This is a genomic window from Pseudomonas sp. TUM22785 (assembly GCF_028198105.1).
Lineage (GTDB): Bacteria > Pseudomonadota > Gammaproteobacteria > Pseudomonadales > Pseudomonadaceae > Metapseudomonas > Metapseudomonas solani.
On the sequence record NZ_CP116239.1, the window covers coordinates 3,891,502 to 3,947,677 of the forward strand.

52 protein-coding genes and 1 pseudogene (1 of these 53 cut by a window edge) are annotated in these 56,176 nt (G+C 63.8%); 29 read left to right on the top strand and 24 right to left on the bottom strand.

Annotated elements, in window-relative coordinates:
* The 4 genes from antA to PI990_RS17615 all read left to right on the top strand — a co-directional run.
* Positions 1 to 371, top strand: partial view of an anthranilate 1,2-dioxygenase large subunit gene (gene antA, locus PI990_RS17600; protein WP_162164731.1) — the 3' portion only. It extends 1,024 nt beyond the left edge of the window; only the last 371 of its 1,395 coding nucleotides appear in the window; its start codon lies beyond the left edge, outside the window; the stop codon is at positions 369 to 371.
* A gap of 3 nt (positions 372 to 374) precedes the next feature.
* On the top strand, positions 375 to 866 hold the full coding sequence (gene antB, locus PI990_RS17605; protein WP_043243972.1) for an anthranilate 1,2-dioxygenase small subunit: 492 nt from the start codon (positions 375 to 377) through the stop codon (positions 864 to 866).
* Positions 867 to 885: 19 nt separating this feature from the next.
* Entirely contained in the window at positions 886 to 1,905 is a 1,020-nt protein-coding gene (gene antC, locus PI990_RS17610; protein WP_271657905.1) for an anthranilate 1,2-dioxygenase electron transfer component AntC, read from the top strand.
* Between the two features lie 68 nt (positions 1,906 to 1,973).
* Entirely contained in the window at positions 1,974 to 2,849 is an 876-nt protein-coding gene (locus PI990_RS17615; protein WP_271657906.1) for an alpha/beta hydrolase, read from the top strand.
* Positions 2,850 to 2,882: 33 nt separating this feature from the next.
* On the opposite strand, the gene PI990_RS17620 is transcribed toward PI990_RS17615, so the two are convergent.
* Complete coding sequence (locus tag PI990_RS17620) at positions 2,883 to 3,632, bottom strand: substrate-binding periplasmic protein (RefSeq protein WP_271657907.1); 750 nt, start codon at positions 3,630 to 3,632, stop codon at positions 2,883 to 2,885.
* A gap of 180 nt (positions 3,633 to 3,812) precedes the next feature.
* On the opposite strand from PI990_RS17620, the gene PI990_RS17625 reads away from it, so the two are divergent.
* On the top strand, positions 3,813 to 4,475 hold the full coding sequence (locus tag PI990_RS17625) for a phytanoyl-CoA dioxygenase family protein (protein WP_271657908.1): 663 nt from the start codon (positions 3,813 to 3,815) through the stop codon (positions 4,473 to 4,475).
* A 276-nt stretch (positions 4,476 to 4,751) separates the two neighbouring features.
* Positions 4,752 to 6,113, top strand: coding sequence for a CSLREA domain-containing protein (locus tag PI990_RS17630; protein ID WP_271657909.1), 1,362 nt, complete (start codon positions 4,752 to 4,754; stop codon positions 6,111 to 6,113).
* Here the strand turns inward: PI990_RS17630 and mnmH are convergent, their stop codons facing one another.
* Both mnmH and selD read right to left on the bottom strand, forming a co-directional pair.
* Positions 6,114 to 7,214 carry a tRNA 2-selenouridine(34) synthase MnmH gene (gene mnmH / locus PI990_RS17635; protein WP_271657910.1) on the bottom strand — a complete coding sequence of 367 codons (1,101 nt, stop codon included), beginning with the start codon at positions 7,212 to 7,214 and terminating at the stop codon, positions 6,114 to 6,116. It abuts the gene before it with no gap.
* A complete protein-coding gene (gene selD, locus PI990_RS17640) occupies positions 7,214 to 8,248 on the bottom strand; it encodes a selenide, water dikinase SelD (protein ID WP_271657911.1) in 1,035 nt (344 codons plus the stop codon). The genes mnmH and selD overlap by 1 nt, the downstream gene beginning before the upstream one ends.
* A 168-nt stretch (positions 8,249 to 8,416) precedes the next feature.
* On the opposite strand from selD, the gene PI990_RS17645 reads away from it, so the two are divergent.
* The 4 genes from PI990_RS17645 to phnE are packed head-to-tail and all read left to right on the top strand — an operon-like array spanning position 8,417 to position 11,647.
* A complete protein-coding gene (locus PI990_RS17645) occupies positions 8,417 to 9,268 on the top strand; it encodes a putative selenate ABC transporter substrate-binding protein (RefSeq protein WP_271657912.1) in 852 nt (283 codons plus the stop codon).
* Entirely contained in the window at positions 9,265 to 10,062 is a 798-nt protein-coding gene (locus PI990_RS17650) for a phosphonate ABC transporter ATP-binding protein (RefSeq protein ID WP_271657913.1), read from the top strand. Before PI990_RS17645 ends, PI990_RS17650 begins: the two co-directional genes overlap by 4 nt.
* Positions 10,056 to 10,883: a PhnE/PtxC family ABC transporter permease gene (locus PI990_RS17655; RefSeq protein WP_265168833.1), complete on the top strand. Its 828-nt coding sequence runs from the start codon at positions 10,056 to 10,058 to the stop codon at positions 10,881 to 10,883. The genes PI990_RS17650 and PI990_RS17655 overlap by 7 nt, the downstream gene beginning before the upstream one ends.
* Positions 10,880 to 11,647 carry a phosphonate ABC transporter, permease protein PhnE gene (gene phnE / locus PI990_RS17660; RefSeq protein ID WP_271657914.1) on the top strand — a complete coding sequence of 256 codons (768 nt, stop codon included), beginning with the start codon at positions 10,880 to 10,882 and terminating at the stop codon, positions 11,645 to 11,647. Before PI990_RS17655 ends, phnE begins: the two co-directional genes overlap by 4 nt.
* A gap of 207 nt (positions 11,648 to 11,854) precedes the next feature.
* Here the strand turns inward: phnE and PI990_RS17665 are convergent, their stop codons facing one another.
* The gene (locus PI990_RS17665; RefSeq protein ID WP_271657915.1) at positions 11,855 to 12,859 is read right to left on the bottom strand and encodes an AraC family transcriptional regulator; all 1,005 of its coding nucleotides are present in this window, start codon (positions 12,857 to 12,859) and stop codon (positions 11,855 to 11,857) included.
* Between the two features lie 141 nt (positions 12,860 to 13,000).
* Here PI990_RS17665 and PI990_RS17670 point away from each other — a divergent pair, with 141 nt between their 5' ends.
* Both PI990_RS17670 and PI990_RS17675 read left to right on the top strand, forming a co-directional pair.
* The gene (locus PI990_RS17670) at positions 13,001 to 14,035 is read left to right on the top strand and encodes a 2Fe-2S iron-sulfur cluster binding domain-containing protein (RefSeq protein WP_271657916.1); all 1,035 of its coding nucleotides are present in this window, start codon (positions 13,001 to 13,003) and stop codon (positions 14,033 to 14,035) included.
* A gap of 23 nt (positions 14,036 to 14,058) precedes the next feature.
* Positions 14,059 to 15,240: an alkane 1-monooxygenase gene (locus PI990_RS17675; RefSeq protein WP_271657917.1), complete on the top strand. Its 1,182-nt coding sequence runs from the start codon at positions 14,059 to 14,061 to the stop codon at positions 15,238 to 15,240.
* Between the two features lie 196 nt (positions 15,241 to 15,436).
* Here the strand turns inward: PI990_RS17675 and PI990_RS17680 are convergent, their stop codons facing one another.
* Positions 15,437 to 16,066 (bottom strand): LysE family translocator, encoded by a 630-nt coding sequence (locus PI990_RS17680; protein WP_271657918.1) that lies wholly within the window; start codon positions 16,064 to 16,066, stop codon positions 15,437 to 15,439.
* Positions 16,067 to 16,389: 323 nt separating this feature from the next.
* Positions 16,390 to 17,535, bottom strand: a complete 1,146-nt coding sequence (locus PI990_RS17685) for a hypothetical protein (protein WP_271657919.1) — start codon at positions 17,533 to 17,535, stop codon at positions 16,390 to 16,392.
* Positions 17,536 to 17,808: 273 nt separating this feature from the next.
* On the opposite strand from PI990_RS17685, the gene qhpR reads away from it, so the two are divergent.
* The 3 genes from qhpR to PI990_RS17700 all read left to right on the top strand — a co-directional run bounded on the left by qhpR (position 17,809) and on the right by PI990_RS17700 (position 22,034).
* On the top strand, positions 17,809 to 18,804 hold the full coding sequence (gene qhpR / locus PI990_RS17690; protein ID WP_271657920.1) for an AraC-like transcriptional regulator QhpR: 996 nt from the start codon (positions 17,809 to 17,811) through the stop codon (positions 18,802 to 18,804).
* Between the two features lie 210 nt (positions 18,805 to 19,014).
* Complete coding sequence (locus PI990_RS17695) at positions 19,015 to 20,376, top strand: NAD(P)/FAD-dependent oxidoreductase (protein ID WP_271657921.1); 1,362 nt, start codon at positions 19,015 to 19,017, stop codon at positions 20,374 to 20,376.
* Between the two features lie 143 nt (positions 20,377 to 20,519).
* Positions 20,520 to 22,034: a sensor domain-containing diguanylate cyclase gene (locus PI990_RS17700; RefSeq protein ID WP_271657922.1), complete on the top strand. Its 1,515-nt coding sequence runs from the start codon at positions 20,520 to 20,522 to the stop codon at positions 22,032 to 22,034.
* A 75-nt stretch (positions 22,035 to 22,109) separates the two neighbouring features.
* Here PI990_RS17700 and PI990_RS17705 read toward each other — a convergent pair whose 3' ends face one another.
* The 7 genes from PI990_RS17705 to PI990_RS17735 all read right to left on the bottom strand — a co-directional run bounded on the left by PI990_RS17705 (position 22,110) and on the right by PI990_RS17735 (position 32,453).
* Entirely contained in the window at positions 22,110 to 22,652 is a 543-nt protein-coding gene (locus tag PI990_RS17705) for a hypothetical protein (protein WP_271657923.1), read from the bottom strand.
* Positions 22,653 to 22,763: 111 nt separating this feature from the next.
* Positions 22,764 to 23,858 carry a dimethylsulfone monooxygenase SfnG gene (sfnG, locus tag PI990_RS17710; protein ID WP_271657924.1) on the bottom strand — a complete coding sequence of 365 codons (1,095 nt, stop codon included), beginning with the start codon at positions 23,856 to 23,858 and terminating at the stop codon, positions 22,764 to 22,766.
* Between the two features lie 27 nt (positions 23,859 to 23,885).
* Positions 23,886 to 24,440 carry an FMN reductase gene (msuE, locus tag PI990_RS17715; protein WP_184489824.1) on the bottom strand — a complete coding sequence of 185 codons (555 nt, stop codon included), beginning with the start codon at positions 24,438 to 24,440 and terminating at the stop codon, positions 23,886 to 23,888.
* A gap of 457 nt (positions 24,441 to 24,897) precedes the next feature.
* Positions 24,898 to 25,869: an IS110 family transposase gene (locus PI990_RS17720; RefSeq protein WP_271657925.1), complete on the bottom strand. Its 972-nt coding sequence runs from the start codon at positions 25,867 to 25,869 to the stop codon at positions 24,898 to 24,900.
* A gap of 565 nt (positions 25,870 to 26,434) precedes the next feature.
* The gene (locus PI990_RS17725) at positions 26,435 to 29,593 is read right to left on the bottom strand and encodes a CusA/CzcA family heavy metal efflux RND transporter (RefSeq protein WP_271657926.1); all 3,159 of its coding nucleotides are present in this window, start codon (positions 29,591 to 29,593) and stop codon (positions 26,435 to 26,437) included.
* Between the two features lie 21 nt (positions 29,594 to 29,614).
* Entirely contained in the window at positions 29,615 to 31,105 is a 1,491-nt protein-coding gene (locus PI990_RS17730; RefSeq protein ID WP_333945564.1) for an efflux RND transporter periplasmic adaptor subunit, read from the bottom strand.
* 91 nt (positions 31,106 to 31,196) lie between these two features.
* Complete coding sequence (locus tag PI990_RS17735) at positions 31,197 to 32,453, bottom strand: TolC family protein (protein WP_442969342.1); 1,257 nt, start codon at positions 32,451 to 32,453, stop codon at positions 31,197 to 31,199.
* Positions 32,454 to 32,912: 459 nt separating this feature from the next.
* Between PI990_RS17735 and PI990_RS17740 the strand changes: the two genes are divergently transcribed.
* Together PI990_RS17740 and PI990_RS17745 are read left to right on the top strand one after the other, a co-directional pair.
* On the top strand, positions 32,913 to 33,587 hold the full coding sequence (locus tag PI990_RS17740) for a heavy metal response regulator transcription factor (RefSeq protein ID WP_043245376.1): 675 nt from the start codon (positions 32,913 to 32,915) through the stop codon (positions 33,585 to 33,587).
* Positions 33,584 to 34,972 (top strand): heavy metal sensor histidine kinase, encoded by a 1,389-nt coding sequence (locus PI990_RS17745; protein ID WP_271657927.1) that lies wholly within the window; start codon positions 33,584 to 33,586, stop codon positions 34,970 to 34,972. The genes PI990_RS17740 and PI990_RS17745 overlap by 4 nt, the downstream gene beginning before the upstream one ends.
* 394 nt (positions 34,973 to 35,366) lie before the next feature.
* On the opposite strand, the gene PI990_RS17750 is transcribed toward PI990_RS17745, so the two are convergent.
* The 3 genes from PI990_RS17750 to PI990_RS17760 form a co-directional block, all read right to left on the bottom strand.
* Positions 35,367 to 35,627 (bottom strand): bacteriocin immunity protein, encoded by a 261-nt coding sequence (locus PI990_RS17750; RefSeq protein WP_271657928.1) that lies wholly within the window; start codon positions 35,625 to 35,627, stop codon positions 35,367 to 35,369.
* A complete protein-coding gene (locus tag PI990_RS17755; RefSeq protein ID WP_271657929.1) occupies positions 35,627 to 37,405 on the bottom strand; it encodes an S-type pyocin domain-containing protein in 1,779 nt (592 codons plus the stop codon). The genes PI990_RS17750 and PI990_RS17755 overlap by 1 nt, the downstream gene beginning before the upstream one ends.
* 317 nt (positions 37,406 to 37,722) lie before the next feature.
* The gene (locus PI990_RS17760; RefSeq protein WP_021220204.1) at positions 37,723 to 39,045 is read right to left on the bottom strand and encodes an OprD family porin; all 1,323 of its coding nucleotides are present in this window, start codon (positions 39,043 to 39,045) and stop codon (positions 37,723 to 37,725) included.
* Positions 39,046 to 39,346: 301 nt separating this feature from the next.
* On the opposite strand from PI990_RS17760, the gene PI990_RS17765 reads away from it, so the two are divergent.
* Positions 39,347 to 39,577 carry a hypothetical protein gene (locus PI990_RS17765; RefSeq protein WP_271657930.1) on the top strand — a complete coding sequence of 77 codons (231 nt, stop codon included), beginning with the start codon at positions 39,347 to 39,349 and terminating at the stop codon, positions 39,575 to 39,577.
* Positions 39,578 to 39,638: 61 nt separating this feature from the next.
* Here the strand turns inward: PI990_RS17765 and PI990_RS17770 are convergent, their stop codons facing one another.
* Positions 39,639 to 40,031 (bottom strand): GFA family protein, encoded by a 393-nt coding sequence (locus tag PI990_RS17770; RefSeq protein ID WP_271657931.1) that lies wholly within the window; start codon positions 40,029 to 40,031, stop codon positions 39,639 to 39,641.
* A 34-nt stretch (positions 40,032 to 40,065) separates the two neighbouring features.
* Positions 40,066 to 40,269, bottom strand: coding sequence for a hypothetical protein (locus PI990_RS17775; protein WP_021220201.1), 204 nt, complete (start codon positions 40,267 to 40,269; stop codon positions 40,066 to 40,068).
* Positions 40,270 to 40,419: 150 nt separating this feature from the next.
* Between PI990_RS17775 and PI990_RS17780 the strand changes: the two genes are divergently transcribed.
* On the top strand, positions 40,420 to 40,881 hold the full coding sequence (locus PI990_RS17780) for a methyltransferase family protein (RefSeq protein WP_271657932.1): 462 nt from the start codon (positions 40,420 to 40,422) through the stop codon (positions 40,879 to 40,881).
* Positions 40,882 to 40,902: 21 nt separating this feature from the next.
* On the opposite strand, the gene PI990_RS17785 is transcribed toward PI990_RS17780, so the two are convergent.
* Positions 40,903 to 42,120: an MFS transporter gene (locus PI990_RS17785; RefSeq protein WP_271657933.1), complete on the bottom strand. Its 1,218-nt coding sequence runs from the start codon at positions 42,118 to 42,120 to the stop codon at positions 40,903 to 40,905.
* A 149-nt stretch (positions 42,121 to 42,269) separates the two neighbouring features.
* On the opposite strand from PI990_RS17785, the gene PI990_RS17790 reads away from it, so the two are divergent.
* From PI990_RS17790 to PI990_RS17800, 3 genes are all read left to right on the top strand, one after another.
* A complete protein-coding gene (locus PI990_RS17790; protein WP_271657934.1) occupies positions 42,270 to 43,043 on the top strand; it encodes an AraC family transcriptional regulator in 774 nt (257 codons plus the stop codon).
* 76 nt (positions 43,044 to 43,119) lie between these two features.
* Positions 43,120 to 43,809 (top strand): GNAT family N-acetyltransferase, encoded by a 690-nt coding sequence (locus PI990_RS17795; protein ID WP_271657935.1) that lies wholly within the window; start codon positions 43,120 to 43,122, stop codon positions 43,807 to 43,809.
* A gap of 163 nt (positions 43,810 to 43,972) precedes the next feature.
* Positions 43,973 to 44,419 (top strand): GNAT family N-acetyltransferase, encoded by a 447-nt coding sequence (locus PI990_RS17800; RefSeq protein ID WP_271657936.1) that lies wholly within the window; start codon positions 43,973 to 43,975, stop codon positions 44,417 to 44,419.
* Positions 44,420 to 44,945: 526 nt separating this feature from the next.
* Here PI990_RS17800 and PI990_RS17805 read toward each other — a convergent pair.
* Positions 44,946 to 45,764: a helix-turn-helix transcriptional regulator gene (locus PI990_RS17805; RefSeq protein WP_271657937.1), complete on the bottom strand. Its 819-nt coding sequence runs from the start codon at positions 45,762 to 45,764 to the stop codon at positions 44,946 to 44,948.
* A gap of 135 nt (positions 45,765 to 45,899) precedes the next feature.
* Here PI990_RS17805 and PI990_RS17810 point away from each other — a divergent pair, with 135 nt between their 5' ends.
* From PI990_RS17810 to PI990_RS17840, 7 genes are all read left to right on the top strand, one after another.
* Complete coding sequence (locus PI990_RS17810; RefSeq protein ID WP_021220194.1) at positions 45,900 to 46,169, top strand: helix-turn-helix domain-containing protein; 270 nt, start codon at positions 45,900 to 45,902, stop codon at positions 46,167 to 46,169.
* Between the two features lie 41 nt (positions 46,170 to 46,210).
* A complete protein-coding gene (locus tag PI990_RS17815) occupies positions 46,211 to 46,459 on the top strand; it encodes a helix-turn-helix domain-containing protein (RefSeq protein WP_271657938.1) in 249 nt (82 codons plus the stop codon).
* 32 nt (positions 46,460 to 46,491) lie between these two features.
* The gene (locus tag PI990_RS17820) at positions 46,492 to 46,998 is read left to right on the top strand and encodes a hypothetical protein (protein ID WP_271657939.1); all 507 of its coding nucleotides are present in this window, start codon (positions 46,492 to 46,494) and stop codon (positions 46,996 to 46,998) included.
* Positions 46,999 to 47,270: 272 nt separating this feature from the next.
* The gene (locus PI990_RS17825) at positions 47,271 to 47,531 is read left to right on the top strand and encodes a hypothetical protein (protein WP_271657940.1); all 261 of its coding nucleotides are present in this window, start codon (positions 47,271 to 47,273) and stop codon (positions 47,529 to 47,531) included.
* Between the two features lie 214 nt (positions 47,532 to 47,745).
* Positions 47,746 to 49,431 (top strand): hypothetical protein, encoded by a 1,686-nt coding sequence (locus PI990_RS17830; RefSeq protein WP_271657941.1) that lies wholly within the window; start codon positions 47,746 to 47,748, stop codon positions 49,429 to 49,431.
* Positions 49,432 to 49,723: 292 nt separating this feature from the next.
* Complete coding sequence (locus PI990_RS17835; protein WP_271657942.1) at positions 49,724 to 50,143, top strand: hypothetical protein; 420 nt, start codon at positions 49,724 to 49,726, stop codon at positions 50,141 to 50,143.
* A 431-nt stretch (positions 50,144 to 50,574) separates the two neighbouring features.
* Positions 50,575 to 52,122, top strand: coding sequence for a hypothetical protein (locus tag PI990_RS17840; protein ID WP_271657943.1), 1,548 nt, complete (start codon positions 50,575 to 50,577; stop codon positions 52,120 to 52,122).
* 769 nt (positions 52,123 to 52,891) lie between these two features.
* Here PI990_RS17840 and PI990_RS17845 read toward each other — a convergent pair.
* The 4 genes and pseudogenes from PI990_RS17845 to PI990_RS31455 all read right to left on the bottom strand — a co-directional run.
* Positions 52,892 to 53,497: an N-acetylmuramoyl-L-alanine amidase gene (locus tag PI990_RS17845; RefSeq protein ID WP_271657944.1), complete on the bottom strand. Its 606-nt coding sequence runs from the start codon at positions 53,495 to 53,497 to the stop codon at positions 52,892 to 52,894.
* A 108-nt stretch (positions 53,498 to 53,605) separates the two neighbouring features.
* Complete coding sequence (locus PI990_RS17850) at positions 53,606 to 54,157, bottom strand: hypothetical protein (protein ID WP_271657945.1); 552 nt, start codon at positions 54,155 to 54,157, stop codon at positions 53,606 to 53,608.
* Positions 54,158 to 54,966: 809 nt separating this feature from the next.
* Complete coding sequence (locus tag PI990_RS17855; RefSeq protein ID WP_021220191.1) at positions 54,967 to 55,353, bottom strand: hypothetical protein; 387 nt, start codon at positions 55,351 to 55,353, stop codon at positions 54,967 to 54,969.
* 459 nt (positions 55,354 to 55,812) lie between these two features.
* Positions 55,813 to 56,052: pseudogene (locus PI990_RS31455) on the bottom strand (GNAT family N-acetyltransferase); the annotation flags it as partial.
* Between the last annotated feature and the right edge of the window lie 124 nt (positions 56,053 to 56,176).

Here is a 56,176-nt window from a genome sequence, read left to right on the forward strand (position 1 = left end):
CCGAGGTTCATAGCTTCTGCCTGGGCGTGAAAGGCGAATCCGACGCCGACCGGGAAAACCGCATCCGCCAGTTCGAGGACTTCTTCAACGTCTCCGGCATGGGCACACCGGATGACCTCGTGGAGTTCCGCGAAGCCCAGCGTGGCTTCCAGGCGCGCCTGGAACGCTGGAGCGACATCTCCCGGGGCGCGGGTCACTGGGTCGAAGGAGCGACGCCCAACAGCGAGGCGCTGGGGATAGCCCCGGTGCTGACCGGCATCGAATTCACCCACGAAGGGCTCTACGTGAATCAACATGGAGCCTGGCAGCGTTTTCTACTCGACGGACTGGCCCGCAAGGCCGCCGCGCTCATCGATGTGCAGGAGCTCTGAATCATGAATGCCGAGCTTCAATACCGGGTCGAACAATTCCTCTTCAACAAGGCCGCCTTGTGCGACGCCCAGGACTGGGACCGCTACCTGGCACTGTTCAGCGAAGACAGCGAATTCCACCTGCCACAGTGGGACTCGGAGCACGTGTACACCACTGATCCAAAAACCAGCATGTCGCTGATCTACTACGCCAACCGCGGCGGCCTGGAAGACCGGGTGTTCCGCCTGCGCACCGGCAAGGCCGCCTCGGCCACGCCCATGCCGCGCACCCTGCACCAGGTCGGCAACGTCCGCATCAGCGCACTCGCCAACGGGGATCTCGAGGTCAAGGCGAACTGGCACACCCTGTTCCACCGCCTCGCCAGCACCGACCAGTTCTACGGCCACGCCACCTACCACCTGCGCCCCCATGGCGACAGCTGGTTGATCAGCCGCAAGCATGTGCTGCTGCTCAACGACACCATCAACTCGGTGCTGGACTTCTACCACCTCTGACTGCACGAGACTCCAGGTCATGACACACAAGGTTGCCTTCAGCTTCGCCGACGGCAAGACCCTGTTCTGCCCCGTGCAGAACGATGAAATCCTCCTCGACGCCGCTTTGCGCGCCGGCATCAAGATCCCCCTGGACTGCCGTGAAGGCGTCTGTGGCACCTGCCAGGGCCGCTGCGAAAGCGGCCGCTATACCCAGGACTATGTAGATGACGAAGCCCTGAGCCCGGCCGACCTGGCCCAGGGCCGAATGCTCACCTGCCAGACCCGCGTGCACTCCGATGCCAGGTTCTATTTCGACTTCGACTCCAGCGTCTGCCATGCCGCTGGCCCCGAATGCATCACGGCCTCTGTGCGCGAGGTCGTGCAGGTCTCCGACAGCACGGCACTGCTGTGGCTCGATGCCAGCCAGTTACCCCGCCAGCTGGACTTCCTTCCCGGGCAGTACGCACGCATGCGGGTGCCGGGCACCGACACCTGGCGGGCGTACTCCTTCGCCAACCGACCTGGCACTAGCAACCAGCTGCAGTTCCTCGTGCGGCTGCTGCCCGATGGGGTGATGAGCCGCTACCTGCGCGAGCGCTGGCAGCCCGGCGACATCTTCGAGCTCGAAGCGCCCCTGGGCAGTTTCTACCTGCGCCAACTGGAGCGCCCCGTGGTAATGGCGGCGGGCGGCACCGGGCTTTCGGCCTTCCTCGGGATGCTCGACGAAATGGCGGAGAGCGGCCCGCATGGGCAACCGGTCACCCTGTTCTACGGGGTCAACCAGGAGGCCGACCTGTGCGAGCTGGAGCGCCTGGCCAGCTATCACCAACGCATCCCGGGGTTCACCCTGCATACGGTGGTCAACCAGCCCGGCGAGGCCTGGAGCGGCAAGCGGGGCTATATCCCCGAGCACCTGGATGTTCCCCTCGAGCCCGAACAGAACTTCGACCTCTATGTGTGCGGGCCGCCTCCAATGGTCGACGCAATCAAGCAATGGGCCACCGACCATTGCGTCACCGGAGCTCGGATATTCGCCGAAAAATTCATAGGCAGTTGAACCCAGGGCCAGCGCCGACCCAGCACACTCCCCACCATTCCGCCCCCCCCCGAAGGGAACCCAACGCCATGAGTCGCCCCCAAGATCCAGCTGCACTCGCCGCCTATTTCGAAGCCCAGTACAACGCCCGCGCGAGCGTCGACAACTACGAGCGATACCCGCTCCTGTACCGCGAGCTGAGCGACAGCGCCCACGCTTCCCTGCCCTGCCACCGCGATGTGCCCTACGGTCCCGGGGCGAATGAGAAGCTGGACATCTTCCCCGGCAGCCAGCCAAACGCGCCGGTGCTGCTGTTCGTCCATGGCGGCTATTGGCGCGCGCTTTCCAAGGCCGACTCCGCTTTCATGGCGCCGGCCCTGACGGCTGCCGGCGCCTGTGTCGCGGTGCTTGAATACGACCTGGCACCGGCAGTGACGCTCAACCATATCGTCGACCAGACCCGCCGTGCGCTGGCCTGGCTGTACCGGAACGTCGGTGAATTCGGCGGTGACCCCCAGCGGCTCTACGCGAGCGGCAGCTCCGCCGGCGGCCACCTCACCGGCATGCTTCTGGCCGGTGGCTGGCACGCCTCATACGGGGTGCCCGACAACGTGCTGCGCGGGGCCCTGCCCATCAGCGGCCTGTTCGACCTGGACCCGTTGCGCAGCACCTACGTCAACGACTGGATGCAGTTCGACGCCGATTACGCCCGTCGCAACAGCCCGCTGTTCCACCTGCCAAGCGCAGGCAGCGGTGAGCTGGTAGCCAGCTACGGCGCACTGGAAAGCGAGGAGTTCGCCTGGCAATCGGCCGAGTTCCTGGCCGCCTGGCGGCGGAACGGGTTCGAAGGCCGCACACTCGCAGTGCCTGGCAAGAACCACTTCGATGTCGTGCTCGAACTGGGCGAACCGGGCAGCCCGCTGTACCAGGCCATCTGCCAGCTGATGAAGCTCGACGCTCAATAGGGGCTCGGCCAACAGCGGGCCAGCACGGCCTTTTCATCGCCCGGGGGCCTGCTCATAACGACGCTGGATGCGCTCCACCTCGCCCGAACGGCGCAACTGCTCCAGGGCACGGCCCCAGGCGGCGACCACCTCATCGTCACTGTCGAGGCTGAAGGCGATGTACAGCGATGAGCGATACAGCTCCACGGGAATGCGCCGCAAGGTGCCGGGGGCGATGCCCAGTTGGCCGCTGTAGTAGGCCACCCCCGCGTCGGTGTCGCCGGCGATCACCGCCGTGCGCCCGGCCAGCAGCATGCGATAGAGCTGCTGGCTTTCGGCGGCGCTGCGGTCGAGGTTATTGAAGCCCTGGGCGGCCAGCGTCTGCGGCACCAGGCCGGCGTGGCGGGTGGTGATCCGCGGGGCGCGGCGCAACTGCGCCAGGGAATCCAGCGGCTCGGCGGCATTGGCCAGCTGATAGGGATAGATGCTCTCTTCCACGATCGGCCCCACCCACTTGTACAGAAGCTCGCGCTCCGGCGTGCGGAACATCGAATACATGATGGTCCTGGGGCGGGTGCGCAGTTCGAGGGCGGCACGCATGCTCGGCAGCACCGCCACGGAGAAGTCATCCCCGGTCAAGGCCATGATGGCCCGGACGATATCCGTGGCCATGCCGGTGAGCCGGCCATCCTGCTGGTAGTTGTAGGGCGCCCACTCCTCGGTGACGACCTGGTACTGCGCCGCCCTTGCGGGGAGGCAGAGCAGCAGGCACAGCAGGGTTGCGCCGAGTCTCGAATACGTCACGGGGGCGGCCTGGCGCTCCATGCGGTTGATGACCGAAGGCGTAATCCAAGCATAGATTCGTGCCCCGCGCACAGGCCCATTGGCACCTGTCGTGCCCAACCGAAAGACAGCACTTGCCCATCGTCCGGCTCTTGCCCGATGCTTCCGCCCTTTCGGGCTGATAAGGACATCAGGCACACCATGACTGACCGCGAACAACTCCACCGAGATGGCTACGCCCTGCTGCGCCAGGCGATCCCCGCCGGGTGGCTGGACGAGCTGCGCACCCTGTTCGATGCGGGGGTCAAGCCTTCGGAGCAATGGCCGGTGCCCCGGGGCCGGGACTGGCGCCATTCGCTGCTGGACCTGGAGCCCAGGGTCCAGGCCCTGTGCCGCCTGCCAGCGGTGCTGGCGGCGGTGGGCGAACTGATTGGCGAGCGTTTCTTCCTCGCCCAGGTGGAAGGCCGCGAGCCCCTGGCCGGCGGCGGCTACCAGCAACTGCACCGTGACCTCTCGACGCTGCGCCCCGGCGACACCATCAACGCCCTGGCCTACCTCGACGACTACGGCCCCGACAACGGCGCAACGCGCATCGTCCCCGGCAGCCACCGCCCCGCAGCGGGAGAACCGCCGCTCGACGTCAATGACGAAACCCGCACCCTGCAGCTCTCCGGCAGCGCAGGGGACATCCTGGTGTTCGATGCCGACCTGGTGCACGCCGGCAGCCTCAACACCCTCGGCGGCCGCCGTCGCACCCTGCTGATCGGCTATTGCGCCGAACCCCTCTACGCCTCGTACCTGGACACACGGCAGCTGCGCGGTATCCGCATGGACGCCCAGGAGCGTTTCGAGCCCGTGGAATAGCACCGAGCGTGGCGTGATGGGTTTCGCTTCGCTCTACACCATCCTACGAACAGCCGCAGCCCCGCCGTAGGGTTTGCTGCGCGCACCGAGCGCTGATACGCAACTCGGTGGGTCAGGCCTGCTGATGGGTTTCGCTGCGCCCTACGCCATCCTACGGAGCCGCTACACCACCGGGCATCGCCTCGTCCTTCGGCACCATTTTCGCGGCGCACTGTCGTACCTCAGCGGCCTCAGTCGTGCAATCGAGCGCTGATTCCCCACACTGAGGACCTTCCCATGCCAGGCCATTGCCACCGTTCGCTGTCGCTCGTTTTCGCCCTCACCGCCCCACTGGCCGCCGATGCGCTGGAACTGCGCGTCAACACCTTCGCCGATGAAGACGACGGCCAGTGCACCCAGGCCCATTGCTCCCTGCGCGAGGCCATTTCCACCGCCAATGCCACGCCGGGGCAGACCGTCATCCTCCTCGGCGCCGGCGACTACCTGCTGCAGAAGGCCAACCCCGACCCGGCCGGCAACTGGCCCGTGGACGAGGACGCCAACGCCATCGGCGACTTCGACGTGCACGGCCAGGTCAGCCTGGTCGGCCGGGGCGCGACGGTGACCCGCCTCAATGCCAACCGCCTGGACCGCCTGTTCCACGTGCATGCCGGCGCCCAGCTGAAGCTGCGCAGCCTCGGCCTCACCGGTGGCCAGCAGATCTACGACGGCGGCGCCCTGGTCAATTACGGCCAGGTGCAGCTCAACCAGGTGGAGCTGGTGGACAACCGCGTGTTCGTCTACATGCCCTACCCGGCCGCGCAGGCCGGCAACGGCGGCGCCATCGCCAACTTCGGCGTGCTGGAGGTGCACCGCTCGACCTTCCGCGACAACCGCAACTTCGGTGAGGAAGCCCAGAGCGCCGGCAAGGGTGGCGCCCTGTACAACGAGGGCACGCTCACCGTCCGCGACAGCCTGTTCAACGCCAACCGGGCGTCCGACTACGGCGAATGGGGCATGGGCGGCGGGCTCTACAACCAGGGCTCGGCGGACATCGCCCGCACCACCTTCCAGGCCAACGAGGTGCTCAGGAGCGGCTACGGCGCGGCCATCGCCAATGCCGGGCAACTGCGCCTGGCCAACAGCACCCTCAGCGGCAACCGCAGCATCGAACGGGGCGCCTTCGAGAACGGCCACCCCTTCCTGCCGCAGCTGTCCGCCCAGTCCCGTGCCGAGCTGCTGCACGTGACCATCGCCGGCAACGACGGCTGGGGCGTCACCAACCGGGGCGACCTGCTGCTGCGCAACAGCATCGTCGCCGGCAACCGCGCCACGGAGTTCGATGAGGTGCGCAACTGCCAGGGCCTGCCGGGCGCCGTCGACTTCCGCGCCCGTGGCCTGCTGCTGGGCACGGACGGCAGCAACTGCCTGGCGGAGAACTACATCGCCGACGAGGCGACCTTCACCCACCAGCTGTTCCCCCTGCAGGAAAACAACGGCGCCTGGGTGCACCCGCTGCGGCGCACCAGCGCCGCCATCGACGCCGGTGTGGGCAACTGCTCCAGCCACGACCAGCGCGGGCTCGACCGCCAGCGCGACGGCAACGGCGACGGCCTGGTCAACTGCGACCTCGGCGCCTTCGAGCGCGCCTATCCCTGACTAGCGCTGCGCCTGGCGCGCCTGCAGGTAGGCGAGGATCGCCGGGGCGTCGCCGGCGAACTCGATGCGCGCGCCCTTGGCCTCGCGCTGGTAGGCGTACATCGGGTCGTAGTACTCGCGCAGCAGCCCTTCGATCCAGCCCCGGTGCAGCTCCACCGCGCCGCTGCGGCGCTGCTCGTCGAGGGCCTCCTGCATGACCGCGCGCAGGCGCTGGTAGCGTTCGCCGCCGAGGCGCTTCTGGATGTTGTCCATGCTCTGCAGCAGGCGCTCGGCGAAGCGCTCGAAGCCCTGCTCCTCGCCCTGCACGATGCGGAACTCGGCGGCCAGGTCGATCACATAGTCCTTGAGTATCCGCTCGATGCGCCCTTCCAGGCTGTCCTCCAGCCACACCAGCGGGAAGCGCTGCAGGCCCTGGTGCAGCGACAGCGGCAACGAGCAGGCGCCGATCATGCGGCTCTCGTCCTCCAGCACGAACTGCTGCTGCCCACGGGCGCGGCGCTTGAGCAGGTCGACGGCGATGCGGTTCTCGAAGTCGATCTGCGAGGGCTGCCCCGTGGCGCGCTTGCCGAAGCTGGAGCCCCGGTGGTTGGCATGCCCCTCGAGGTCGATGCTGTTGGCCAGCGCCGCCACCACTTCGGTCTTGCCGGTGCCGGTCATGCCACCGACGATGACGAAATCGCACTCCGCGACCGCGGCATCGAGGGTCTCGATGAGGAAGGTACGCATCGCCTTGTAGCCACCGATCACCCGCGGGTAATCGATGCCCGCCTCCGTCAGCCACTGCTGCACGATCTGCGAGCGCAGGCCGCCACGGAAGCAGTACAGGTAACCCTCGGGGTGGGCCCTGGCGAAGGCCGCCCAGGCCGCCACCCGTTCCGCCTTGACCTTGCCGGAGACCAGTTGGTGGCCCAGCTCGATGGCGGCCTGCTGGCCCTTCTGCTTGTAACAGGTGCCGACCTTCTGCCGCTCGATGTCGGTCATCAGCGGCAGGCTTTCGGTATTGGGGAAGGCGCCCTTGGTGTATTCCACCGGGGCGCGCATATCCATCATGGGAACGTCGTTGAGGAAGAGCTCGCGGTAGTCGGTGGCGTTGTCGCGCATCACAGCACCTCTACCGCGTGGCTCTGTCGCTCGATCAGCTGGCCGATGGGCGCCAGCGTCAGCCGCAGCTCGGCCGCCACGGCGAGGAACTCTGCCTCACCCTCCGGGCTCACCGCCACCAGCAGGCCGCCGCTGGTCTGCGGGTCGCACAGCAGGTCGCGCTGGGCGTCGGTGATCGGCGCGATGCGCTCGCCGTAGCTGTCGAAGTTGCGCAGGGTGCCGCCGGGCACGCAGCCTTCGGCCAGGTAGTGCTCGACACCCGGCAGGCGCGGCACGCTGGCGTAATCCAGCTGCGCGGTGACGCCGGCGCCGTCGGCCATCTCCACCAGGTGGCCGAGCAGGCCGAAGCCGGTGACGTCGGTCATCGCCTGCACGCCGGCCAGCTTGCCGAAGCGGCTGCCGGGCGTGTTCAGGGTGCACATCCAGTCGCGGGCCAGGCCCACGTCCTCGGCGCGCAACTTGGCCTTCTTCTCGGCGGTGGTGAGGATGCCGATGCCCAGCGGCTTGGTCAGGTAGAGCTTGCAGCCGGGGGTGGCGGTGTCGTTGCGCTTCATGTGGCGCTTCTCCACCACACCGGTGACGGCGAGGCCGAAGATCGGCTCCGGCGCGTCGATCGAATGGCCGCCGGCCAGGGGAATGCCAGCGGCGTCGCACACCGCGCGACCGCCACGGATCACCTCGCGGGCCACTTCCGGCGGCAGCAGGTTCACCGGCCAGCCGAGGATGGCGATGGCCATCAGCGGGTCGCCGCCCATGGCGTAGATATCACTGATGGCGTTGGTGGCGGCGATGCGGCCGAAGTCGAAGGGGTCGTCGACGATGGGCATGAAGAAGTCGGTGGTGGAGACCACGCCGCGCTCGTCGTCCAGGGCGTACACCGCCGCGTCGTCACGCGAGGCGTTGCCGACCCACAGGCGCGGGTCGAGGTTCTGCGCGCCGCTGCCGGCGAGGATCACCTCCAGCACCTTGGGGGAGATCTTGCAGCCGCAACCGGCGCCATGGCTGTACTGGGTCAAACGGATCGGCTCGCTCATCACACACCTCGCAACTCTGATGGCGGCGGATTCTAGCAAAGCTGGCGTTTGCGCCTCCCATCCCTAGCCTCCCATCCCTATAATTGCCGCCGATTCGTCTACCCTCAGCAAGCGCGCCCGACGCGCGACCGCTGCGCACCTTTTCCGCTATTGAACCGGAGAATCCCCATGCTCAAGCGCATCCTGGCCGCCACCGCCGGCCTCACCCTGTCCCTGTCCATGCTGGCCACCCAGGCCGCCGAGGTGCTGAAGGTCAGCGCCATCCCCGACGAGGCCCCCACCGAGCTGCTGCGCAAGTTCAAGCCGCTGGGCGCCTACCTGGAGAAGGAGCTGGGCATGCCGGTGCAGTTCGTCCCGGTGGCCGACTACCCGGCGGTGGTCGAGGCGCTGGCCACCGACCGCCTGGACCTGGCCTGGCTGGGCGGCTTCACCTTCGTCCAGGTGCGCCTGAAGACCGGCAACGCCATTCCCCTGGTGCAGCGCGAGCAGGACGCCCAGTTCACCAGCAAGTTCATCACCGCCGACCCTGCGGTGAAGTCCCTGGCCGACCTCAAGGGCAAGACCTTCGCCTTCGGTTCCATCTCCTCCACCTCCGGCAGCCTGATGCCGCGCTACTTCATGCTCAAGGACGGCATCAAGCCGGAAGGCTACTTCAGCCGCATCGGCTATTCCGGCGCCCATGACGCCACCGCTGCCTGGGTGCAGGCCGGCAAGGTGGACGGCGGCGTGCTGAACGCCAGCGTCTGGGACAAGCTGGTCGCCGCCGGCAAGGTCGACACCAGCAAGGTGCGCGTGTTCGCCACCACCCCGGCCTACTACGACTACAACTGGACCGTGCGCGGCACCCTCGATCCGGTGCTGGCCGAGAAGATCAAAAAGGCCTTCCTCGCCCTCGACCCGGCCAACCCCGAGCACAAGGCCATCCTCGACCTGCAGGCCGCCAGCCGCTTCATCGAGACCCAGCCGGACAACTACAAAGGCATCGAGGAAGCCGCCCGGGCCGCCGACCTGCTGAAATGAGCCTGCGCCTCACCGACGCCGGCCTGCGACACGGCACCGGCGTCCAGGCCCTGCGTGGCGTCGACCTGGCCATCGCAAGCGGCGAACGGGTCGCCATCATCGGCCCGTCCGGCGCCGGCAAATCCAGCCTGCTGTCCCTGCTGGCCAGCGCAGTGCGCCCCAGTTCGGGCGAGGTGGAGCTGCTCGGCGAACGCCCCTGGGCCTGCTCCGCCGCAGCCCGGCAACGCCTGCGCGCACGCATCGGCCTGATCCACCAGGCACCGCCCCTGCCGCCCCGGCAACGGGTGGTCACCGCCGTGCTGGCCGGCAAGCTCGGCCAGTGGGGGCTGGGCCGCGCCCTGCTCAACCTGCTGCACCCGTTGGATATCCCGGGCGCCCGTGCCGTGCTCGCCCGGCTGGACCTGGCCGACAAGCTGTTCGCTCAGTGCCAGCAGCTCTCCGGCGGCCAGCTGCAACGGGTCGGCATCGCCCGTGCGCTGTACCAGGCCCCGCAGCTGCTGCTCGCCGACGAACCGGTCTCGGCGATGGACCCGGTGCTCGCCGACCACACCCTCAGCGTGCTCTGCCGCCACGCCAGCGCCCAGGGCGTGACCCTGGTGGCCAGCCTCCACGCGGTGGACCTGGCCCTGGCGCACTTCCCGCGCATCATCGGCGTGCGCGAGGGCCGCATCGCCTTCGACCGTCCCGCCGCCGAGGTCGACCAGCCCCTGCTCGACGCGCTCTACGCCAACGAGCAACTGGCCTCGCCGCAGCCGCCATCGGCGACGCTGCCGCTGCAGATCCCCCGATGCTGAGCCGCGACACCCGCGACCCCGCCGCCCTGCCCCGCCTGCTGCTGACGCTGCTAGCCGTCGCGCTGCTGTGGCCCGGCATCCGCCTGGCCGAGCTCGACCCGGGCGTGCTGCTGCAAGCCGATAGCCAGAGCGAGATGGGCCGCTTCGTCGCCGGCTTCTGGCCGCCGGCGCATACGCCCGACTTCCTCGCCCTGCTGCTGGACGCCACCCTGCAGACCCTGGCCATCGCCACCGCCGGCATGGCCCTGGCGCTGCTGGTGGCGGTGCCCGCCGGCCTCGCCGCCAGCCGTGCCCTGTCGCTCTCCGCCGCCTCCCGTGGCGGGCGCCCGAGTGCCCTCGGCCAGGCCCTGCGCTGGCCCATCCGCGGGCTGCTGATCTTCCTGCGTAGCGTGCCGGAGATCGTCTGGGCGCTGCTCTTCGTCCGCGCCGTCGGCCTCGGCCCCACTGCGGGCGTGCTGGCCATCGCCATCACCTACGCCGGCATGCTCGGCAAGGTCTATGCGGAAATCCTCGAATCGGTAGACCAGCGCCCCATGCACGCCCTGCTGCAGGCCGGCAGCGGCCGCCTGGGCGCCTTCGTCTACGGCCTGCTGCCCAACGCCGCCGCCGAGCTGACCTCCTACACCCTGTACCGCTGGGAATGCGCCATCCGCGCCTCGGTGGTGATGGGCTTCGTCGGTGCCGGCGGCCTGGGCCAGCAGATCGACCTGTCGCTGCGCATGTTCGCCGGTGGCGAGGTGGCCAGCATGCTGCTGACCTTCTTCCTCCTGGTGCTGCTCGCCGACCAGCTCAGCCGCGTGCTGCGCGGGAGGCTGGCATGAAGCGCCTGGCCAATGCCGCCCTGCTGCTGGCGGCCCTCGCTGCCGTCGTCGCCGCCTTCCTCTACCTGGGGCTGGACCTGCTCGCCCTCACCGAAGTCGGCAACCTCAAGCAGATGGGCGCCTACGCCGCGCGCTTCCTGCAACCGGACCTGAGCGCCCCCCACCTGCAGGCCATCGCCCACGGCGCCCTGGAAACCCTCGCCATGTCGGCCCTCGGCACCCTGCTGGCGGCCCTCGTCGGGCTGCTCCTGGCGCTGCCCGCCGCCGGGCGCTTCGGCAAGCCCCTGCAGGCCCTCACCCGCCTGCTGCTCAACGGCCTGCGCGCCATTCCCGAGCTGGTCTGGGCCGCACTGATGGTGCTCGCCGCCGGCCTCGGCCCCAACGCCGGCACCCTGGCCCTGGCCCTGCACACCGCCGGCGTGCTCGGCCGCCTGTTCGCCGAAGCCCTGGAGAACACCCCCACGGCCCCGGCCGAGGCCATCCGCCAACAGGGCGGCGGGCAGGTCGCCGCCTTCTGCTACGGCACCCTGCCCAACCTCTGGCCGCAGCTGCTGGCCTACTCGCTGTACCGCTGGGAAAACAACATCCGCATGGCCAGCGTGCTCGGCTTCGTCGGCGCCGGCGGCCTGGGACAGATGCTCTACGTCAGCCTCAGCCTGTTCCAGGAAGCCCAGGCCAGCAGCGTGATCCTCGCCATGCTGGCGTTGGTGTTCGCCGTCGACGCCCTCAGCGGCTGGACGCGCCAACGCTGGGTGCGCGCCTGAGACGGACGCGCACCGTGATGCCGCCCGGGCGCTCGCCCCACTCCCCCTACAACCCCGCGAGCCCTGCAGGTCGGGCACGGAGCACAAAAGCCAACGCGAGCTTGTTCGTAGGATGGCGTAGAGCTATGCGAAACCCATCAAGCGGAGCCACAGGCGCCCACCAAATCGAGCCCCGCCACGTTGGGCGTCGCTGCGCTCGGCGCCAACCTACGGGGCGACGAACGCCGAGGGCGCCACGCCTTCCCATTGTTTGAAGGCGCGCCGGAAGTTGGCCACGTCGCTGTAGCCCAGGACCTGGGCGATTTCCTCCACCGTCAGCCGCCCGGCTCGGAGGTGTTCGATGGCCAGCACGTGGCGGACTTCCTTGAGGATCTGCTTGTAGCTGGTGCCTTCCGCGAGCAGGCGGCGGTGCAGCGTGCGGGGCGTCATGTAGAGCAGGCGCGCGATGGTCACAAGGCTGGGGAAGGCGTTCTGCCGTTCGAGAATGAGCCGGCGCACCCGCGCGCCCAGGGAGCTCTTCTCCCCCAGCTTCTTCAGCTCGCGCTGGCAGATCAGCTCCGCCTCGCGAAAGGCGGAAGGGTCTGCCATGCGCAGCGGCGTATCCAGCATCGCCGTGTCGAAGGTGAACCCAGCCCAGGACTGCGCATAGTCCACCGGGCAACCGAAGAGCTGCTCGGCCAGCGCCGCGTAGGTGGGTTGCGGGGCCGGGAAGCTGATGCGGCTGGCCGAGCGCCCGGCCGGGGTGATGGCGTCGAAGATGTTCTTCACCGCCAGCATCACCGCTTCCATCACCGTCTGCTCCACCTCGCCAAGCGGGTACTCGACCACGAAGCGCAGGTGCTCCCGGGCCTGGCCCGGTTCGCCGTCGAGCTGCACCCGGGCCAGGGTGGTGCGCACCGCCAGGTAGCGCTCCAGCAGCTGGATGACCTGGCGCAAGGAGCCGCCCTGCAGCGCGGCGAAACCGAGAACGCCGTGGGTGCCGACACCCAGCCGCTCACCGATCAGCAGCCCCAGCGCCTGCTCGCCGCTGAGCCGCAGTGCCTGCTGCATCAGCGGCCCGAACAGCTCGATACCGGGCTGGTACTCCGGGTCGTCCAGCAGCGCGGGGGCCACGCCGCAATCGGCCAGCCATTCGCCCGGGGCCACGCCCATCACCCGCAGCTGTTCCGCGACCTGTCGCAGGTACTGCACGGGGAGTCGGAAGTCAGGCATGGGGGCCTCTGTGGCTCGCATCTGGCGGGGGCGAAAGTGTCATTTAATGACCCCCAGAATGTCAATTGAGGCCCTCTCCTCCTCCCCGGCGACGCCCCTAGGATTCAGCCGTCCGACCCAACAATCACAACAGGAGGACGCATGTTTCCATTCCGCTCCCGATCCCGCCCCAGCCAGGTGCGGATCAACGCCACCGAGATCCTGGTGAACCCGAAGGAAACCCTGCTGCAGGCCGCCCTGCGCCACGGCATCGACTTCCCCCACAGCTGCCGCGTGGGCGGTTGCGCCACCTGCAAGTGCAGGCTGCTGTCCGGCCGCGTGCGCGAGCTGACCGAGGCCAGCTACGTGCTCACGGACGAGGAGCTGGACCAGGGCTACATCCTCGCCTGCCAGAGCGTGCCCCTGGGGGACCTGCGCATCGAGGTGGACCTCGCCCGGCACAGCGCCAGGCGCCACGTGCGCGGCAAGGTAGTCGGCCAGCAACGGCTCACCCACGACATCACCCACCTGCAGGTGCAGCTCGACGAGGCCCTGCCCTACAAGGCCGGCCAGTACGCAACGCTGACCCTCGACGCCCTGCCCGGCCAGCCACGGCCGTTCTCCTTCTGCACGCCGATGCAGCCCGATGCCCAGGTCGGCTTCTTCATCCGCAAGGTGCCCGGCGGCGCCTTCACCGGGTGGGTGGACGAACGCCCGTTGCTGGGCCAAGGCCTGGTGCTCGAAGGGCCCCAGGGCGACTTCCACCTGCGCCCCGCAACAGCGCCCTTGCTGCTGATCGCCGGCGGCAGCGGCCTGGCGCCCCTGCTGGCGATCCTGCACGAGGCTCTGGCCGCTGGCGTCACCCGCCCAGCCACCCTGCTGTTCGGCGCCCGCCAGCAGCGCGACCTCTACGCCCTGGCGGACATCACCGCCATCGCCGCGCGATGGCCCGCGCCCTTCCGCTTCGTTCCGGTGCTCTCCGATATCACCCCCGAGACACCCTGGAGCGGCGCGCGCGGGCTGGTCACGACGCAGATCCAGCCGCTGCTGGAGCCCGGCGCCCACACCTACCTCTGCGGCCCGCCCGCGATGATCGACAGCGCCAGTGCGCTGCTGCGCGGCCTGGGCGTGGCGCCCGAGCACATCCACGCCGACCGCTTCACCACCACCGCACCGGCGGCCCTGGCCGACGCCTGATCACCACAACAAGAGAGACCACCATGAATGCGTTGCACTACCTGAAGTACTTCCTGTTCCAGGGCATCGGGCTGCTCGCCGCGCTGTCCCTGCTGGCCGGTGGCATCTGGACCAGCGCCGGGCTGCTGGCGATCCTCGCCTTCTACCTCGTCGGCGATGCCATCGCGGGGGACGACACCAGCACCCCGCACTTCAAGCACCCCGGCATCCTCACCGTCCAGCTGTGGCTGGCCCTGCCGCTGCTCGGCTTCATCGTCTTCGCGGCGCTGTGGAGCGTGAGCGCAGGCGACCCACTGGGCTTCGGCGCGGCCCTAAGCCGCCTCAGCGGCCATGACCTGATCGCCGCCCGCGACGCCACCGCCGGCATCCACCACGTCTCGGCCTGGCTGCTCACCGGCCTGATGATCGGCATGATCGGCACCATCACCGCCCATGAACTCACCCACCGCACCTGGGACCGGGTCTCCATGCTCATCGGCCGCTGGCTGCTGGCCTTCAGCTTCGACACGGTGTTCGCCATCGAGCACGTCTACGGCCACCACCGCTACGTCTCCACCACCGAAGACCCGGCCACCGCACCACGCGGGCGCAACGTCTACTGGCACGTGCTCGCCTCCACCCTCAAGGGCAACCTCAGCGCCTGGCACATCGAGCGCCGCCGCCTCGCCAGGAAGGGCCAAAGCCTGTTCGGCTGGCACAACGCGGTGCTGCGCGGGCACGCCATGAGCCTGCTGCTGGTGGCCGCCGCCTGGGGCATCGGTGGCTGGCGCGTGGCGCTGTTCTTCATCGCCTGCGCGCTGTGGGGCAAGGCCCTGCTGGAGATCGTCAACTACATGGAGCACTACGGCATGGTGCGCAACCCGGCCACGCCGGTGCAGCCCCGTCACTCGTGGAACAGCAACCGGCGCATCAGCTCCTGGAGCATGTTCAACCTCACCCGCCACTCCCACCACCACGCCCAGGGCGAAGTGCCCTACCAGGACCTGCGCCCCTTCCCGGACGCGCCGATGATGATCGGCGGCTACCTCACCACCATCATGGTCGCCATGATCCCGCCGCTCTGGCACAAGCTGATGACGCCCAAGGTGCTGGCCTGGGACGCGCACTTCGCCAACGAGGAAGAACGCCAGCTGGCAGCCGAGGCCAACCGCCGCAGCGGCATCGCGGCCATGACGGAAAACGCCCACACCCGCAGGCTGGGCTGAAGCAGGCAAGCCAGGCCGTGCACAGCGCCCGCGTGGTGTAGGTCGGGTGCAACCCAACGGGATGGGACACAGAAGCCAACGCGGGTTTCACCCGCCCTACGCGGTGACTCAGAAGGTTGAAGGCTCGCGCCCGACGACGGCTCAGCCCAGCGGCTTATGAAGAACACCCGGGCGAAGCCGTCCTCGACCTGGCGCATCAGCGCGCAAATATCCGTTGCAGCCCCAGCGCCACCAGCGCCGCACCGGCGCAACCATTGATGCCCCGCTCGATGCGCAGGTAGCTCGACCGCAGCGCGGCGGAGCCGAAGACCTGGGCCAGCCCGATATGCCAGCCCAGGGACAGCACGCCGATGAGCAGCACGGTGACCGGGTAGAACCACAGTGGCGCCCCCACCGGGAAGATGGCGGCGAAGGCGCTGGTCCAGAAGGCCGCGCCCTTGGGGTTGGTCACGCAGGTGAGCAGGCCGATGCGGTACGCGGCCAGGCGCGAGCCATCGAGCTCGGGCTGCTCCACCGGCGTCCGACGTGGCGTTGGGTGGAGGGCCGACCGCAGCAGCCGACCGCCGTACCACACCAGGTAGACGGCACCAGCCAGGCGCACGCCGGACTCCAGCCAGGGGTGCTGCGCCAGCAGGGTCGCCAGCCCGGCGATGGACACCACCACCCAGAACACCGAGCCGGTGGTGATGCCGAAGGCGACGTAGCGCGCATCCCGGTGCCGCTGGCTCAGGGCCATCTGGCTGAGGATGAAGAAGTTCGGCCCGGGGCTGGCGAGCACCGCCAGGTAGATGCCGCTGATCAGCAGCAGGGAATAGGCGTAGGTCATGGTCAGGGCTTCCGGGGGGATGGGGCGTTTTCGAACCCTACCAATGGCCCCCCAAGAGCCGATAGATACAGACGGCCCCGATTTTCGACATACAGGCTGGCCGGCCTAAGACCCCGCCACGAACGCCGAGGGCACCACGCCTTCCCATTGCCTGAAACCCTGACAGCATGGGTTTCGCACGGCTCTACCATCCTACGCAACCGGAGTCGCCTCCAGCTCCGTGTCCACACGACGCAGGCATGATTCGTAGGATGGCGTAGAGCGAAGCGAAACCCATGGGATGGCGGTACCAGGAATCCCGAGACGCCCCGCGCCAACCCCCGCTAGAAAGCGGACTCCACCTGCCGATCGAGGTAGCATTCGAACCCCTTCGCCCACACCTTGAAGCGCACGCGGATGCCATCGTGCAGCCAGTACAGCGTGTACACGTTGGGGTGGTCGTCCCTGTAGGTGGCGGCCACATCGAGCGTATTCAGGTGCTGGCGCGCGGCCTCGAGGTCGACCGTCGCGTCGCCCACGGTGTAGATCTCGAAGGCCTCGCGGCTGCCGTCCGAGAGCGAGACGTAGTGGCCGAAGCCGTCGAAGGAATAGGCGTCGAGATTCTTCAGCAGGCCGAACAGTTCGCTGAACCCCACATCCAGCAACGAGGCGGCGCCCAGACGCTGGACGAAGGCATCGGGCTTGCCTTCCAGCTCTTGCAGGTAGCGGCTGATAAGGGACGCGAACGGCCCTTCCATGAAGGCCTTGTTGCGGCCGCTGAACTTGACCTTGCGGGCCTTGGCCGGGCTGATGCTGCCGAGCTGGAGCTTGGTCGGCCGGCGGGCGAACGCCACCGTCTCGCCGTCGTACTCGCCCAGTTCGAAGGTGGCGGAGAAGGTGCAGGTCTTCTCGTGATCGTCGGCGGTCATCGCCGTCAGCCCGGACGACCCCTTGTAGAGAAACAGGCGCCCGTCCTCGGCCTGCATGCGCATCACGCAGAAGCGCTCGAACAGCGACTCCTTCCACTCGTGGCTCAGCAAGGTCGCCTTGACCGTCACCCGGCCTTCCGGGAGGAACAGCTCGGCGCTGGCCTTCAGCGGCGGCTTGGGCATAAGCGCGGCGCTGGCCTCGAAGGCCTTCTGCGACACCCGCTTCAGGCCGATGAAATGATGGCGCTGGCCGCCTTCGTCACGGGACTCACTCAACACCGTGCGGGTCGCGCCCAGATGCACCAAGCCGGGGATCAGCCACAGCGGCGGGTCGATGCGCCCGGCATAGCCCGCCACGATCAGCGTCGAATCCTGCCGCTCCAGGCGCTCGATATCGATGCCCTGCTCCGCGCCGTGGGCACCGACAGGCGCCAATGAAGCGAGGCTGGCCGTCAGTTCGTGGCCGTGGGCCTCGGCGGCAGCGCCGAGGGTTTGCAGAACCTGCTGCGCCTGCGCCTCATCGCTGAACTGCACACGCAGGGTGATGGCGGTTTCGGACATGGGTGGCAGTGCCTCCTGGCGGCTGCGGGCGGGGGGGTGCCCGGGAAGGCACCCACGATACCGCGCCATCGGAACACCTGACTCGGCTGCAATGGCACATTGCCAACCCAAGCACAGAAACGCACTGCACATCCCGGGCTTACCAGTCATGGCCGGATGCGATTATCGTAAATACGGCGATCACGCCCGCCATGGCCCCACGGCCTTCACCCAGCGTGCACAGCCCCCGGAAGCGGAGGCGTAGATGACAAGAACAACAAGGTTTGGGCACAGATGAAACCCGTACGCACGGTGTTGTCCGAGAACTTCTTCCGCCGCTTCAGCGAGGTCTTCGCCCCTCACCTCGGGCCGCTCGGCATCGACCCGCGCGTGCTGGAGCGGGCGGACATCGAGATTCCCGCCGAGCAGTACGTGGCGCTGTGGGAGGCGGCGGCGCAACCCAACCCCAATGTCGGCCTGGAGCTCGCCATGCAGACCGAGGTCGACGACTTCGGCGCCCTCGGCCATGCCCTGGGCTGCGCCGCGAGCGTCGAGGCGGCGTTGCGTACCCTGCACCGCTTCATCGTGGTCTTCGCCCAGGAGTCGCTGTTCGATTTCGCAATCGACGCGCGCACGGTGATGGTGGAATACCGGGTCGGCGCCCCGACCATCCTGCAACGCCGCCAGGACGCGGAATTCGCCATCACCTCCGTGCTGCACATGCTCAACCTGCTCACCGGCCGCAGCCTGCGCCCGCTGCGCATGGACTTCGAACACCCGCGCCCCGCCGACACCGCTGTGCACAAGCGCCTCTTCCAGTGCCCCCTGTACTTCAACCAGCCCAGCAACCGCATCCACCTGCCGGCCGATATCCTCCAGCTGCCGGTGGCCCGGGGCAACGAGCGGCTGTACCGGGCCCTGGAGCCCTACCTGGAGCGGGAGCGCCAGGAGCGCTCGGTGTCCAACGAACTGCTGTCGCAGATCACCCGCCTGATCGCCGCCGACATGAGCAGCGGCGCGCTCTCTCTGACGGATATCTGCGAGCAGCTGGGCCTGAGCCGGCGCACCCTGCAGCGCCGCCTCAAGGACCACGGTATCGAATACTCGGCACTGGTGGAGGACGTGCGCCGCGAGCTGGCCCTGGCCTACATCAAGGATTCGGACTATTCGATGACCGAGATCTCCCTGCTGGTGGGCTACGCCGAATCCGGCTCCTTCACCCGCGCCTTCCGCCGCTGGACCGGCCAATCACCCCAGCAGTACCGCAGCGCCAACCCGCCCCGCACCTGAGCGCCGCCCCCAGTCCGGGCGCGCCGCCACGGATTGGCGCGCACGGCTCAAAAGCTGGCACCTGCGGACAATCCAGCACCACGCCCCGTCGCTAACCTGCCCCTGCCACGCCCACCCGCTCGCCAACGGCCCTCTCCAGGCCCGGCGCCTGGAGCGCCGGCGCCATCGCTGCCTTCCCAATCACACGATCGACAACAAGAGATTGAGAGCATGACCCACGCAGACCCGCGCCTGGACAGCCTGTCCTTCTGGCAGCACGATTTCGGGCCCTACCAGCCCAACCCCGCCCTGAACCAGGACCTGAAGGTGGACGTGGCCGTGATCGGCGGCGGCTTCACCGGCCTCAACAGCGCCTGGCAGTTCAAGCAGGACAACCCCAACGCCCGCGTGGTGGTGCTGGAGACCGCGGTGGTCGGCTTCGGCGCCAGCGGCCGCAACGCCGGCTTCAGCACCAAGCTGTTCGGCCTGGAACCGGAGCTGGTCCTCCTGCGTTGGGGCCGGCAGAAGCTGATCGACGCCCGCCACTACCTGGAGAAGGCCGTGGCCCACACCCGCCACCTGATCGAGGCGCACGGCATCCAGTCCGACTACCGCCATAGCGGCCTGGTGAGCATCAGCTATTCCGCCCCCCAGCAGCGCCGCCTGGAGAAGACCTACGCGCTGCTGCAGGACCTGGGCATCGCCGGCGACCTGACCTGGCAGGACCGATCGAGGGTGCAGCAAGACTTCCACTCCGAGCGCTTCAACGGCGGCATCTACGAGACCAACACCGGGCACCTCAACCCCTGCAAGCAGGTGCGCGGCCTCAAGGGCCTGGCTGAGTCGGCGGGTGTCGCCGTCTACGAAACCACCCCGGTGACGGCCATCGAGCGCCAGACCACGGCCATCGTCATCGACACCCCGGGCGGCCGCATCACCGCGGACAAGCTGGTGGTGGCGACCAACGCCTACTCGCGGCAGGTGCCCGACACCCGCCGCCTGCAGACCCGCCAGTACCCGCTCTGGACCTACCAGGTGGTGACCGAGCGGCTCAGCGAAAAACAGTGGGAGAGCATCGGCTGGAAGGACCGCCAGTGCTTCGGCGACAACCGCCAGATGCTCCACTACTTCCGCCCCACGGTGGACGGGCGGATCGTCATGGGCGGCGGCGACGCGCTGGCCTACCGCACGGCGCCGACGGCCGAGACGCCCTCACCCGCGAGCTGGCAGCACTGCGAAGCCCACCTGAAATGGATCTACCCGCAGCTCAGGGACGTGCGCATCGACTACCGCTGGGGCGGCCCCGTTTCGGTGAACATCGACATGGTGCCGGAGATCAGCTTCATCGACGACGAACGCATCCTCTACTCGGGGGGCTGCTTCGGCCACGGCGTCGCCCTCACCCACCTCAACGGCCGCACCATCGCCGACCTGCTCAATGGCAGGAAGACCGAGCTGACGGACTTCTGGATCGTCAACCGGCACTCCATCTCCATGTCCAGCGACACCCTGTCGTACCTCAGCGGCCGCGCTGCCCGGGGCGCGCTCAAGGCCTGGGACTGGTGGGAGGAACGCAGGCTCCAGCGCAGCTGAGCCGACGCCGCAGCGGCACCCGCTGCGGCCACTTCTCCCCGCTACGCCACCCGCTCCCCTCCCCGCCTGGGCTACGCTTCAAGCAGCCGCGCCCGCCGGGCTCCTCCAGCCATCCACGCGCCGGCCAGCCCGGAGCCCGCAGCATGAATGCCCTGTATTTCTCGCCCCTGCTGTTGAGCATCAACCTGATGGTGGCCAGTGCCCTGGGGTGCACCGCACTCTGGTACTACTCACGGCCCTACCGGGGCCCCGGCGTGTGGACCTGCGGGGTGCTGACGCTGGTGGCCGGGCTGTTCCTGCTGCTGTTCGAAAACACCTCGCTCTACGTGCTCGGCAGCGCCCTGCAGACCGCCGGCGAGGCGATCCTGGTGGTGGGTGTATTCCGCTACCTGGGCCTGGCGGAACCCTGGTGGATAGTGCCCACCAGCGCCAGCCTGATCGGCGTAGCCATGGGCTGGCACAGCTGGGTCGCACCCTTCAACGGCGAACTCATGGTCGCCCTCTCCTCCGGCCTCAGCGCCCTGATCACGGCCCTGGCCAGCCGCGTGCTCTGGGCCGGCCCTGGCGAGCCCGAACTGCGGGGCGTGCGCCGCTTCGTGGCGCTGACCTTCGCCGGCTATGTCCTGGTCAACGTCACCAGCGGGCTGATCGCCATGGCCAACAACCTGCAGGGCATCGAGTTCACGCTGGAGACGACCTCGGTGTCCTACCTGCTGCCGATCAACTTCGGCATCCCGCTGTGGGCCCTGTGCCTCATCGGCCTGGCGCTGCTGACCATGCGCCGCATCCTTCTCGACAGCCAGCACAACGCGCTGGCCGCCAAGGCCAGCGCCCATCGCTTCGAACGGCTCATGGGGGTGACCAATGGCGGCGTCATGCTGCTCAAGGACGGCCACCTGCTGGATGCCAACCCGATGCTGGAAACGCTCTTCGCCCAGCCGCTGACGGAGCTGCTGGGCAAGCCCCTGGCGCACCTGTTCGAAACCTGTGATGACCTTGCCACGCAGATGGCCGACGCCGACAGCCGCCCCCATGACCACCAGGCGATCCGCGGCGACGGCAGCCGCTTCGCTGCCGAACTCAGCGTCGCCGCCCTCGACGACGGCAGCCTGGTGGCGGAGGTCCGTGATGTCAGCCAGCGCAAGGCACTGGAGGAAGAGCTGCGCCAGCTGGCCTTCCGCGACCCGCTGACCGGCGCGCTGAACCGCCGCGCCTTCGCCGAGCGGGCCGAACAGGAGCGGCTGCGCAGCGCTCGCCAACACCGGCCGCTGTGCCTGGCAATCTTCGACCTGGACCACTTCAAGCAGGTCAACGACACCTATGGCCACGCCGTTGGCGACCTGGTGCTGCAGCGCTTCGCCGGGCTGTGCCGGGGCGGCATCCGCCGCACCGATCATTTCGCCCGCTTCGGCGGCGAGGAGTTCGTCCTGCTGCTGCCGGACACCAACCAGAGCCAGGCCAGTGTCCTGCTCGAACGCTTGCGCCAGCACTGGGCCGATGAGCGCCTGGATACCCCGCTGGGCATGCTGCAATCCACTGTGAGCATCGGCCTGGTGCAGATCGACGACGACGCGCCCCTGGAAGCCTGGCTGGAGCGCGCGGATGTAGCGCTGTACAAGGCCAAGAGCGAGGGGAGGAATCGACTGGTTATGGGCTAGGCCACCGCGTCTCCACGCCTCTCCTTCAACTCCGGCACCTGCGGACCTCGACAGTCAGGTAGAAGACATGCCACCTCAGCCCATCATGATGAAGGGCAGTCCCGGGATGAAGATATCCAATGCCCTTCCCCCCTCGAAATGAGCCCCTCCCCACAGGAACAGACAGCCGACGCTGGCAGGCCCTACCGCCTGTGCCGCCCCCGGGCCAGGCTGGTTGGTAACGGTGCGAAACGTCTGGAGTATGGAATTGTGCCTGCGTTGGAAATCACCAGATCGCGAAGCCATGATCGGGTGGTCCGCCAAATGAACAGGCACACCGATCTTGAGTGCGGCGGTAATTACTTGCCTCAAGCTGATAGGACAAACGAACAGGTTGCCATCCGGGCAAGCCGCCTGGATTTGCTGACGCGTCCCACCGTTAGTGGCGATCTGCTGCGCGTTGGCCAGCACGCCGCCGTAATGCGCATCCGCCAGTTCGATGAAGAGGTGGGTAACCAGCCCTGAGTCGATAAGGTCGATGGCCAGTTGGCGACCTTCGGGTTGGGTGTGGTCCTCACCGATGCCCAACGCACCATTCTCCAGGCACCACCACGCGCTGCTGTCATGAACCTGCGGCATCTTCCCTGCTCCTGAAATGGCCGGTCCATGCCCGGGTGAACCTGGTGGTTCTGGCGAATTCCGGCAACTCAACAGTGAAGCGCCGCATCCCGGAATTCGCCAGTCGCCCCGTCAGGCCACCGCCCTCTCCGCGCGCTTCTCTTCCTCCAGCTCGCGCACCAGCGGCAGCACATGCTGGCCGAAGTATTCCACCTCCTCCTGGAAGTGCAGGAAGCCGGAGAGGATCAGGTCCACGCCCACGGCCTTGAGGGCGACGATGCGTTCGGCGATCTGCCGGGGTGTGCCGATGAGGTTGGTCTTGAAGCCGTCGTTGTATTGCACCAGGTCCTCGAAGCTGGACTTGGCCCAGTTGCCTTCGCCCTCGGGGCTGGCGGCGCCGGCGTTCTTCACTTCGGCGCCGAAGGCGTTGACCGCGTCCGGGTTGGCCTTGTCGATGATGTCCTGCAGCACCGCGCGGGCTTCTGCCTCGGTGTCGCGGGCGATGATGAAGGCGTTGACCCCGACCTTCACCGTGTGGCCGTTGGATGCAGCCTTGGCGCGGATGTCGTCGACCTGCGCCTTGATGCCTTCGACGCTGTTGCCGTTGGTGAAGTACCAGTCCGACACGCGCGAAGCCATGTCGCGGGCGGCCCGCGAGCTGCCGCCCTGGAAGATTTCCGGGTGCGGCTGCTGCAGCGGCTTGGGCTTGAGGCTGTAGTTGCGCAAGCGGTAGAAGTCGCCGTTGAAGGTGAAGTCGTCCTGGGTCCAGATGCCCTTAAGGGCGCGGATGAATTCCTCCGAGCGGCGGTAGCGCTCGTCATGGTCCAGCCAGGGTTCGCCGATGGCGTGGAACTCGCCCCGGAACCAGCCGGACACCACGTTGATGGCGATGCGGCCGTTGCTGAGGTGGTCGATGGTGGCCAGCTGCTTGGCCGCCAGCACCGGGTTCCACGGGCCGGGCAGGATGGCGGCGATCACCTTGAGCCGCTCGGTAACGGCCAGCAGCGCGTGGCTGATGGCCACCGATTCGTGCTGGTTCTCGGCGCCGTAGCCGGCGGTGAAGCGGATCTGCGACAGGGCGTAGTCGAAGCCCGCGCGCTCGGCGATCTGCGCCAGCTTGCGGTTGTAGTCGGCGTCCCAACTGGTGCGCTGCTCGATGTTGCTGACCACCAGGCCACCACTGACATTGGGCACCCAGTAGGCGAAGCGGATCGGTTGCTGGCTCATGGCATTGACTCCTCGGGGCTTGGGAATTCAGGCAGCGCGATCGGCCGCGTGGTGGAAGAAGGCGAGCACCGGCTCCAGCGCCCGCTCGATGCGTTCGAACTGGGCGGGGTCGGTGAGTTGGTGATCGGTGAAGGCCTCAGTGGTGGCGTAGAGGCCATAGGGCAAGGTGTGCGCCTGGAAGAAGGCGAACAGCGGGCGCAGCTGGTGGTCGATCACCAGGGCGTGGCGCTCGCCCCCACCAGTGGCGGCCAGCAACACCGGCACGCCCTTGAGGGCCTGGTAGTCCACCAGGTCGAACAGGTGCTTGAACAAGCCGGTGTAGGAAGCGCGATAGACGGGGCTGCCGGCGATGATCAGCTCGGCGTTCTCGATGGCCTGCAGGTGCGGCAGCAGCGCCGGTGAGGCCGTGTCGCGCTCCAGCGAGCCGGCCAATCCCCCGGCGATATCGGCGACACGTATCCAGTGCACCTCGATGGCCAGGCGCGCCTGCAGGCGCTGCACCAGGGCCTGCAGCAACCCATGGGTACGCGACGGGTTGCGCAGGCTGCCCGAGACCACCACCACTCTTATCGTTCGACTCATTCCAACCTCTCGTCACGGTGACGTGCATGTACGAGGGTCAGAGCAGTAGTCGTGCCAATGCAGAAAACACAGCGGACTCAAGCAGATAGGAAAAACCGCCAACAGCTGCGCTGTTGGGTGCCTGGCAGGAATGCTGAACAGCTGTTGCCCCAGCAACAGCTGTTCCCATCCGACACCGGCGCATCCCAGGCGGGGTGGCGGTCGCTTTTTGCATCCACCGGCGCTGCCAAGCCGGGCTGCGAACGGTGGACGGGTGAAGCGTCGTCCACCCTACCGAACCGTCATTCCCACCCGGCACAGACGCATCCCGGGGCGTAGGGTGAAGGTCGCTCTTTACCTCCACCAGCGGTGCCGCGCCGGGCTCCGAATGGTGGACGGGTGAAGCGTCGTCCACCCTACCGGATCGTCATTTCCACCCGGCACAGACGCGCACCGGGCGTAGATACCGTCTTGATCCCTAGTGAGCAAGGGCCAGTTTTACGTCGTACGGCTGGCCCGATTTCAAGACGCCATAAGCGATGTTCAGCAGCTTACGCATCGCTGCGCAGATGATCTGCATGCCGGTCTTGCCCTTGGCTCTGAGGCGTTCTCTCATCGCTTTGATCGCCCCGTTGTGCTGCAGGGCGCAAACGGCAGGCATGTACAGCCCAGCACGTAGCCGCGATGAGCCCATCTTGGAAATGCGGGTCTGCCCCCGGTATTTACCAGACTCCTGCAAACGCGGGTTGAGCCCGGCAAAGGCGGTAATCGCGCGGCTGCTGGTGAAGCGATGAGGGTCGCCCAGCTCCGCCAGGATCAGGGCGGCTGTCTTGTCCGCGATGCCATCGATGCTGGTCAACAGATCACGTTTGCCGCGCAGATCCGGGTCATTGTCGATGTGGTCGTTGATGGCCTTGAGGGTTTCCTCGATCTGTTGCTCGATGTGCCGCAACACTGAGCGGATCGACTCCTGCACGCTGGTATCAGCCACCTCCAGGCGATTGCTCTCCATCTGCTGGATTTCCTGCAGATCCGCCAGGCGCCGCATCAGTGCTTTCAGGCGCCGTATGGCGCGAGGTTCAGGCTGCCAGGGCCGTAGCTCGTCTTGGTGGCGCTCGCCGTATTCGGCGATCAGCTTGGCGTCGACCTTGTCAGTTTTCACTCGCTGCAGCTGACTGCGGGCGTAGTGAGCGATTTGCGCTGGGTTGAGGACGCAGACCCGATAGTTCTGCTCCAGCAGCCATTCGGCCAGGGCTTCATGGTGGATGCCGGTGGCTTCCATCACGACCCAGGCACCCGCCTCGCTGTGCTTATGCAGCCATTCCTGCAGCGTGCGAAAGCCCGCCTCGTTGTTGGCCAGCTTGGCCTTGGTGCGGTACTTGCCGTTCGCCTGCAGGGTGGCGATATCGAACGTGTGCTTCGCAATGTCGACACCAATGACACTGGGCATGTGTGCTCCTCCTGATCGTTCCAAATGCGATCATCACTGCACCCGGCCCAACCTTGTGAATGCGAGCTCTGGGCTCAAGATACCGTTCGGGCTGTTCGAGTGAGTGTGGAGGGGCGGAGCACTATCTACGTCGCAGGCTCAGGGCCTAAGGGTGGACACGACTTCCAGCCCCTCCCCCGATGATCAGTCGGGAACTATTACCCCTGATGGGGTAGTTAGTCGAGATACAAGGGTGGAGGTCGCTCTTTACCTCCACCAGCGGTGCCGAGCCGGGCTCCGAATGGTGGACGGGTGAAGCGTCGTCCACCCTACCGGACCGTCATTCCCACCCGGCACAGACGCATCCCGGGGCGTAGGGTGGAGGTCGCTCTTTACCTCCACCAGCGGTGCCGCGCCGGGCTCCGAATGGTGGACGGGTGAAGCGTCGTCCACCCTACCGAACCGTCATTCCCACCCAACACCGGCGCATCCCGGGGCGTAGGGTGGAGGTCGCTTTTTACCTCCACCGGCGGTGCCGCGCCGTGCCCCGAATGGTGGACGGAGGGAGCGTCGTCCACCCTACCGGTCATGGCGCGACGCCGGGTTCGGGGTCTTCGTCGCGGCGGTATATCCAGCGGTACAGCGCCGGCAGCACCAGCAGGGTGAGCACGGTGGAAGAGAGAATCCCACCGATCACCACCGTCGCCAGCGGGCGCTGCACTTCGGCGCCGGTGCCGGTGGCCAGGGCCATGGGCACGAAGCCGAGGGAGGCCACCAGCGCCGTCATCAGCACCGGGCGCAGGCGCGTCAGGGCGCCTTCGATAACGGCCTCATGCAACGGGCGGCCTTCTTCGCGCAGGTTGCGGATGAAGGCGATCATCACCAGGCCGTTGAGCACCGCCACACCGGACAGGGCGATGAAGCCCACCCCCGCCGAGATCGACAGCGGGATGTCCCGCAGCCACAGCGCCAGCACGCCGCCGGTGAGGGCGAAGGGAATGCCGGTGAACACCAGCAGCCCGTCGCGGATGTTGTTGAACATCATGAACAGCAGCACGAAGACCAGCAGCAGCGCCACCGGCACCACCACCTGCAGGCGCTTGGCCGCCGATTGCAGTTGTTCGAACTGCCCGCCCCAGGTGGTCCAGTAGCCGGCGGGCACCTTCACTTCGCGCTCCAGGCGGCTGGCCGCCTCCTCCACGAAGGAGCCGATATCACGCCCGCGCACGTTGGCGCTGACCACCACCAGGCGCTTGCCGTTCTCGCGGCTGACCTGGTTGGGGCCGAGCACCAGGTCGAGGCTGGCCACTTCCGCCAGGCTGATGAAGGCGATGCGCTCCGAGCCGCTGCCCGGCAACGGCGGCACCGGGATGAGCAGGCGCGAGAGGCCGTCGATATCGGTGCGCAGCGGGTCGGCCAGGCGCACCACCATGTCGAAGCGGCGGTCGCCCTCGAACAGCGTGCCCGCCTTCTGCCCACCCACCGCCACGGCGATGGTGTCCTGCACGTCGCCGGCATTGAGGCCGTAGCGCGCGGCCTTGTCGCGGTCGATGTTGATGGTCAGCACCGGCAGGCCCGAGGTCTGCTCCACCTTGACCTCCGAGGCGCCGGCAACGCCTTCCAGGGCCTGGGCTATCTCGCCGGCGGTGCGGTTGAGCACGGCCATGTCGTCGCCGAAGACCTTCACCGCCACGTCGCTGCGCACGCCGGAGATCAGCTCGTTGAAGCGCAGCTGGATGGGCTGCGACAGCTCGTGGTTGCTGCCCGGCACCGAGGCGGCGACGCGCTGCAGGTCGGCGATGATCGCCTCACGAGGCTTGCCCGGGTCGGGCCACTGGTCCTTGGGCTTGAGCATCACGTAGGCGTCGGAGATGTTCGGCGGCATCGGGTCGGAGGCGATCTCCGCGGTGCCGGTGCGGGCGAACACCCGCTCGATTTCCGGCACCTGGGCGATCAGCGCCTTTTCCAGGCGCGCCTGCATGTCCACCGACTGGGTGAGGCTGGTGCCGGGTACCCGCAGCGCCTGCAGGGCGAAGTCCCCCTCGCTGAGGCTGGGCACGAACTCGCTGCCCATGCGGCTGGCCAGCACGCCGGACATCAGCACCAGCAGCAAGGCACCGCCGAACACCGGCACGCGGTGGCCCATCACCCAGCCCAGCACCGGCTCATAGCCACGGCGTGCCAGGCGCATCACGGCGTTCTCCTCCTCCTTGACCTTGCCGGTGACGAACAGCGCGATGGCCGCCGGCACGAAGGTCACCGAGAGGATCATCGCCCCCAGCAGCGCCGTGACCACGGTGAAGGCCATGGGGTGGAACATTTTCCCCTCCACCCCGGTGAGGGCGAAGATCGGCAGGTACACGACCATTATGATCAGCTGGCCGAAGATCAGCGCGCGGCGCGCTTCCTTCGACGCGGCGAACACCTCGTGCAGGCGCTCGGAGCGGGTCAGCATGCGGCCGTGGTGCTGCTGCGCATGGGCCAGGCGGCGGATGGCGTTCTCCACGATCACCACCGCGCCGTCGACGATGATGCCGAAGTCCAGCGCACCCAGGCTCATGAGGTTGGCGCTGACCTTGTTGCCGAACATGCCGGTGAAGGTGAACAGCATCGACAGCGGGATCACCATCGCGGTGATCAGCGCTGCACGGATGTTGCCGAGGAACAGGAAGAGCACCGCCACCACCAGGATGGCGCCCTCGATGAGGTTCTTCTTCACCGTGGCGATGGCCTTGTCCACCAGCTGGGTGCGGTCGTAGACCGGCACCGCGACCACGCCCTCGGGCAGCGAGCGGTTGATTTCATCGAGGCGCGCCGCCACCGCCTGGGAAACGGCGCGGCTGTTCTCGCCGATGAGCATGAACACCGTGCCCAGCACCACCTCGCGGCCGTTCTCGGTGGCTGCCCCGGTGCGCAGCTCGCGGCCGATCTGCACTTCGGCCACCTGGCTGACGCGGATCGGCGTGCCCACCACATTGGCGATGACGATGTTGGCGATGTCGGCCAGGTCCTTCACCTGCCCCGGCGCACGCACCAGCAGCTGCTCGCCGTTGCGCTCGATGAAACCGGCGCCGACGTTGGCGTTGTTGCGCTCCAGGGCCGTGAGCAGGTCCACCAGGGTCAGGCCGTAGGCGGCCAGGCGCTTGGGATCGGGGGCGACCTGGAATTCCTTGGCGTAGCCGCCGATGGTGTTGATCTCCGCCACGCCGGGCACGTTGCGCAGCTGCGGCTTGATGATCCAGTCCTGGATCACCCGCAGGTCGGTGGGCGTGTAGGCCGTGCCGTCCTCCTTCAGGGCGCCGGCCTCGGCTTCCACCGTCCACAGGAAGATCTCGCCGAGGCCGGTGGAAATCGGCCCCATCACCGCCTCGGCGCCTTCGGGCAACTGCTCCCGGGCCACCTGCAGGCGCTCGTTGATCAGCTGCCGGGCGAAGTACAGGTCGGTGCCGTCCTCGAAGATCACCGTGACCTGGGAGAAGCCCGAGCGCGACAGCGAGCGGGTCTGCTTCAGGTGCGGCAGGCCGGCCATGGCCGTCTCGATGGGAAAGGTGATGCGCTGCTCGGTTTCCAGCGGCGAGAAGCCGGCGGCGGCGGTGTTGATCTGCACCTGCGCGTTGGTGATATCGGGTACGGCATCGATGGGCAGCTTCTGGTAGCTGGCGACGCCAAGCCCGGCCATGGCCAACACCAGCAGCAACACGATGATGCGCTGCTCGATGGCGAACTGGATGATGCGTTCGAACATGTCGTGGTCTCGTGGTGGCGGTCAGTGGGCGTGGTCGGCCGAGCCCTTGCCCAGCTCCGACTTGAGGATGAAGCTGCCCTCGGCGGCCACGGCGGTGCCGGCGGCCAGGCCTTCGGTCACCTCGACGAAGCCGTCGCTGCGGGTGCCGAGGCTGACGGGCTGAGCGACGAAGCCTTGCGCCACCTGCACGAACACGCTGGGGCGCTCCTCGATGCTCTGCACCGCCTGCTCCGGCACGGTGACGCCGGCCTGGCTGGAAGCGGTCGCCAGCTCAATGCTGACGAACAGCCCCGGGCGCCAGGCGCCTTCCGGGTTCTTCAGCACCGCCCGCGCCGTGGCGGTGCGGGTCTGCTCGCCCAGCAGGTTGCCGATATAGGCCACCTGCCCGAGCACCTCGCTGCCCAGCTCCGGCGAGATGACCTTCACCGCGCGGCCCACCCGGGCCTCGCCCAGGTCCTTGGGCGAGAGGCTGAAGGTGGCCCACACCTGGCTGAGGTCGGACAGGGTGAAGGCGTTGCTCGCCTCGCTCACCACCTCGCCGGGCACCAGGTGCTTCTCCACCACCGTGCCGGCGAAGGGCGCGCGCAGCTCGTAGCGGTTGCCCTGGGCCTGTTGCCCGGCGCCGCCCACCGCAGCCAGCTTCTGCCGGGCGTTGGCGACGGCGATCTCGGCTTCCTGCAGGGCCTGCCGCGCCTGGAGGAAGTCCTGCTCGGCGGAGATGCCCTCCTTCCACAGCTGCTGCTCGCGCTGGTGGGTGGTGCGGGCCAGCTCGGCGCGGCGCTCGGCGGCGGCCAGTTCACTGCGCTGCTCGGACAGCTGCGGGCTGGCGATCACCGCCAGCAGTTGGCCCTTCTCCACCTGCTGCCCGAGGTTCACCGCCACGCTTTCCACCACCCCCGACGTGCGCGGCACCAGGTGGGCGGTGCGGTCCTCGTCGAAACGGATCTCCCCCGGCAGCTTCACCCGCGTATCCAGGCTGCGGGCCTGGGCGGTGGCCAGGCGGATGCCGGCAGCGGTTATCTGCTCGGCGCTCAGGGCCAGCAGGCCCTCCTCCTTGGCGTACTCGAAACGTGCGGTGCGGCCCTCGCGCTCCACCTCCAGGGTGGCGCTGAAGAAATGCGGCTCGGCGATGCCCGCCGGGCTGACGAAGGCGCCGTCACGAGGGGTGAACGCCAGCACCTGGGTCTCCCCCGAGGCGCGCCGCACGCTCATCGACACCCGGCTCTGCCCGTCGGCGGCGATGCGGCTGCCGGCGCGGGACAGGTAGACGGACATGGGCACGCGGCCGTCGACGCTTTCCGGCGCCACCAGCTCGACATCGAGGTCGTCGGCGCGGAACAGCTCGCCGCCGTTGGGGCCGCGCGCGGCGGGTTTCGCATCGTCGTGGCCGTCCTCCTCGTCGTGCCCGGCCTCGTCGTGGCCGGCATGCGCCTTGGCGCCCTCCCCGACCGCACCACCGGGCATGAATGCAACCGCGCCGGCAACCACGCCGATCCCCGTTGCGAAGGCGATCGCCAGGGCCAATTTCCTGCTCATAGGTACTCCCGAAATTCAAAAGACAGGGCCCACGCCGGGCGGCGCGGGTGATGGATGGGCCGCGCCCTCAGGCGGCGGGGCCGCCAAGGGCGGTGACGTCGCCGTAGATGCGCTCCAGGCGCACCCAGGCTTCGGTGGCCGAGGCCAGTGCCTGCACGTAGCCGCTGCGTGCCTGGATCAGCGTGCGCTGGGCGTCCAGCACATCGAGGAAAGCCAACTTGCCCATCTCGAAGCCACGGCTGGTGCTGTCCACCGCGCTGCTGGCGGCGGGCAGGATGGTGGCGCTGAAGGCTTCCACCTCGGCGCTCGCCGCCTGCCATTGCTCCAGGGCTTCGCGCACCTCGCCACGCAGGCGCCATTCGACGGCGCGGCGCTGGTCCCGCGCCTGGTCGGCACGGCGGGCCGCCGCCAGGACGTTGCCCTGATTACGGTTGAACAAGGGGATGGGCATGGACAGCCCCACCACGTTCACCCGCTCGCGGTCCTCGGCGCTGTACTGGCTGCCGAGGCTGACGCTGAGGTCGGGGATGCGCTGGGCCTTCTCCAACTCGAAGGCGGCGTCCTGCTGGTCGATGCCCATCTGCGCCAGGCGCAGCTCGGCGCTCTCGGCCAGCGCGCCCAGCAGGCGAGCGCCAGGCGGAATGCCCGGCAGCGCCGCGGCGTCGCCGGCCAGGGCCACCGGCGCGGCGACGTCAGCGCCCAGCACCCGCTGCAACTGGGTTGTCGCGCGGGCCTGCTCCTGCAGGGCACGGCGCAGCTCCAGGGCGATCTCGGCGCGCTGCACCTGGGCCCGGGTGAGTTCGATGGGCGACACCTTGCCGGCCTTGACCCGGCCCTCGGCGATGACCACGCCGCGCCCCGCCAGCGCCTGGGATTGCTCGGCCAGCCCGACCCGCACCTGCGCCTGCAGCAGGCCCTGGAAGGCCTGGATGACCTCCGCCCGCAGCGCATTGCGGCTGCGCTCCAGCTCGAGCCCGGCGGCATCGATGCCCCGCTCGGCGAGCGTCGTCCTCGCGCTCCGCTTGCCGCCCAGCTCGATGGGCTGGGTGATCTGCACGGTGGTGGTGCGGGTAGCGCTGCGGGTGTCTTCCTGCTCCCAGGAAAGCTCCGGGTTGGGCAGCAGCGCCGCCTGCTGGCGCTCGCCCTCGGCGATGCCCAGGGCCCAGCCCGCCGCGGCGAGATCGGGGTTGTTGCGCTGCGCCTGCTCCAGCGCATCGGCCAGGGTCAAGGCGGTGGGGGCGGCGAACGCCTGCCCCAGGGAAAGGCCCAGGCCGAGGGTGCACGCCAGGGCGCAGCGCCGGAAACCGGCCGGTAATTGATCGATGACAGACACAGGTCGCTCCACTCCAAAGACCCAGAACAGGCACCGGCCACCCGAGGGGTGGATGAACGCCGGATACGCAATGGAGGGGCAATCTAGTGGGCAGGCCTTATCGTCAAGGTGACTGCAAAATTACAAATATGTAATCAACCGGCATTTAACAAAGTGCCTGTATTAACATGTGCCGGCCGAGTGATTGACCGTTGAACTTCGTCATGACTCGTAACACATAACCGCGCAACTTTTCGGCCACCGCGACTGACGATCCAGCGCCACCCAGCCGACAAGTGCGACAGCTTGCCGCACCCGTGCCAGCCGCACCAGGCGGGGCTTGACCCTGCAGCAACTACAGCCTTTAGCCTCCGCACAACAACAACGAAGCGGCCTCTATCCGCTCGCGATGAATTCATACAAGCCGCGCGCTTGAATCAATTGAACCTCGAACTTCCAGGTAACTTGAATATGCGAATCCTGATTATCGAGGACGAGCCTAAAACTGCCGATTACTTGCACCAGGGCCTCAGTGAAAGTGGCTATGTAACCGACCGTGCCGCCACCGGTATCGATGGCCTTCATCTAGTCCGCCAGCACGCCTATGACCTGGTGATACTGGATGTGAACCTGCCCGAGATCGACGGCTGGGGCGTGCTGGAAAACATCCGCCGCACCAGCAACACGCGGGTGATGATGCTCACCGCCCGGGGCCGCCTGGCGGACAAGGTGCGGGGCCTGGACCTGGGCGCCGACGACTACCTGGTCAAGCCCTTCGAATTCCCCGAGCTGCTGGCGCGGGTGCGCTCGCTGCTGCGCCGCACCGAGCAGGTGCCCATCCCCGACGTGCTCAAGGTCTCCGACCTGGAGCTGGACCCGGGCCGCCACCGCGCCTTCCGCGGCGAGCAGCGCATCGACCTGACCACCAAGGAGTTCGCCCTGCTGCACCTGCTGATGCGCCGCTCGGGCGAGGTGCTGTCGCGCACCCAGATCATCTCGCTGGTGTGGGACATGAACTTCGACTGCGACACCAATGTGGTGGAGGTCTCCATCCGCCGCCTGCGGGCGAAGATCGACGACCCCTTCGACAACAAGCTGATCCACACCCTGCGCGGCGTCGGCTACGTGCTGGAGGACCGCCCATGAAGCCCGCCAGCCTGTCGCTGCGCCTGGGGGTTTCGGTGGCACTCATGGGCGCCGCGCTGGTGGTGCTGCTGGCGGTGGCGGCCTATTTCGCGCTGCTCCATGAACTCTCGTCCCTGGCCCGCGACGGCCTGCGGGACAAGATCGAGCAGATCGAACACCGCCTGGAGGAAGACCGCCTCACTCCCACCGGCCTGCTCGGCAAGCCCCACGGCCTGCTCGACCTGGTGCTCGGCCACGACAACCTGCAACTGGCCATCTACCAGGCCGGCGCCAACGGCCGCCTATTGCTGGACGTGAGCGACCGCGCCCTGGCCAGCGGCCCGCTGCCGGCGGTGGCGGAGGTGATCCGCTACCACGAGGCCCGCGACGACTTCGGCCACGCCACCCTCACCGCCGCCACCAAGGTGCGCCTGGATGACGGCACGCCGGTGATCATCCAGCTGACCATGGACCGCACCGCCGACCAGACGCTGCTCAACGCCTACCTGCGCTCGACGCTCTATGCCCTGCCCCTGCTGTTGCTGGTGATCGGCATGGGCGCCTGGTGGATCGTCCAGCGTGGGCTGCGGCCGTTGCGCCAGTTCCGCAAGGTGGCCTCGCTGGTGTCCACCCAGGACCTGACCCACCGCATCCCCGTGGAGCGCCTGCCCCAGGAACTGGCCGACCTGGCCCAGGGCATCAACTTCATGCTCCATCGCCTGGACGGCGGCGTGCAGCAGCTTTCGCAGTTCTCCGACGACCTCGCCCACGAGCTGCGCTCGCCCATCACCAACCTGATGGGCAAGGCCCAGGTGACCCTCTCCCGCGAGCGGCCGCCGGAGGCCTACAAGGAGGTGCTGGAGTGCTGCACCGAGGAGCTGGGGCGGGTCACCCGCATCGTCACCGACATGCTGTTTCTGGCCCACGTCAGCCACCCCGCCTCCCTGGTGCCCTTCGAGAGCATCACGCTGGAAGACGAGGCACGGCGCGTGGCCGATCTGTTCAGCATCTCGGCGGAGGAGCGACGCATCGACATCGCCGTGGCCGGCAGCGGCACCACCCGGGGCGACCGGCTGATGATCCAGCGCGCGCTGTCCAACCTGCTGTCCAACGCCATCCGCCACAGCCCGGCCGGCAGCCAGATCTCCATCGTCATCGAACGGCACACGGACAAGGTCTCCATCGCCGTGGGCAACCCCGGCATCGGCATCCCCGCCCAGCACCTGCCGCACCTCTTCGAGCGCTTCTACCGGGTGGACAGCGGCCGCTCCCGCGCCGAGGGCGGCACAGGCCTGGGGCTGGCCATCGTGCGTTCGATCATGAGCCTGCACCAGGGCAGCGTCGAAGCCAGCAGCCTGCCGGGCAGCTTCACCCTGTTCCGTTTGGTGTTTCCCGCACGGGGGTGAGCAGGGACCAGCGCAAACCGTAGGATGGGTAGAGCGAAGCGAAACCCATGCTGCCGGGGTTGCCAATGGGCACGGTGCGGACGGGGCCTTGGATCGATGGGTTTCGCGGTGCTCTACGCCATCCTACGGGGGTGTCGGAATGGCTGCGGCCATGTGCCCCGGCATAACCCCGATTGGTGGAGGTGAAAGGCGACCTCCACCCATCATCTAGCCCATTTACATGCTCGTGATCCGGCAAGGCGCCATGCGGGTTTCAGTCGCTCTACTCCGCGCGCGGCGGAGTTCGATACACCAACAAAAAATCCGTGCATAAAAAACCCGCCGAAGCGGATTATAAAATTGAGTGATCAGGCTGGCAGCCACCCGGCTTCCCGGGTGGCTGCCAGCGCTCTAGTCAGGCGCCCTTGAATCCAGGCTTGCCGTTCTGAGCACGCCACACCTTGACCTTCTGGGTGATGGTCTCTGGAGTGCACTCGGCATCTGGAACGTAATAGATTAGATCGGTGCCTTCAGGGTGTTCAGTAACCTTTTCGAAATGATCGAGCAGTTTGTCCAGCTCCTCATCACTGCCGTTGGCATTGACATCGAGAACGCCCTTCATGAACACCAGGAACTCCTGTTCCGTGTAGTCCGAAAAATTAGATTTGAGTTCCATCACTCTACTCCGCCGTGAATTTCGATGTGTCGCTTGGGTGTAACGATGCCCATGTTGTCGATATCGTAAACCGCTCCACCATCCACGATGCGAGTGGTGTGGTGAATCTCAAACGATCTGCGTCCGCCTACCGAGTCGGCCTTCCTTGCCCTGGGCGCCAGACCTTTATTCATACGCGCCAGATTAGCAGCGGTGAATTGGCCAGCCAGCTCTGGATCAGCAGCGACGGCAGTCCAGAGCTGCTCTCGGAACCCTCGGAAGTTGTCAAACTGCTTACCGCTAAGCTGGTCCGCAATCTGAGTCGGCACCGGAGCCCCTTTGCCCTGAGACGCCCCACCCAACCACACACCGCTCACGGGGTGGCCCACACCAGAAGCGGTGCCGGCATCCTCGCGAGGCTCCCTGAACATGATGTAGATCGGCGGTAGGCCCGAGTCTGCTGGGAACACCGTGATGAAGTCGTTGAAGCCTGCCTCAACAATGCCCGGGAACGTATCGATACGACCGGTAACGGGAGTTACCGAAGCCCCTGTATAGATCGGCGGTAAGGGCTGATCGACAGGGGTCGTACTGGAGCTGTCGATTGGGTCAGCGATGGGCGTCCATGTCAGGGTTCGCGCAGGCACATCACTCGTGCTAACGGTGTAGAGCTTCTGCGAGGCATCGTAGGAGGCCGCAACCACCCGGACCTTAGAGGAAACCAGTATGTTGTCGGTCTTGACCACGATGACTTCGGACTGACCGTCCGCAGCCGTCTTTGAGCTGAGGCGATAGGGCATGTCGACCATGCCTCCAGTTGCCGCAGCGGTTGCTAGATCCTGCTGACCAATCCCCGGTGCCAAATCTGAAAGAGGCGTACTGAGGTTGTAGCGCTCTGGACGCTCACCGTTCGCCAGCTTGGGCGAATAAACCAACGCAGTCACACCTACCATCAGCCCAGCAGCAGTGCTTGCAGCAAGCCCCGCCAGCGCCGCCATAGCCGCCCGGATTGCCCCCTGAAGAGTGGTTACCGCGTTATTGATAACCGTGACGGTACCTGCTGCGGTCGTCACCATAGAGGCGGCGCCAGCAGCTTTGCCAGGAACCCGGTAGGTGTTGGCGGCCTTTAGCGTTTCAGCCGCCTGGCGCTGCTCCTCTTCGCCTTTAGCAACAGCAGCTGCCAAAGCCGTGGACCTCTCGTTAAGAATCCGGATTTTCTCCTGAAGTACCCGGGTCTGAAACGCCGCCCGGGCAGACTCCTCCCAACGTCGGTAAACGGAAACCGACGGCTCTCTCCCACTGCGCCCAAGCTTGTTGGAGAAGTCCACTCCGTTGCCAGTAACTTTCGTGTGATAGAAGAATTCCCTTCCATAAAACGCTCTCGCAACCGCTGCCTTTTCGCCCAAGAGCTTTTCAGTTTGCTCAAGCGCAGCGTCTACAACAGCTTTTTCCAGCTTGATTTTATCGAGACCCGAGACCTGGTCGCCCACTGCCGCTACCACTTCGGCCTCAATATCGGTCGGCACTTGGGGCAAGTAGGCTGCAAAGGCAGCCGCCATGTTCCGTTCAATCGTGGCAATCGTGATCACGACCGAAAGTGCCATCCGATCCGAGCGGATATCTCTACGACTGAAGAAAGCCTCGTACTGGTCGCTCTCAGGCAACTTGCCATCCCATGGCAAAGGCTTGGCGATATAGGGCGGTGGCAGTTGCGGTGTGGGAAAGATCACCACAGGCGGCCGTGCCGGGGGCGGCGGATTAGGGTTAATTACGATAGGGGGTAGTTCAACCTTAGACATCTGATTCTCCTTTGATAGGCGCATTTCTCCCGTTGTTTTCCGTGAGCGCCTTGTCACGATTTATACTGTATAAATATACAGTATTCTGACTAGAAAATCAAGAAAGTGGGACAGCGGATCGCCCTGAACCCAAGCACTGTTCGCCATCCAGCCTCCGGAAAAAGCCCATAAAAAAGGCGCCCACCAGGGCGCCCAAGGATTCACCTCTTCCAAAGGAGCATCACTGCTTCAAAGGTGAATGAGTGGAAGTATGCGAAAGCGAAAATGACGGGACCGTGGTCGGCGAATTACAAATCCGTCATCTTCGCCAAGGCCCGCTACAGCACGCTGAGCGGGTATTCGACGATGAGGCGGAACTCGTCCAGGTCCGATTCGAACTGGGTGGCGCGGGTGTTGGCCTGGCGGATGCGGAACGACATGTCCTTCAGCGAGCCGCTCTGCACCACGTACTTCGCCTCGATGTCACGCTCCCAGCGCTTCTGATCGGTGAGCGGATTGCCATCCGCGTCGCGGCGCATGTAGGTGGCGTTGGCGTTGCTGTAGTCGGCGTCGGTGCCCTTGCCGTAGCGGGTCATGAACGACAGCCCCGGGACGCCAAAGGCCGCCATGTCCAGGTCATAGCGCACCATCCACGAGCGCTCCTTCGGCGAGTTGAAGTCCGAATACTGGATGGAGTTGTCGAGGTAGATGGAGTCCGACTGGCGCAGGTAGTCGAAATCGTCGTCGCCGTTGTTGCGCTGGTGGGTCAGGGCCAGGGTATGGGCGCCGAAACGCACGCCGACCTTGCCGCTCCAGATGGTGTTGTTGAACTCGCCGAGCTGCTTGCTGCCCTCGTCCACCGCCTTGTAGAGGTTGAAGCCGCCGATCAGCGACACCTGGTCGTTCAACGGGTAGCTCAGGGAGGTGCCGACGTAGTACTGGTCCCAGACATCCTTCAGGCGAGCGCTGTAGGCGCTGAGGCTGACGTGGTCGTTCAGCACATAGTCGCCGCCGAAGTAACCGACCCAGGGCGAATCGACGCCACCGGCATAGAAGGTGGCGAAGTTGTCGCGCATGTTGCTCGACACCGGCTGGCTCATGGCGTGCAGGCGACCGCCCTGCAGGGTCAGCCCATCGATGCTGTTGTTGGCCAGGGTGATGCCGCGGAAGGATTCGGGCAGCAGCCGCGAGTCGCCGTACTGCACCACCGGCGTGACCGGGAAGACGTCACCCACCTTGATCACGGTGTCGAAGGCACGGACCTTGGCCGCCCCGCCGACCTTGGTGTACTCGTCCCGCGCATCGCCCGCGCTGTCCACGGGCAGCACGTCGAAGGAGCTGCGCGCGCCGTTGCGGCCGCCGCCGGTGTCCAGCTTCAGGCCGAGCATGGCGAAGGCATCCACGCCAAAGCCGACGGTGCCCTGGGTGAAGCCGGATTCGAATTTGCCGATCACCGCGTGTGCCCAGGTTTCGGAGTAACCCGCACCGCCGGCACCCTCCTCGCCGTTGCGGTTATCGCGGTTGAAGTAGAAGTTGCGATTGAGGACGCTCAGGCTGCTGCCCTCGATAAAACCCTCTTTCTGCTCTTCGGCATGAACGAGCGGGCTGACCCCGAGAATGGCGGAAACGACGGCAAGCGACAGCTTGGCTTTTCTGTTCATCTATTGCTCCTGGCGAATGGCAGTTCTTATTGATCTGGGCGAGTCGTTATGGATTGTTCGAATGAATGCGACCGCGCCTTATCGTCACTGCCGGGAGCTAACGCCAGGATGATTGGAAGATTACAATTCTGAAAGGCAGCACCCCGCCCAGGCCTTGAACGCCGGGGCCTTCACCGCGCACCGGCAAAATTGCAGCAATGTAATGTCCGGCTCATGCCCCTGTTAGTTTCACCTCCGTAGCATCAGGCCCACTTCGCATCGCAACTCCCCATCCGACATGCGAACTTCAAGAGGCCTGCCCATGAAAAAGATCCATTACGCCCTCATCGCCCTGCTCGCTCTCGGCAGCGCGCCCGCCTTCGCCAAGGGCGACGGCTTCGACCGTTCCTACCAGTTCAACCAGAAGGTGCGCGAAGACCAGCAGCGCCTGTGGGGCAAGAAGAACGCCGAAGTGGCGGACGCCAGCCAGCAGCCGGCCAAGCGCAGCGAGCCGCCGGCAAGCGCCTCGGAGAAGAAACGCACTGGCAGCTGATGCCCGCGTTCATGAAAAAGCGCCCCACGGGGCGCTTTTTTGTGCCGGAGAACAACGCGGGTCAGTCCTCGGAGCGGCCCGTGCCTTCGCGGTCGCGGGGGTAGTGGTGGGCGAGCGGGAATGGCGGCAGCCAGGCTTCGCGGCGGCTGACCCAGCTCTCGTAGGTGGGCAACAACTGGTCGGGGGCGTCGAGGCAACCGAGGTTCACCTCGATTTCATCGCCCGTGCGCGAGTACACCGACGAGCCGCAGCGCGGGCAGAAGCAGCGCCCGGCGTAGTCATGGGTTTCGCCCTCGATGGCCACGGCGGCTTCGGGGAATATCGCCGAGGCGTGGAACAGCGCGCCGTGGTGCTTGCGGCAATCCAGGCAGTGGCAGAGACCGACCCGGTAGGGCCGCCCGCTCGCCACCAGCCTTACGCGGCCACACAGGCAGCCGCCGCTGTATCGCTCCATGTGCCGTCCCTCCGCTGCAGGGCCCCGGGTGGTTTCAGAGGCGCAGGCCGGGCCGGCGCCGGGTCAGCTCCTGGATCATCGCGCTGGCGATCACCGCCGTGGGCAGCAGGGTTTGCGGGGCGCCCGGCCCCTTGAGGCGATAGCCACGGATTTCCGTCGAACCGTCCTGCCGCACCGCCAACCACTGCACCACGCTGAACTCTCCCTTGGTGAAAACCGTCGCGCCTGAATGTTCCATCACTCGTCCTGATCACTGAAAAGCAGAACGGTCGAGCGTAGACGCTGAGCCCCGGAGCGCAAGTTAGAGCGGGCGTGGGCCGACCGCAGGCTTGACCCTGGAGTCGCTACAGCCTTCATGCTGCGCGCAAAGCCCACAGGAGAAACGACGATGGATTGGCTGGAGAAACGCGTTCCCCCCTTGATGGTCGCAGGCGCCTTCGCCCTGCTGATGGCGCTGCTGGCGCAACCGGTTCCGCCCATCGGGGTGGCGCAGGCCTGGCGCCTGGTGATGGCGCTGGTGTTGCTGCTGGTGGGGCTGGGCATCTGCCTGGCGGGGGTGGCGAGCTTCCGGCTGGCGCAGACCACGGTCAACCCGCTGGCGCCGGAACAGGCCACGGCCCTGGTGCAGAGCGGCATCTACCGCTACACGCGCAACCCCATGTACCTGGGTTTCGCCCTGGTGCTGCTGGCCTGGGCGGCGTTGCTGGCCACCCCGCTGAGCCTGCTCGGCGTGGCCGGCTTCGTGCTGTACCTCGACCGCTTGCAGATCGCCCCGGAGGAGCGCGCCCTGGCCGAGTTGTTCGGCGCCGAGTACGCGGGTTATTGCAAACGGGTGCGGCGCTGGCTCTGAACCCGCGCCGCACGCCCTGCCCTACACCCCCTTGGTGGAGGGCAGCAGCACGGTGAGGATGCCCAGCAGCGGCAGGAAGGAGCAGAGGAAGAACACGTGCTCGATGCCGTGGATGTCGGCCAGGTGGCCGAGCAGCGCGCCACCGATGCCGCCGAAGCCGAACATCAGGCCGAAGAACACGCCGGCGATCATGCCCACGTTGCCCGGCACCAGTTCCTGGGCGAAGACCACGATGGCGGAGAACGCCGAGGCCAGGATGAAGCCGATGACCATGCTCAGCACGCCGGTCCAGAACAGGTCCACGTGGGGCAGCGCCAGGGTGAAGGGCGCCACGCCGAGGATGGAAAACCAGATCACCGTCTTGCGCCCGATGCGGTCGCCGATGGGGCCACCGAAGAAGGTGCCGGCCGCCACCGCGCCGAGGAACAGGAAGAGGTACAGCTGCGAGCTGGCCACCGAGAGGTCGAACTTCTCGATCAGGTAGAAGGTGAAGTAGCTGGTGAGGCTGGCCATGTAGAAGTACTTGGAGAACACCAGCAGCGCCAGGATCACCAGGGCGAAGGTCACCCGCCGCTTGGACAGCCCGTGGGTGGCGACGCCGCCCTGCTTGAGGCGGAACAGGTTGAGGTGGTTGCGGTACCAGCGGCTCAGCCCGTAGAGCACCAGGATGGAGAAGGCCGCGAACAGCCCGAACCAGGCCACGTCGCCCTGGCCATAGGGAATGATGATGGCAGCGGCCAGCAAGGGGCCGAAGGCGCTGCCGGCGTTACCGCCCACCTGGAAGGTGGACTGCGCCAGGCCGAAGCGCCCGCCCGAGGCCAGCCGTGCGATGCGCGAGGCCTCCGGGTGGAAGGTGGACGAACCGATGCCCACCAGCGCCGAGGCCATGAGGATGGCCGGGAAGGAGCCGACCACGGCCAGCAGCAGGATGCCCACCAGGGTGCACAGCGAGCCGACCGGCAGCAGCCAGGGCTTGGGGTGGCGGTCGGTGTAGTAGCCCACCCAGGGTTGCAGCAGCGAGGCGGTGAGCTGGAAGGTCAAGGTGATCAGCCCCACCTGGGTGAAGCTCAGCCCGTAGCTGGCCTTGAGCATGGGGTAGATCGACGGCAGCACCGCCTGGATCAGGTCGTTGATCAGGTGCGCCAGCGCGCAGGCGCCGATCACACGCATGACCAGCGGGCTGGCTTGGCTCGCGACCGAAGGGGCCGCCAGAGGGGAGGCGGTGGAACTGATGGACATGGCACGCTTCCAGGCAAAGGCAACGCCGCTCCACAGCCGCCGGGGCCGTGAAATCACGCTGCTGGTTCTCAGGATTCGGCGCTATCCTAAGGCCCGCAAAACCGCCTGTCTCGCGCAATCCGGTCAACAACCATCGCGAAAAAGACATCATGATCAAGCCCCTCGACACCTTCCTGAGCGAGATCGACGCCGCCCCCTGGCCCCTGCGCAGCAGCGCCACCGACTACCCGGCGGACTGGTTCATCCAGCCCCACTCGCACAACAAGCACCAGCTGATCTACGCCATCCAGGGCGTGATGGTGGTGCACTCGGCGATGAACCAGTGGACGGTGCCCCCCAGCCGCGGCATCTGGATGCCCTGCGGGCAGGTGCACTCCATCCGCTGCGTGGGCGCGCTGAAGATGCGCAGCGTGTTCGTACGCCCGGACATCGCCCCGGACCTGCCCCTCGAATCGAAAGCGGTGAGCATCTCGGCGCTGCTCAGCGAGCTGATCCAGGCCTCCATCGGCATCACCGAGTCCTATGCGCCGGACTCCCGCGAAGGGCGGGTGATGAGCCTCATCCTCGATGAGCTGAAGATCCTCCCCACCCTCCCCCTGCACCTGCCGCAACCGGCGGACCGGCGCATCCAGGGCATCTGCGCGGCGCTGCAGCAGGACCCCGGCGACGGCTCCACCCTGGCGGACTGGAGCGCCCGGCTCGGCCTGGACGAGAAGACCATCCAGCGCCTGTTCCAGAAAGGCACAGGGATGACCTTCGGCCAATGGCGCCAGCAGGCCCGCCTGCTGCTCGCCCTGGAGCGCATCGCCCTGGGCGAGAAGATCATCGACGTGGCCGGCCAGCTCGGCTACGAAAGCCCCAGCGCCTTCACCACCATGTTCAAGAAGCAGTTCGGCATCACGCCGAGCAACTTCTTCAAATGAGCCGCCCGCTGCGGGCGACGCTACAATGGCGCCCGCGCCGATTTCCCCGATCGGGCACGCCCGGAGTCAGCTGCACATGTTCACCCTCGTAACCCTGGATAACCCGCCGCCCGAGTCCCTGAAGAGCCAGGTGCTGCAGATGGTGGTGGACTACTTCAGCGACATCAGCCCGGTTCCGCTGACGCCCAGCAACCCGCTCTACCAGCTGTACCAGTACGTGATCGGCTACGAAGTGCACCTGTACCTGCAGGCCATGGACAGCGCCCAGGCCAGCGGCGCGCGGCTGGTGCTCGCCCTGGCGGACGAAGACCCGTCCCAGGTGCTGGGCTTCGCCCTGTACCTGCCCAGCCAGGACGACGCCGAGGCCTGCACCCTGGCCTACCTGGCCGTGGCCGCCAGCCACCGCCGCCACGGCATCGCCCGCGCCCTGGTGCACCGCATGCTCGAACACCGCCCCCACGCCGAGCTGGCCTGCCCGGCGGGCAAGGTGCCCACCTTCGAGGCCCTGGGCTTCCGCGTGCTGACCGCGCAGGGGCCGCACGTGCTGCTCAACACCCGCGCCCAGCGCTCCAACGGCATGGTGGCGGTACAGGACCTGGCGCCGATCTTCCAGTCCAAGGAAGTGCGGCAGATCCACGCCTACCTGGTGAAGCAGAACGGCCAGAAGGCCCTCAGCGAGGCCGAGAGCAAGCGCGACCGCCTGCTCGACCAGATGGCCTTCCACGCCCAGGCGCTGGTGAAAGAGCGCTTCCCGACCATTCACTGATCGCGTTTTCTGCCGCTCGAAGCGGCCCAAGTTCCAGGGAGAGGACGTTCCATGCGTGAACGACAATCGGCACGGTTGCGGGTGATCAGCCCGGCCGGCGAAGTGCTGCAACTCGGCATCGGCGACCGCCCCCACACAGGACAACCCGCAAAGGAATGACACCATGACCCGCACCCTGCGCCTGGCCACCACCGGGGATATCGAAGCGCTCTTCGCCATCCGCACCAGCGTCGTGCAGAACCACCTCTCCCGCGAGCAGATGGCCGAGCTGGGCATCACCCCGGCCGTGCTGGCCGACGCCATCACCGCCGGGCCCTGCTGCTGGATCGCCGAGGTGGACGGCGTGCCCGCCGGCTTCGCCATGATCGACCTGGATGAGGGTGAGCTTTTCGCCCTGTTCATCCGCCCCGAGTTCGAAGGCGTGGGGCTGGGGCGCATGCTCCTGCAGGCAGCGGAAGAGGCGCTGTTCCAGGCCCACGACAGCATCTGGCTGGTGACCGATGGCCACGCAGAAATCCGCGCCAACGGCTTCTACCAGCGCCACGGCTGGACCCTGGCCGGGGTCGTGGACGAGCGGGATGTGCGTTATGAGAAGCGCCGGGGGTGGTAGCCGTTATCTGTTGGGGCGAATTCACTCGCCCATGGGCAACGGCGTTGTCCTGAAGGCACGCATGGCAACCCTGCGGGTTGCTTGGCGACTGAAGTCGCCCCTACAGGTGTGGCGCAACAGGGAGCATTTGTGGGAGCGGTTTCAACCGCGAATGGCACGGTGCCTGGCCAATCGCGAATGAATTCGCTCCTACAGATCTCGAAGCGCCCAGCCACTTCTTACTCTGGACGTAGGGTGTGCTGCGCGCACCTGGATTTCACCGGAAGCACCGAGCGGTGGTGCGCACGGCACACCCTACGGCACCCGTTCATCCTGCTAGGCCCGAGACTCGTATCGTCACGAGAAAACCAACAGGGAGCGTTTGTGGGAGCGGTTTCAACCGCGAATGGCAGGGTGCCTGGCCAATCGCGAATGAATTCGCTCCTACAGACATCGAAGCGCCCAGCCACTGCTTACTCCGGACGTAGGGTGTGCTGCGCACCTGGATTTCACCGGAAGCACAGCGCGGCGCTGCGCACGCGGCCGCCTAGCGCCGCGAATGCCTGCGTCGGCTGAACGTCGGCTCCTCCATCAACTCGCGCACGAACAGCCCGAAGAACTCCGCCTGGCTGTTGATCTCCAGCTTCTCGTACAGGTTGCGCCGGTGCACCTTCACCGTGCCCCGGGTGATGCGCAACTGCGCAGCTATCTGCTCGCTGGAATAGCCCTGCAGCAGCAACTGCGCGACCTTGTGTTCACGCCGCGTCAGCAATTCCTCCCCGAAGGAACTGAACACCGCCCGCACATGGCTCGTGGGCAGAACGGCATCCGCCGGCGGCTGGCTCCGCGCCTCCCAGGCCATGCGCACCACTTCCTCCACCACCGGCAGCGCATCGCGCAGCAGCCGCAGCGCCTCCCCATCAAAGGGCCCCCCGCCCTCCCCGCGCATCAACGACAACACCGCCCGACAACCCGGCGCTGGCGTGGTTAAAAAGCCCAGCTCATCGCACAACCGCAGGCGGTGGTAATAGGCATCGAAGTAATGGCCGCTGTGAAAACTGTCCGGCGCCAACTCGCGCATGCCATAGAGCCCATCGGCGTTATCGAACAGGCAAGCGAGGCAGAACGGATCGAGCAGATAGGGGCCGGCGCGGTAGTCATCGATAAAGGTCGCGCGCAACTCGGCAGGCAAGGTGTGGAACAGGGGCAACGGCAGGTGGCTGCCTTCGTAGAGGAACAGCACGAAGTGGTCGGTAGGAGCGAAGCTGTGCAGCCAGTTGGCCAGGGCGCGCAGCTGCGGCTCGCCGGGGGACTGGGTGAGGATGGTGGTGATGGAGTGGGTCCATGTTTTGGGGTGGGTATGCATTGGCCGGGAATCTCCTGATCTAGGCCTGGAGAGGTAACACGTAAGAGGAAATCTCACTCGACCAAAGATACTCTTTTGAGTATAGATTAATGACCGGACGGAAGGCTTCATCGTTCCTTTTTGCGAGTAGGCGGGATGGAACTGAAGCAAGCACTGGCGCAAGCCATCAAGGAACTGAGAAAGAGCAAGGATCTTTCGCAGGAAACGGTGGGAGCGAGCCAGAGCTACATCAGCGATGTGGAGCGCGGCATCAAGAGCCCTTCGGTGATCAAGCTGGCCGAGTTGGCGGAGAACATGGGCGTGCACCCGTTGACGATTCTGGCCAAGAGCTACCTGCTGGCAGACCCGGAACTGGGTGTGGATGAACTGCTTGAGCAGTTGCGTCGGGAGCTTGAAGAAATCTGAAGCTAGACCTCCAACTACCAGCTCCCTTGCAAGGTCCTTTTATGGAACGAGTGTCGGTGGAATACGCTAACGATGGAGGCAGCCTCTTGAAGCTGGGCAACGCTGTGCGCGCCCGCAGAAAGACGCTCGACCTCTCGCAAGAAGCGCTCGCCGATGCCGCTGGAATCGACCGCTCGCATATGGGCAAGATCGAGCGCGGCGAGCGCAACGTGACATTCCTCAACATTGTTCGAATCGCTACCGCCATGCAGTGCAGCCCTTCCGACTTGCTTATCGAGGCGGGTCTCTGAGCCTGTAAAGCTGCGCACTAACAAGGATCGTTATGCAGCAACACCCAGAATCATCGGTATCAAGCAGTCACTCGCTCAGCCATCGGGCCTCTCACCGCCTGAAAATCCCAGTCGCAGCGTTGCTGCTGATCAACACCCTCCCCGCCCTGCACGCCGCAGAATCCTCTTTCACAGGCAGTTGGTACCTGGACCTGCGCACGCCCGAACAGATACAGGCCAAGGCTGAATGCGGCGGCGCGGGTTTCGAACTGGTGCAGCAAGGCAACACCGTGACCGGCACCCACTACTTCGCCACGGTCAACTGCGGCCGGATCAACGAAGGTGGGGAAGTCAAAGGAACGGTTACAGGCTCGGAGGCTGTTCTGTATGTCACTAGTGGCAGGAATGGGGCGGTTGTTAGAGGCAGGGCGACATTGCAGGGGGAGCAGCTTAGGTGGCAGACGCTGGAGGAGATTAAAGAGGGTGTGCCGGAGGGGGATTCGGGGCTTGTCTTGGGGGACGGGGTTCTGGAGAGGGTGGCGGGTTCGGCCTTGAAATAGAGTGGCCACATACACCTACATAGTGGCGGCTGCTTTCGGCCAGAAGCAGTCGCTGGTTTCGTTGCACTTCGTCTATAGGAGGGATCCCAGCTTAGTAATCACTGCATTACGATTTTGTGGTCTATCCTTTCGTTTGCTGCCCGTCAGAATAAATAAATGGCGAGTGTTAAGTGCTGTGCCAATACTCGCATGAAACGCCCAAACATTAGTAATTATGAAACTGCCGCATTCCTGTCTGGGCAAAATAATAGCATCCACAATGAGTGCAGGTTATGGATAATTTGCTTATAGACCTTGCTAAGGTTGCTGGACTGGCTGGACTGGCTGTCGGTGCAGCCACGCTTGTATTCCGGGAGGTAATTAGAAAACGTATTTTCCCCATGCTTCCACCTAGGCAAGCATATCGGCTACTGCGCATTATAGTTTTTGCAGCGTGGAGCATAGCCATAATTGGGATTGTTGCCTGGAAGGCACCGACCATTGTGGCTGGTACTGGAAACACCGTTATCAACAACTCTTCAATAGAAAAATGAAGCAGGTGCCCTCTTGAAAGCTAGCGCGCTCTTAGCATCCGCCCTGCTTATCCTTATGTCATTTCCAGCCACGTCTCAAATTGTAATTGGAGACTGCAATGTAGTGTTTGAGAATGTGCAAATAACTGGGGGAACGATAGAGACCAGCCAGATTGAGGGCTGTCGACAAGACCCTAAAAAGACTTTGCGAATTGGGTACTTTTGGTTAGATGCCGTGTCATTCTCCTTCCTCATGTCAGGCCATAATTATGGAGCAATACGTGAACTGGTTGGCGCAAGACCGATAATTGTTAAGAACGATGTATTCACTGCCGCTGAAGACCTAGTAAATAAATTCGGATCGAGAATAGACAAAAGCTCCTTCTATGCGGAACGATTCAAGGTTGAGGTTAACCGAGACAACCCATACCAAGATAATTACACTTATTTTGACAAACTAGACCCATCCCTGCTTTCAGGCGTTCGTATTTATGATGGCAATGACCCGATATATATGCCAGACCTAGAATCTGCAAGGCATATAAGTACAGATTTAGAATGGCCAAATAAATACAAAAAATACTTAACATCTCCAAGGATGGGCGACGATGATAAGCTGCCGGTGTATACCGGAGCGTCCCCGATAACCGCTGATGAATTATACGGAAGGCTAATACTCTGGCGACACGTTAATAGATCGGAGCTCCAGAACTACCAGAATCTTCTCCTGCAAACCCGATCAGAGATTATCAAGTCAGGTAGCAGCTTGCCTCATCTGCCTTACGTTGCACATATGTACGTTGATCCGTCAGACTATGAACTAGAACAACCCTCAGAAAGCAATGAAGAATATGAGGAGAATTTAACTCAGCACCAGATACAGAAAATACCTAATTTAGCAAAAAATAAAGCACTAAGTTCGATGCTATACATAACCAGGGAAGGATGGCCAGAAGACTTCTTACAAGCTATTGGTTACTTTGATGGGCACGGTGAAATTGGGAGTTGGACTGTGCTTGCCCCGCCAAGAAAAATGTTTATTTTGATTGCTCTAATTGAGAACATGGGCGGGGCTGGTGCAACGTATACTCTTAAGGGATTCAACATACAACACTCTGGAGAGACAAAACTTCGATCTGCGCCCGAAAACATGAAGCCCGACTTTGTCCAATTCACAATCACGGCAGTCGGGCAGGGGGACAAAATAATACTGCCATTGCAAATCGAATTTCGAAAAAACAGCAACGTTGGCGTTGGTGAAGCTATAGATGACTTATCTGCCAGGCTCAATTCAAAAGAAGAAATAGAAACCTCTATTGCATCCCTTCCAGACACAACAATCCTTCAAACAACTGACGGATCCATACAGAAAACCAAAGTTGCATTTCTTGGCATGGAGACACCGAGAATTTCACGCTCGTACATTTATGGCCCGAGCGCCTCACTGGAGTCATTGGTCATAGATGATCTAGTCTTGCCTGCTCGCCAATATAATCCGAATGGATTATATATGGTTTCTGGATACGAAGGCGGCTCCTGCCCTGTCCTGTACGTTAGAAGAGGTGGCCAGGCGGAGCCAATCAAGATTGGGAAAATACTTCATACAGCTAACGGAGCAGGTAGATCAACAACACAAATAATCCCGCTAGGGAGTGGTATTGAGTCAGTATTTATTGCCGAGTCCGAGCCGGAAAGAGCAGTAATTAAAGGCGCGGCATTAATATCGATAGATCCCAGCGGGCAAAAGACCTCATCTAACCTCCTAGAAAACCCCATTATTTTGGAGTGGGGCGATCAAGTGAAGTTCGACATCGGCTCTGCACGCAACTCAGATCATTTCTTGGAGGTTGAAGGATATTATGAAAGATATGAAGATGTTGCAGCTAATGCTGCCAGAGAAGCTTCTGGAATAGACCGCTAGCTTGGCTGTTTACAAGCAATACGGCATTGCGGCGAGTGGTGCCTGAGTCAGCTTGAATCGCCTAATTTTACTTTGCACCGTTCTGGCTGCAAATGCTCATCTATCGAAGATAGCCCCTTAGGGCTATCGGGCATCCGCACGCAGCGGCATTGCTGGATGTGCGAGTAGATTTAACTGAAGGCTGATCGACTGTCCGCTACCGGCCGATAGCTACCTACCATTAGCACCTTTCCGCCACACAGTTCACGCTGTAACTACCTATCTCCGCACCTCACTCACAACCAGCCCCTCAATGAACACCGCACTTGACCTCTTCCACTCCGCCGTCCACGCGCGCGAAATCGACGCCGTCCTGAAGTCCCTCGCCAGCCTCAACGACCAGGCCACCGCCCCACTGCTTGCAAAGCTGCTATTGGAGCACTGGCATGAGGCCCATGAAGATATCGTTTTCGAACTAGGCCTGATCGGCGAGCCCGGCACCACGGCAGCGATCGCCAGAGCTGCGGAGATGAGGTTCGAGTACCTCATCGACTGGGATAGTCTCCACGTCTTTCAGCGCAAGTGCGCTTATGCGTTGGCACGCATCGGTACGACCGAGTCAAAAGTGGCGTTGGAGTTGGTGGCGAAACATTCCGACCCGATGCTGCGTGAGTACGGCCAGAAGGGTCTGGACCATTGGCCCATCCCTTACAAGGGCAACAGATCCCGCTAGCTCACTGAGCTGTCAGCACCACCAGAAATTCCCACTGCTCCCCACTCATCACCTCCCCCTCTCCTTCGCAGCACGTCGAACCGCACGATCTGCGGCAGCGTCTGTAGCAGCCCCATTTTCAGGTGATTCACCAGCACGTTTTCCGATAGCACCATCAAGGCTCTGGTGTATTGCACCAGTTACAGCATGGCGAAGATCAAGGTGCTTCTGGTTCATAGACAAAGCCAACAGCACCAACAGGTGCTTTTAGCGCCAATGGTTGAACAGCCGCTGGCAGGGGAGAAAGTGATGCTCCTTAGAGGAGACACGTTAGCCACTGAATATATATGCTAATAATTCTCAATTACTGTGAGGGCCTAACAAAAACCCATTACCTCTGCATCTGATCTCTAATTTTTATTGAGCTTAATCAGTTAGTTACTGATGAGCACATGGCGCCACAAGCTAGCGCGACAAAAAATCATCATCCGTCCTTGAAATGCGAACAAAAGTCGACCTTAATTGGCGTGATGGCAAAAGGCTTTCTATGCCCATATCTCAACAAGGAGGTTGGTATGAATAAACTATGCATTTGTCTTTTCATAAGCCTAGTGGCTACATCAATATCCGGCTGCGGTGGGTTCATTACTAAATGGGGAGACAAATTTGAAGGGGCCGGCGACTACCGAGTCCACTCAACGGCTAAAGGAACAGACAACAAGGCAGAAACGTGGGAAGGCAAATATGTAAAGGGCGTCTCTACGACTTTCGAAGAGAATGATTACATTTCAGTCAGCCTCAAAAGAGCATACATTGAGACCTTTACAGAAGGATATATAAAGAGAAAGGCAAATGATATCGCCGGCTCAATCGGCCAGCCCTCCCCAGTTCGTGGGCAGATCGCGATCGTTGCGAATGTTATTGAAAAAAAAGACGGCGTAGAAACGGGCACATCAAATAGCAAAGGCCGAGTTATCTTCTACTCAGATGATGTCTACGAAGGGCAACCGATAAATGAATCATTTGCACCAGTATATGGGCCGGTTCGCTGGGGCGGTAACCCTGTAACGATAGAACTCACTGTAATGGAGCTAGACCAAGAAGATAACGAGCAAATCAGGCAAATCCTAGATACCGCCGCCAGTATCGGCACCGACTTAGACAATATTGGCTCAGCAAAGCTAATAGGCGGCCTAAACAGAATCGGTGACGCTTTTCTCACAAGCAACGCCGATGACATTATGGGTAAGTACAAAGCCACGTTTGTCCCAAGCACCGCAACACCTGATTACAACCTGCCTATCCTAAGACATGGTGATGTGATCTTCACTCGAAAAGGCGATAGAACGGTACCAATTGACTGGCAAAAGCACTGTTATAACGAGGTTGAAGGGCTTGTTCAAAAACGACCGAGAGATGACGCAGGCAGACTCGCCGGGACAATTATTTGCAATGACCGGACAGGACACGATCCAGAATTTAGCTATTTCGTTATGACTATAGGTAAAAATTTAGGGACGGTAGATTTGACCCCAGAGCTCAACTTTGAACAGCTGCAAGAGCAAATCAAGACATCTGGCTCGATTCAGGCCATCAAAACCTCAGTGAGAAAATTCGCCTCTACTGTTGCTCGCGACCTAACTTTTAGACGCGTAGCAATGTCGATTGAAGAACTTTCACAACCTAAGGCGGCCATCGCCACGCGCAAGCTTGAATCGAAGGTTGTAGCTGAAGCCCTTCAGTGCTCATATCTTGCTGCGTTGACTAAGAGCGATAGCGACATTGACATAATTAAGAAGCACTGCGGCGATGACTATGCTGACTCATCTCTCAGCCAGGGTGAGTTTAAATATTTTGTTAAGCGCCTGGTACTACTGAAGAGCTGCTTGGATCCAGACCAGCTCAATGACCAAGCCATGGAGGACAACATGACTGAAGCCGGCCTGAAGAACGCCAAAGCCACGCTTACTACCCAGCTAAGCACTTGCACCGCCAGTTGATCAGAAGCCTTAGGCATACATCAACGCTTCAATTGAGCCCCTCACGGGGCTCATTGCTCGGAGAAAACCTGAACGAACTTGAGCCTGAAATTACATACATATCTCCGGTGGCGACGGCCGAAGCCACTGGAAAGAATTCGCTGTCAGTATCGGTCAGATCCAACAGTTTCACAGAAGTCGCTTTACTCGTGCTCCGCATGCAGCGCCATGTAACGGGCACCGTTGTACTGCTCACGCATTTTCGCCTCCATTAATTTAAGGTATTACCAGTAACGCAGGCGTCAGGTTAGTGTCCGAAGAGGTGGCGGCGACTTCATCGGAGAACTTCATTTCATCCTTGGCCCAAGCCTGTAGTGTGGGGACACATTATTGTGAATGCTGCTTGCGGGCGTTTCGAACTCACATTGTTGAGCGGAGACGATTACATCGGCGGGGAAGGCAATTGTTAGCGAAGGACTACTACCACCCAGCGAGTAACGGAGTTCGCGACCCGGGCCCGGCGGCACTACTGAGTCAGGGTGGCGTTGGAGTTGATGGCGAAGCATTCCGACCCGATGTTGCGTGAGTACGGCCAGGAGGGTCTGAAGCATTGGCCCATCCCGTACAAGGGCAACAGGTCCCACTAGCTCACTGAGCCCTCAGCATCTCCAGAAACTCCCGCTGCTCCCCACTCATCACATCACTTTTCCTGCGCATTACACCGAACGGGGCAATCCGATGGAAAGCTCCATTAGCTTGAACTGGCTTATCAGTTAGTTGGAGTATCTTGCTAGGCCCGACCTAGGACAATTGACCGGAAGCTATTTAGTGGGAACAGCGGACCTGGATCAACCTTGCGACCCGGACTTATATCATCATGACCAAGAACATCTGTGAAATTGTAGAACTCATGAAGCAATGCGCCAACTGCTACTGCAGCCTCGATCTGAACCTCTGGGTACTCTTGCCAACCTGTTTCTAAATCTTCGTCTTTGTGCTTTGCAATAGTAACCTCAGTATCAGGAACGGTTTTACCGGACCAATTCACCCATCGACCCGAAGCATCTTTCTTGAGCTTTCCAGCATTAACAAGCTCGATACCAATTGAGTAGTTATTAATACCTTCCAGATTCCCCCATTTGCTCTTGCCAGCATGCCAAGCACGACGATTAAAAGCGACCATTTGCACAATCGAACCATCTCGATCAATTACAAGATGTGCTGATGCCTGTGCTTGTGAATTTTGAAACCATGAAACCGTACCTGAAAGCGTTGTACCGGCCGTGTAGTGCATTATCAGATAAACTGGCGAGATACCAGAAGAATGATTTGGACTTTTAATGAAGGGTATATTTTCACCCGACTCACCCACAAGTATATGGTTCGATATTTTCATTACCCTCTCCCTTTGCTGTTGATGAAGAGCCTTAGGGTCTAATTACAAAAAACACTCAACCCAGCGCCCGAGCGATGCTGATGTATGCACTTCAGATAAAGCATCTTGCTAAACTCTGTTCTCCATACGTCTTTTAGACTCACTGAAGAACGTCTCTAGCGTGGTAACAAATTGATGAAAACCGTCACTACCACCTGCAATCAAGCCAGAAGTAAGCAGTATATCGACGCCACGAAGGAAATTGATATTTCCAGTGCCTGCCGAAACTTCAACGATGGAGCCCAATAAACCCACGCCAGCACAACACACCACAATAGATATTGTGAAGCCGACCAGAAGTGCGATACTTTTTGTTTCCGCCTGATACGAGGCGAGAAATTTCTCCTTAGGCAATAGCTCAGCAACTCTTGCTGGGTCGCCCTTTAGATTTTCAATCTCGGTTTTAATTTGGTCTGCATCTGACTGCCTCCATATCGTTATAGCAATTTCGGTGACTCTTTCAACGAGAACAACGATAACAAAAACTCCGCCGAGCGACGTCATTATTGTGGAAAAAGCAAGATCAGACTTAATTGGCGCGATTAATGGGTCAACCGAAAAAACCACAACTAGAATCACCAAACCGACCAATACAATTATTTTTGCAAATGTCCCATACATATCTGAGTTATCCTTTCCGAAAATTTAACTCCCGCACAGCACAACCTGCTCATCTTGGACTAGTACCTTATTCGCACCGACACCTCGATCCCGGATCTATTCAACAGACCCATCAGCCATCTATGTTTCTCTGGGAAAAGCGCCACCTTTCCATACGGATATATCAGGCCTACTAGCCCCGCAGCGCCAGCGACCGTCCCTTTTGGCATCAAAACAATTAGCTTCTCTTCAAGATTATCGATGCAGTAGTCAAGGACCTTCTCTCGAGCTATTGCACCCCCGCCTGCTTCATCATATTTAACCGACCGGGAAAACTCTGAAAGATCTGCAAAGCAAAGGCGCTCCGAACCCGATGCATCAAGCATTGAGTTAACCAGAGAAACAATCTTAAGGAAGAATTATTACTAAAGAAACCAGGGAAGTGGTAGACGCTGCTCCAGTTTATGCAACCAGACACAGCGGTGATGACGAGGGGAAAAGTAAAAAAAATGGACAGCTTCATTCTGACCTCCTTGTCTTGACTTATGGCGCAAGCCATCTGCCACCACTAAAGTACAAGTTCAGAATAACGTCCATCCAGGATTATTTTATTAAAAATGTCTTGCATCACCCAGACAAGCGCGATGTATATCTTAAGTTCATGAAATCATTAGACTGCCGCTTCGCTTGTAGACTCGACAGCACAAACCAGAATCGTGATATCGCTATAATCGACTTCATTTTAATGTCTAAATATTAGATAGCGCTGCTTCTCAATAAGACATTGCACGACTTTTCGTTAAGCCCATGACGCATCCAGCCCAAGCGACCTACTCGCTGCAGTGCAGCCCGTTCTCATCCCGCCAATACAGCGTCTGCTCAAACTGAAAACTGATCAGGAAGTGAGATAAACATACCTCCGCTATGGACCGTGCTATGCGCTCCAGATCGTCGAGCGGAGAACTCCCTTCCGGCGCAGGGCCTTTGATTCTGATGTAGCACCGCAGCGCGACAAGGAACGTGGCTCCCTTTGTTTCTTCTGCGTAGATTGCCTGGTCATTACTGGCGCTCGTGCTGAATGTCAGGCCCGATTCGAATAAAGCTTCGATAGCCTGGCCGTCGGTGTTGATCTCATCGGCTCCAGCCATCTCCAACGCACGTTCGAGCACCGCCACGGTGAGTACGTCGTCAGCCTCGAGATATAGGTCCAGACTCACTGCAGGCCCCCCATCAGGCAAATCTCTTTAGGCTCAAACCACTCCACCCCCTCCATCCGAATCCCCCGCAAACCCGCCGTCTGCAGATGCGTTGCATACAGCGCCTCGGCGTAGTAGCTGACCACTCGGTGGGGACTGCCTGGCGCAGCAGTGCACAGCCGTTTCGATGGAGTTGTTCGCGGTTGCTCATGGTGCTGTCGATGTCCTTATCGTTCGTACTGCCTGTGGAGCGTTGCCCGCCTGATTGGGCGCCCTAGGTGCGGGTGCGGAACTTGACGAGGACCAGCTCGGGCTCGCCCTTGTCCAGGTTGTCAATGCGGCCGCTGGGGATGAAGCCCAGCTTGGCGAGCAGGCCGAGCATCGGTGCGTTGGAACTGTTGGTGGAGGTGAAAAGCTTGCCCCCCTACCCTGCTGCTCCAGCGTGTGCAGGAGGGCGGCGGCGATTCCACGGCGTCGTGCCGAGTCCCTGACCATCAGCAGCGGGACGAAATCCTGCTCGAAGAAGGCGTCGTTGAGCACCCCGTAGCCGAGCAACGCCGAAGCATCGTCCACCTCGGCGGCGGCCCAGCATTGGCCGGCCGCCACGGCGTTGGCGATGAAGTGCCTGCGGCCCGGCTCTGCTCTAGCGATGGGGTTCACCTCATGGAGAGCAGCGATGTCTTCGCCCTGGGCGAGGCGTATGTGCGGTTGGGAGGCCATGTCGGGGCATCATGGTTGAAGAGCCGCCAGTGTATGCGCCTGCCCTTCCGATTCGTAGCAACAAGTTATGGCCCGATATGGGGCATATCGCCATCACTTTTTGGACTTTGCATCGCTCCATGCG

What these genes read in the sequence shown, in the direction of transcription:
- PI990_RS17755 (WP_271657929.1), bottom strand. Translation starts at nt 37,405, where the DNA reads ATGTCTAAGGTTGAACTACCCCCTATCGTAATTAACCCTAATCCGCCG.
- PI990_RS17675 (WP_271657917.1), top strand. Translation starts at nt 14,059, where the DNA reads ATGAATGCGTTGCACTACCTGAAGTACTTCCTGTTCCAGGGCATCGGG.
- PI990_RS17625 (WP_271657908.1), top strand. Translation starts at nt 3,813, where the DNA reads ATGACTGACCGCGAACAACTCCACCGAGATGGCTACGCCCTGCTGCGC.
- sfnG (WP_271657924.1), bottom strand. Translation starts at nt 23,858, where the DNA reads ATGAGCCAGCAACCGATCCGCTTCGCCTACTGGGTGCCCAATGTCAGT.
- PI990_RS17645 (WP_271657912.1), top strand. Translation starts at nt 8,417, where the DNA reads ATGCTCAAGCGCATCCTGGCCGCCACCGCCGGCCTCACCCTGTCCCTG.
- PI990_RS17655 (WP_265168833.1), top strand. Translation starts at nt 10,056, where the DNA reads ATGCTGAGCCGCGACACCCGCGACCCCGCCGCCCTGCCCCGCCTGCTG.
- PI990_RS17695 (WP_271657921.1), top strand. Translation starts at nt 19,015, where the DNA reads ATGACCCACGCAGACCCGCGCCTGGACAGCCTGTCCTTCTGGCAGCAC.
- PI990_RS17790 (WP_271657934.1), top strand. Translation starts at nt 42,270, where the DNA reads ATGATCAAGCCCCTCGACACCTTCCTGAGCGAGATCGACGCCGCCCCC.
- PI990_RS17850 (WP_271657945.1), bottom strand. Translation starts at nt 54,157, where the DNA reads ATGTATGGGACATTTGCAAAAATAATTGTATTGGTCGGTTTGGTGATT.
- PI990_RS17810 (WP_021220194.1), top strand. Translation starts at nt 45,900, where the DNA reads ATGGAACTGAAGCAAGCACTGGCGCAAGCCATCAAGGAACTGAGAAAG.
- PI990_RS17775 (WP_021220201.1), bottom strand. Translation starts at nt 40,269, where the DNA reads ATGGAACATTCAGGCGCGACGGTTTTCACCAAGGGAGAGTTCAGCGTG.
- PI990_RS17785 (WP_271657933.1), bottom strand. Translation starts at nt 42,120, where the DNA reads ATGTCCATCAGTTCCACCGCCTCCCCTCTGGCGGCCCCTTCGGTCGCG.
- PI990_RS17680 (WP_271657918.1), bottom strand. Translation starts at nt 16,066, where the DNA reads ATGACCTACGCCTATTCCCTGCTGCTGATCAGCGGCATCTACCTGGCG.
- antC (WP_271657905.1), top strand. Translation starts at nt 886, where the DNA reads ATGACACACAAGGTTGCCTTCAGCTTCGCCGACGGCAAGACCCTGTTC.
- antB (WP_043243972.1), top strand. Translation starts at nt 375, where the DNA reads ATGAATGCCGAGCTTCAATACCGGGTCGAACAATTCCTCTTCAACAAG.
- PI990_RS17650 (WP_271657913.1), top strand. Translation starts at nt 9,265, where the DNA reads ATGAGCCTGCGCCTCACCGACGCCGGCCTGCGACACGGCACCGGCGTC.
- PI990_RS17780 (WP_271657932.1), top strand. Translation starts at nt 40,420, where the DNA reads ATGGATTGGCTGGAGAAACGCGTTCCCCCCTTGATGGTCGCAGGCGCC.
- PI990_RS17795 (WP_271657935.1), top strand. Translation starts at nt 43,120, where the DNA reads ATGTTCACCCTCGTAACCCTGGATAACCCGCCGCCCGAGTCCCTGAAG.
- PI990_RS17805 (WP_271657937.1), bottom strand. Translation starts at nt 45,764, where the DNA reads ATGCATACCCACCCCAAAACATGGACCCACTCCATCACCACCATCCTC.
- PI990_RS17770 (WP_271657931.1), bottom strand. Translation starts at nt 40,031, where the DNA reads ATGGAGCGATACAGCGGCGGCTGCCTGTGTGGCCGCGTAAGGCTGGTG.
- PI990_RS17670 (WP_271657916.1), top strand. Translation starts at nt 13,001, where the DNA reads ATGTTTCCATTCCGCTCCCGATCCCGCCCCAGCCAGGTGCGGATCAAC.
- PI990_RS17720 (WP_271657925.1), bottom strand. Translation starts at nt 25,869, where the DNA reads ATGCCCAGTGTCATTGGTGTCGACATTGCGAAGCACACGTTCGATATC.
- PI990_RS17760 (WP_021220204.1), bottom strand. Translation starts at nt 39,045, where the DNA reads ATGAACAGAAAAGCCAAGCTGTCGCTTGCCGTCGTTTCCGCCATTCTC.
- PI990_RS17825 (WP_271657940.1), top strand. Translation starts at nt 47,271, where the DNA reads ATGGATAATTTGCTTATAGACCTTGCTAAGGTTGCTGGACTGGCTGGA.
- PI990_RS17685 (WP_271657919.1), bottom strand. Translation starts at nt 17,535, where the DNA reads ATGTCCGAAACCGCCATCACCCTGCGTGTGCAGTTCAGCGATGAGGCG.
- PI990_RS17840 (WP_271657943.1), top strand. Translation starts at nt 50,575, where the DNA reads ATGGCGCCACAAGCTAGCGCGACAAAAAATCATCATCCGTCCTTGAAA.
- mnmH (WP_271657910.1), bottom strand. Translation starts at nt 7,214, where the DNA reads ATGCGCGACAACGCCACCGACTACCGCGAGCTCTTCCTCAACGACGTT.
- selD (WP_271657911.1), bottom strand. Translation starts at nt 8,248, where the DNA reads ATGAGCGAGCCGATCCGTTTGACCCAGTACAGCCATGGCGCCGGTTGC.
- PI990_RS17800 (WP_271657936.1), top strand. Translation starts at nt 43,973, where the DNA reads ATGACCCGCACCCTGCGCCTGGCCACCACCGGGGATATCGAAGCGCTC.
- PI990_RS17745 (WP_271657927.1), top strand. Translation starts at nt 33,584, where the DNA reads ATGAAGCCCGCCAGCCTGTCGCTGCGCCTGGGGGTTTCGGTGGCACTC.
- PI990_RS17665 (WP_271657915.1), bottom strand. Translation starts at nt 12,859, where the DNA reads ATGCCTGACTTCCGACTCCCCGTGCAGTACCTGCGACAGGTCGCGGAA.
- PI990_RS17630 (WP_271657909.1), top strand. Translation starts at nt 4,752, where the DNA reads ATGCCAGGCCATTGCCACCGTTCGCTGTCGCTCGTTTTCGCCCTCACC.
- PI990_RS17845 (WP_271657944.1), bottom strand. Translation starts at nt 53,497, where the DNA reads ATGAAAATATCGAACCATATACTTGTGGGTGAGTCGGGTGAAAATATA.
- PI990_RS17725 (WP_271657926.1), bottom strand. Translation starts at nt 29,593, where the DNA reads ATGTTCGAACGCATCATCCAGTTCGCCATCGAGCAGCGCATCATCGTG.
- PI990_RS17765 (WP_271657930.1), top strand. Translation starts at nt 39,347, where the DNA reads ATGAAAAAGATCCATTACGCCCTCATCGCCCTGCTCGCTCTCGGCAGC.
- qhpR (WP_271657920.1), top strand. Translation starts at nt 17,809, where the DNA reads ATGAAACCCGTACGCACGGTGTTGTCCGAGAACTTCTTCCGCCGCTTC.
- PI990_RS17820 (WP_271657939.1), top strand. Translation starts at nt 46,492, where the DNA reads ATGCAGCAACACCCAGAATCATCGGTATCAAGCAGTCACTCGCTCAGC.
- msuE (WP_184489824.1), bottom strand. Translation starts at nt 24,440, where the DNA reads ATGAGTCGAACGATAAGAGTGGTGGTGGTCTCGGGCAGCCTGCGCAAC.
- PI990_RS17750 (WP_271657928.1), bottom strand. Translation starts at nt 35,627, where the DNA reads ATGGAACTCAAATCTAATTTTTCGGACTACACGGAACAGGAGTTCCTG.
- PI990_RS17835 (WP_271657942.1), top strand. Translation starts at nt 49,724, where the DNA reads ATGAACACCGCACTTGACCTCTTCCACTCCGCCGTCCACGCGCGCGAA.
- PI990_RS17705 (WP_271657923.1), bottom strand. Translation starts at nt 22,652, where the DNA reads ATGCCGCAGGTTCATGACAGCAGCGCGTGGTGGTGCCTGGAGAATGGT.
- phnE (WP_271657914.1), top strand. Translation starts at nt 10,880, where the DNA reads ATGAAGCGCCTGGCCAATGCCGCCCTGCTGCTGGCGGCCCTCGCTGCC.
- PI990_RS17815 (WP_271657938.1), top strand. Translation starts at nt 46,211, where the DNA reads ATGGAACGAGTGTCGGTGGAATACGCTAACGATGGAGGCAGCCTCTTG.
- PI990_RS17615 (WP_271657906.1), top strand. Translation starts at nt 1,974, where the DNA reads ATGAGTCGCCCCCAAGATCCAGCTGCACTCGCCGCCTATTTCGAAGCC.
- PI990_RS17740 (WP_043245376.1), top strand. Translation starts at nt 32,913, where the DNA reads ATGCGAATCCTGATTATCGAGGACGAGCCTAAAACTGCCGATTACTTG.
- PI990_RS17700 (WP_271657922.1), top strand. Translation starts at nt 20,520, where the DNA reads ATGAATGCCCTGTATTTCTCGCCCCTGCTGTTGAGCATCAACCTGATG.